The sequence below is a fragment of the Rhodococcus sp. HNM0563 genome, from assembly GCF_012726195.1.
GTDB lineage: Bacteria > Actinomycetota > Actinomycetes > Mycobacteriales > Mycobacteriaceae > Rhodococcus.
Genome location: NZ_JAASAF010000003.1, coordinates 115,344 through 173,014 on the forward strand (window position 1 = coordinate 115,344; position 57,671 = coordinate 173,014).

The following is a 57,671-nucleotide window of genomic DNA, read 5'->3' on the forward strand; positions in this document are numbered from 1 at the left end:
GGCGCCGGTCCCGAGCACGAACAGCGGCGGTGGTTGCGCGACCTGTGGCCTGATCGATACCGGCGCCGTGTCGTCGAGGTAGGCACGCAGTTCGTCGATATCTGCGGCGAAGTCGTCCGGCTCGGCGCGGGTTGTGCGCAAGGCTTCGCGAATGGGCGCGGTGAAGCCGAGGGACCGCCCGACACCCAGGTCGATCCGGCCGGGGTGCAGGGCTTCGAGCATGGCGAATTGTTCCGCGACGACGATCGGCTGATGGTTGGGCAGCATCACACCGGCCGACCCGACCCGGATGTGGCGCGTCCGATCGGCGATGGCCTGGATCAGCAGGGCCGGGGCGCCGGAGGCCACTCCCGGTACCGCATGATGTTCTGCGACCCAGAACCGTCGGTATCCGGCTGCTTCAGCGAGTTCCGCGCGGTGCAGAGTCTGTCGTAGTGCGGACGCGTCGTCCTGCCCCTCCCGTGTGCGGGAGCGGTCCAGCAGCGACAGCGCGACATCCATGTGGAATACCAACACCCCGCTGTGCAGCGATCATCCCGGGCGACCGGCCGGCGGTGGTCAGGGCGCCGGGTCGGCCGGTGGGTCGCAGGGCGGCGGCGGCTCCCGAGTCGGTTCCGGGGCCGGACTCGGGGCGGGATCGGATCCGCGGGCGGGCCACGACGCCGGCTGCGCAGCGCCGCACGGATCACTGCCCGGTGGTGCCGGGGTCCGAGTAGTGCCGGCATCGTCCGGAGTGCCCGCGTTGCGGGGATCGGGGAGCGGTGCGTCCCGATCCCACAGTTTCGGGGTGTCCGTTCCAGGCGCGGAGTCGGTGGTGCCGAGCACCTCGCTTCGTTCCGCGGACCCGCCCGGCCCCTCGGAACCGCCCCGGTCTTCGAACCCGCCCATGGCGAGGGCCAGCCCCCCGCCGAGCAGCGCGACGAGAGCGACGACGACGAACAGGAGGACGAGGTTTCGATGGATCGACGTCGTACCTGCCGCAGCAGGAGCGGGCTGCACTCGACTGCGACGCGCGGCGACAAGAGCGGCCCCCGTCGCGCGGTGCCACTGCACACCGTGCGGAGTCACGAACGGAACACCGAGGATCGTGGAGAGTTCCCGGGCGGGCACCGCGTCGCCGGGGCGCAGGTCGAGGAATACCAGCGCTGTCGGCGAGACACCGGCCCTGACGAGCGCTTCGTCCACGGTGTCGGGCAGGGTGTCGGGTACGCCGGTGGGGTCGTCGCCGCGCACGACCGACGAGAGCACCGTCCGGGATCGGGTGTCGACGATCGACACGGACTCGACACCGCCGGTACGGGTGTGGAGTGCCTGGACAGGCGTGCCGGTGAGTTCGGGTGCGCCCGCCAGATATGCGAAACGTGCCGCGTCGAGTGGAACCACTTCGACGGGTGCCTCGCTCACCGCGCGGACGGCATTCGCGACCGAATCGGTGTCGGCGGCAGCGCCCGGTAACTCGACGAGGCCGATCGTGCCGACGGTCAGCGATGCGTTCTCGGCCCGCTGCGCCATCGAGGTCACGGCCCGCGCAACGGCGTCGGACGCCGATCTTTCCGGTTCGGCTGCCCAGCGCTGCGAATCGAAGGGGCCGAGCTGGGGAACGTCGGCGTCGACAAGAACCGCGGAGACTTCACCGTCATCGACGGCTACGCCGAGCACAGGGCGCATCGTCACCGCCTCTTCGCCAAGATCGACACGGACTGCACGAGCCTAGCCGAACTCGACACTCAGATCCGGTAACACCCGACGGTCAGTCCGACGATCGCTGCCACATAGCTGCCGAAGGTGATGTAGGACCCGTCGGCTGCGAACATCCGCATCGAGAAGCCCGTGTCGGCCGGCAGGACTTGGCGCCCGTGGAAGCCCGCGCGGGCGGCGGTGCGTTCGAACAGGTCCGCGGCGCGCTGCAGATCGGCGACGGGCACAGGCTGCGAGCTCCCCTGAATGGGCAGATGCACCGACATCCCGTATGTGCCGTCGGCGAGGGTGCACCCCGCGTTGGTGCGCGCGTACTTCTCGGAGAATTCGAGGTCGGGGAACTCCTCGGAGAGTGCATCCATGACGTCGCGCTGGACTTGGAGGTAGTACTCGACCGCGGCGCCGCTGTCGTCGGCGACCGGCTCGGGGACAGCGCGGGGGCTCGCTGTCGCGCATCCGGTCGTTGTCAGCAGCACCGCCGCAGCAATGCATACGCGGAGAACAGGAACCTCGCTCATCGGACACCCCGTTCGTCGGCGGTGCCTGCGACGACGACCGCGATGTTGTAGGTACTCATGGAACCGGGCGTCAGATAGGAGCTGTGCCCTACAGAAGCGGTGCGCGGGTCTCCCGAAGGGTCTTCTCCCGCATCGCTGGACAGACGGGTCAAACCCGGGATTCGACTGGGGTCCCCGCCGAAGATTCCGGTATCTGCGATGAGGTCCTCGTCCGCTTCGATCAAGTACATCGACCCTGGGACCATTCCGAGTGTGTCGACGTCGGAGGTACCGAGTCCGGCAGCGCCGACGAAGACCGCTCTGTCGGCCTCCCCGCCGTGCTGCAACGCGAGACTCGTCACGAGTGCCCCGTACGAATGACCGATCGCAGTGACGTTCGGGGGCGAGTCGGGGCGCGATGCGTCGAGCCCGTCGAGGAACGTCGCCAAGCGCGGTGCGGCCAGCGTCGCAGACAGGTCGGAGACAGGACTGCGTTCGGTGAATGCCAGGCCCCAACCGAAATGTGGTGCCTGGTAGTTCATCCAGGTGACCGCTGCGACGGACTCGGATTCTCGGTCGACACGCCCGAGTTCTCGTTGCGCTTCGTCGCGCAGATCGGACACCTGCTGGTCGTAACCGTGGAGGTTTCCTTGCACGGTCGATCCTGCGCCCGGGGTGAAAACTGCGATGTGGTCGGCGGTATCGATGTCGCCGACCGCAACCGCGGCCATCGCCTCGCGACCGGACAGGTCGAGTGCAAGCAACCTGCGATCGTCCAGTGTGAGTGCGCGGTCTATCGCATCGAGTGCGTCGAGTTTGTTCAGGGTCTGTTCGAGCCCCGCATCGGCGTTGGAGAGTAGACCACCGAACAGATTGCCCGCCAGCTCGTCTTGAAGTTTCAGGGCAACGCCTGTCAATCGTTCACGTTCGATTCCGAGCAGGGCACGGTTCGCGAGGTCGCGGACTTCGGCCGGTACTCCGTCGAGACCGCCGATCCGTTCCGGGTATTCGGTGAGCAGCACGGCGCGCTCGGAGGGGGTGAGACCGTTCCACCAGGCGGCGACCTGTTCCGGATCGGTTCCGGGACCGGGCACAGGCCCGATCTCGGGGAATCTTGTCGAGATATCGACGAATTCCGTTGCGGGTGCCGAGTCCTCGTCCGAGAAGACGCGCGAGAGCATCGATGCCGCTTCATCGGCGAGGTCTTCCGCGCGACGAAGCAGGGCATCGAGTTTCGCCCGTAATGCATTGCGGTCTGCGTCGGGTGCAACTCCGGCAGGACCTGACACCTCGGTGAGTGCACCGTCTGTTCCGATGACGAGGCCGCGTTCGTCAGCCCAGGCGTATGCCGCGGCGAGTTCGGCATGCAGAACGCGCAGTTGCGGAACCACCCAGGCTGCGCACGCAATCACTCGGCGGTACGAATCAGCCTGAACGCCAACCGCATCGATGAGCAACTGTGATGAGATCACCGCGGCGTCCGCGGCGTCGCCGGTCCAGGCACCCCCGGACGTGATGGCTCGGCCGATATCACCGGCGATGCGGTCCAGTTCCCCGGCACGCTCGCCGAGGTGGGTTCCGAGACTTTCCAATGCGTCCGGATCCCACCCTGCCAGATCGCGCAGATTCATGTCGTTTCCACCCCCTGCTGCGAAAGCATAGGAGGCACAGACGACTACCGACCCGGGGAGGGGTCCCCGGGTCGGTATCTGTGGATGAATCGGTTGCCTGTGGACAACCTGTCGCTACAGGTCGGCGATGGCCTCCAGCGGCGGCGTCTTCGCGGCTCGGTGCCCAGGCCACAGCGCGGCCATCACCCCGACCACGCCGGAACCGATGAGCATGCCCACGACCTGGCCCCACGGCACCGAGATCCGGTCGAGTCCCTGATCGGCGAGGGTGCTCACGAATGCCCAGCCGAATACCAGACCCAGCACGAGACCGACGACCGCGCCGAATACCGCAATGAGCAACGACTCGATGTAAATGGTGCGTCTGACCTGTGCACGTTGCATCCCGACAGCGCGCAGCATGCCGATCTCGTGTCGCCTCTCGACGACCGACAACGCGAGCGTGTTGACGATGCCGAGGATCGCGATGACGACGGCGAGTGCGAGCAGTCCGTAGAGGATCGCGAGGAGCATGTCGATCTGCTGGGCCTGTTGCCCCTTGAACTGCTCGCGGTCCATCACCTGGACGATGACGAGGTCCTTGGTGGCGTCCTCGAGTCCCGTCCGGATCGACTCCGGATCGGCTCCGGCTGCGGTGTTGACGAGCACGACCTGCGCCGATCGCGACGCCACCGGGGTGAACTGTTCGTACAGCTCCGTCGAGACTATCCACGGACCGATGAGCTGATTGTCCGCATAGATCCCGACGACGCTGGTATCGACCGTCTCGCCGTCCTTGCTCGTGAGCGGCACCGTGGTTCCGAGCTGCCAGCCGTTGTCCGCGGCGGCGCTCTCCGACACGAGCATCTGGTCGCCCGTGACGGCGTCGGTGCCCTCCTTCATCTCCAGTGTGAGGACGTCCTGTATGGACCCACCCGTCACCGCTGCCCCGTACGCCGGTTCATCGTCGATCGTCGCTTGCACGCCGTGCGAGGACACCACTTCCACGACCCCGTCGACACCGCGGGCGGCGTCCTCGGCCGCGATCGGCAGTCCGAACATCGGTGGCCCGGTGAGCACGAACTCGGATTTGACGCCGGTGTCGACGAGCGCGTCAACGCTGGCCTTCGCGGACGAGCCGAACACACCGATGACGGACACGAGCATCAGGCCGAGTGTCAGGGCGAAGGCAGTCGCTGCGGTTCGACGTGGGTTCCGGGTCGCGTTGGTACGGGCCAAGCGCCCGACCGCCCCGAAGGGCCGCGCGAACACCGCACCGAGAACCTTCACGACGGGTCGCGACAAGGCGGGTGCCGCGAACAGTACGGCGAGGATGAGCGCGAACGCACCCAGACCGACAGTTGCGGCGGCGCCGCCTCCGGTGCGTTGCGAGCCGACCGCGACGAGCACGGCACCTGCAACAGCGGCGACCACACCGGCGATCGTGCGGATCTTCAGAGACTCCACGGATGCGGTGGATTCCTCGCGCATCGCAGCAACCGGCGGCACGTGCATGGCACGTCGCGCCGGCGCGTAGGCACTGACGACAGTGACGATGACACCCACGAGCAGCGCGACGATCACGGTGCGCGGCGACAATTGCAGCGGACCGGACGGGAGCCCGAGATCCGCGGCATTGAGCGCTGCGCGGAGTCCGTACGCGAGCGCGACACCGGCCGCGATCCCGATCGCGCTGCCGATGACACCGACGACGAGCGCTTCGAGAGTGACCGACCGCCCGACCTGTTTACGGCTCGCGCCGATGGCACGCAGCAAAGCGAGTTCACGCAGTCGCTGGGCCACGATCATCGAGAACGTGTTGTAGATGATGAACGTGCCGACGAGCAGTGCGATGGCGCCGAACGCGAGCAGGAAGTAGTTGAGGAAGCTCAATGCTTCCGACACCTGATCCTGGGTTTCCTCGGTGACTTCGGCGCCGGTCTGCACCTTCATGTCGGGCAACGCGGCAGCGACCTCGTCACGCAGCGCTTCCGGACTCATCGAACCGTCGCCGACGACGTCGAGGAACTGGACGTGCTTGCCGTCGGTGAACAACTGGCTCGCCTGCTGCTCGGTGAACAGCGCACCGATGTATCCACCTGTGTCGGTGTCGAGGTCGTAGATTCCGCTCACCGTGACGGGAACCATGCCCTGAGACATGGTCAGGACCTTCGTCGCGTCACCGATGGCCAGGTCGCCGCGTTCGGCCGCGCTCGTGTTGAGCGCGATCTGCCCGACTTCGGTGGGCGGGGCGCCTTCGGTGAACTGCAAGGGTTCGCCGACCGTTTCCTCGGGTGGGAACCACGCGGAGCCTTCTGCCGGTGCGCCACCGGTCTGGATCGCGGCGCCGTCGGAGCCGAGCACGATGAGCCCGCCGCTGATCGTCGGCGCCGTGCGTTCGACACCGGCGAGCGCGTCCACCCGGCCGATGTCGTCGACGGGGACGCCACTCGAACCGAACTCTTCGCTGCTGACACGGACGTCGACGCCCTTGGCGACATCACCGAAGATGTCGTCGAATGTGCGCTGGAGGGTGTCGGTGAACACGAACGACCCGGTGATGAAGGCGGTGCCGAGCACCACCGACAGCACCGTCAGGGCAAGTCGCACCTTGTGCGCGGCCAGGTTGCGCAGCGCAACCTTGCGGATGGGATTCCCACTCATGGTCGCCGGCTCCTACTTCGCTGCGCGGGCGGTGGCGGCGGTATCGAACTGCTTCATGCGGTCGAGTACCGATTCTGCGGTCGGGTCGCGCATCTCGTCGACGATGCGGCCGTCGGACAGGAATACGACGCGGTCGGCGTATCCGGCTGCCCGCGGATCGTGCGTGACGATCACGACGGTCTGCTCGAACTCGTCGACCGCGGCACGCAGAATCGACAACACTTCGCCGGACGAGTGCGAGTCGAGGTTGCCGGTGGGCTCGTCGCCGAAGATGATCTCCGGCCTGCCTGCCAGCGCACGCGCACACGCGACACGCTGCTGCTGACCGCCGGACAGTTCGCCGGGCTTGTGGTCGAGACGGTCCCCGAGCCCGAGCCTGCCGACGACGGTGTCGAGCCATTCGCGGTCCACCTTGCGGCCTGCGATGTCGAGCGGCAGCGTGATGTTCTCGAGCGCGGTGAGGGTGGGCACGAGGTTGAACGCCTGGAAGACGAAGCCGATGCGGTCGCGACGCAACTGCGTCATTGCCTTGTCGGAGAGCGTCGTGAGGTCGGTGTCGCCGATGAGCACCGCGCCGGACGTCGCACTGTCGAGTCCGGCGAGACAGTGCATCAAAGTGGATTTGCCGGATCCGGACGGGCCCATGATCGCGGTGAACTCACCGGCAGCGAAATCCTCGGTCACACCGTCGAGGGCGTGAACAGCGGTTTCACCTGTTCCGTAGATCTTCTTCAGGTCCTGGGCTCGGGCAGCGGGGGCCGAATGCGATGGCATGCGCACCATCTTTCCCGCTGATGCGTCGACGCACCATCGGGGACTCCCCTGATTTACGGTCGGCGCCCATCAGGGATGGTCAGCTCCAGCGTGCCTGGCCGCCGTCGAGGGGGACGGTGGCGCCGGTGAGATAGCGGGCGTCGTCGCCGACTATCCATGCGATGGCCCGCCCGATGTCCTCCTCGCAATCGCCGATGCGACGCAACGGGATGCTCTTGACGAACGCAGCGGCTTCCTCGGGGCGATTCTCGGTCCACCACTGCAACCCGGGCGACATGGCGTGCGGCGCGACCGCGTTGACCCGGATGCCGTCGACACCCCACTCGGCGGCGGCGGCCCGCGTCAGGCTGCGCAGTGCTTCCTTGACCGAGGCGTACCCCCCGTAGCCGCTCATGTCCCACCGCACCGCGGCCGACGACACCATGTTGACGATCGAGCCGCCGCCGCGCTGCTTCATGATCGGATACACGGTCTGCATCGCGTGGAGCGACGCGATGGGCCCGGACGCGTAGGCCTTCGTCATCAGTTCGGGTGTTAGGTCGAGGACCGGCCCGAGCGGGTTCAGGCTCGCATTGTTGACGAGGATGTCCACTCCCCCGAGCCGCTCCACGGTCTGCTCCACCGCGGCGGTGATCTGCTCGGTATCGGAGATGTCGCAGGCGATCGGTTCGGCTACACCCCCGAACCCGCGGATCTGCTCGACAGTGTCGACGAGTTTCGATTCCGTACGACCTGTCACCGCGATCGCGGCTCCCTCACGCGCCAGCGCAAACGCGACGCCCTGCCCGACACCTTGACCTGCTCCGGTGATGAACGCGACCTTGCCATCCAATGTGCCCATGCGGCGACCTCCCTGTCTCGGCCCCCGCATGGAAGCAGACCTCACAGCTTGCGGGCGTCCGCCGGTCCTGCTCACCGGAACACCGCACTGGTACGGAACCTTCCTCCCATTGCCCGGCATGCCGTGGGTCGTGAGGCAACGGAAAGCCGGACTACTGGGGGAAGGCTACGCAGTGGCCACACCGGCTAGGCTTCCAGCCGATACCCGGACCGCAGGCACCACAAGCGAGGGCAGCATGAACGAGCACAACCACGGCCAGGACACCACGGCTCCCGAGTCCCTCCCCGCCGAACCACTCCGCATCGACGGCGCGCTGGCGGTCGTAACCGAGGAGTACACGCAGCTCCGCGACCTGGCGATCCGCGCGCTCGCCGAACTGCTCGGCAGCGCACCGGAGACCGACGAAGACGGCGACATCGCGATTCCCGTCCACGGGTTCGGTGTGTACGTGACGGTCGCGGAGGACGGCCCGCAGCTGCACATCTGGTCGTCGCTGCTCGGTGAGCTCGCCGACCGTTCCAAGGCCGCCGATCAGCTGGCCGACCTGTCGAGCGAGTGGGCTCGCCTGCGTTTCACCATCCAGGACGGGCACCTGCTCGTCTCGACGATTCTCGACGCAGATCCTTTCGCGCCGCAGCATCTGATCAATCTGATCGACGAGATCCACGACCTCACACACGAACTCGACGACGACTTCGCAGCGCGATTCGGCGGTGTCCTCGACTGCGATGCCGACGACACCGCGTATGCCGGACCGTGTGGGGGCGGCGGCTGCGGTGAGGGCTGCACGTGCGGTCACGAAGGTGACGCGGGCGATCTGGGCGCCGACATCCCGGTCGGGAAGCCTGAGGCGTAATCACTCGGAGTACCGCCTCGCGGGGCTAATCTGGACGGCATGCGGATAGGCGCTCATGTCCGGCAGGACGACGATCCCATCGGTCAGGGCGAACGGCTCGGCGCGGATCTGGTGCAGATGTTTCTGTCGGACCCGCAGAAATGGCATACGCCGGGTGAGCATCCTCGTACCGAGCAGATACTCGCGTCCGAGATCGACGTCGTGGTGCACTCGCCGTACGTCATCAACGTGGCGAGTCTGAACAACAGGCTTCGTATGCCGTCGCGGAAAGCCGTCGCCGAGCACGCCGATGCCTCAGCGAAGATCGGCGCGTTCGGCCTCGTGGTGCACGGCGGGCACGTCCGCGACGGTGAGAGCGTGGCCTCCGGTGTGCAGAACTGGCGCAAACTGTTCGAGAGGCAGGAAGACAAAGGCGGGTTCGCTGTGCCGATCCTCGTCGAGAACACCGCGGGCGGGGATTTCGCGATGGCCCGCTACATCGACGCGATCGGCCGGCTGTGGGATGCGATCGGCGACTACGACGTCGGGTTCTGCCTCGACACCTGCCACGCGTGGGCGGCAGGTGAGGATCTCGTCGACGCCGTCGAGCGAGTGCGGGCACTGATCGGTCGCATCGATCTCGTGCATCTGAACAACTCTCGCGACGAGTTCGATTCCGCCCGCGACCGCCACGCGAATCTCGCCGACGGCACCATCGACCCGCAGTTGCTCGCCGAGGTCGCGTTGAAGGCGAACGCGCCGGTGATCCTGGAGACCCCCGCTGGCGGACTCGCCGACGACATCGCCTATCTGCGTGAGCAGACGTCCTGAGGGCCCCGTTGCCGGCTCTCAGTGTCCGACCACTGTCACGACCGGGCCGTCACGATCGCGCCGAATCGCCTGCCCACTCGTGAACACCCAGAACCCGTAGCAACGCGAGCGACTCCGCAGCGTGTGTACCGGGTGCAGCCGAATACACGATGACCGATTGATCGACATCCGGGATGTGCAGGGCGTCGCAGTCGAGAACGATCAGGCCCAACGCGGGATGATTCACCGTCTTCGTGTGGTTCCGCCACCCGCCGACGGTGCCCTTGTCCCACAACTCGGCGAAGTGTGCCGACTCGGTTCGTAATTCATGCACGAGCGCGGTCAGGCCTGTGTCGTCAGGGTAGCGGGCAGCCGCAGACCGAAGACTCGCGACCGACTGCTCCGCCGTCGCCTCGAATTCCTCCTCGGTGGCACCGACCGTGCTCATCCGAGGATCCGCTGGATCGGGGAGAAACCGCAGTCGGTTGATGTTGCGACGATGCGATGGCATCGCCGACCAATCGCCCTGCAGCGCAGACGCCATCGCGTTCCACGCGAGGACATCACCCTTCGCGCTCATCACCACGACGGGCAGGTCTGCGAACCTGTCGATCAGGCGCAGCACGCTGGGCCGCACATGCATGTCGATCACGCCCGGGCCGGGAGGCGCAACACCTGCCAGATGGAACAACTGGTTGCGTCCGTCGAGATCGAGTCGTAGCGCCCTGGCCAGTGCTCCGAGGACCTGCGCTGACGGAACCGATCCGCGCCCCTGTTCGAGCCGGACGACGTAGTCGACACTGATCCCCGCGAGCATCGCCACCTCCTCGCGGCGCAACCCGGGCGTGCGACGGTGCACACCTGACGGCAGACCGACCTCGCCCGGCGTGATCAGTTCGCGAGCACGGCGCAGCACGGCCGCCAGCTCGGTGCGGTTGATCGCCATGGAATCCAGCATGACGTCTTGTCGTGGCATATGGGTAGTACGGTCGATCCCACGATCGTCCGGCCCTGGTAGAACGCGAACCAGCGGGCGACCGTGGTCGACATGACCACTCACATTGCATCCACAGTCCTCGTCACCGGCGCCACCGGAGGCCTCGGCGCCGAAACCTGCCGTCGTCTTGCCGCCGCCGGACACCCCGTCTGGATGGGCGTGCGCAATCTCGAAGCCGGACACGATGTTGCGGGGAAGATCAGAGCCGACAACCCCGACTCCGATGTCCGCGTCGTCGAACTCGATGTCACGAGCGACGACTCGGTCGCTGCCGCCTACCGGGCGGTGTCCGAATCCGGAACCGGTCTCGATGTTCTCGTCAACAACGCCGGTATCGCGGGTAGTGTCGCTGCACCCGCCGACACCGTGCCCGCCGATTTCCTTCCGGTGTTCGGTGTGAACCTCCTCGGGCCGGTCCGCGTGACCCATACATTCCTGCCGCTGCTCCGACAGTCCCCGTCGCCACGGTTGGTGATGGTGTCGAGCGGGATGGGGTCGTTCGCCGTGACGAACGATCCCGCACGGATCGAATCGACGTTGCACGGGCTGGTGTATCCGTCGTCGAAGGCGGCCTTGAACATGGTGACGACGATGTATGCCAAGGCGCTCCCCGGTATTCGGGTCGTGGCTGCCGATCCCGGCTACACGGCCACCGCACTCAACGGCTTCTCCGGCACGCAATCGGTCGAGGAAGGCACCGACGCGATCGTCGAGGCGTGTACCGCTGATTCACCGGCGGGGATGTTCATCGACCGTCACGGATGCGTGCCGTGGTGATCCGATCCGGCGCCGCCGGGTAACTCGCCCGTGAGATAGCGTTGAACTGTCGGCGCGATGATCTCGACGAGTTGCTCGGACGGTAGCGACGCCAACGGCTCGAACCCGAGGATGTAGCGCACGAGCATCACGCCCGTCATCTGGGTTGCCACCAACTCGGCGCGCAACCTGCCTGTACCTTCGGGACGGTCGATTCTGTCCAGTAATGGTTCGAGCGCGACCTCGAGCAGGAACGTCCGGATCAACCCACTGTCGCCGCCCGCGATCTGCGCGCGGAACATCGCGACTGCCGCGTCCCGGTGCGGGGACTCCCACACTCCGATGAGTGCGGAGGCGAGTGCACGACCGAGTTCCTCGACTGGCGTCTCGTATACCGGCGCGAGAACATCTCGAGGATCGACGGGCAGCGCGATGGATGCGGTGAACAGCTCCATCTTCGTGCCGAAGTAGTGGTGTACGAGCGCTGGATCCACACTTGCGCGTGCCGCCACTGCTCGCACGGTCGTCTTGTCGAACCCGTTGGAGGCGAACAGCTCCCGCGCCGAGACGAGTATCGACTCGCGGGCACCCGAGTTACCGGGGCGCCGGCCCGGACGGCGGCCGCCAGGCGATTCGGTGGTCACTCCGTCCGCCGACGCAGTGTCGCAGCGCCGAATGCCAGGGCTGCCGCAGCGAAAGCAGCGACAACGATGAGGTCACGCACCATGACGGCGGTCGTTCCCGGGTTCCTGGTGATCTCCTGCAGCGCTTCCACTGCATAGCTGAGCGGGAGCACATTGCTGATCCAGCGCAGCCAGTCCGGAAGCTGATCGCGCGGGACGAGCAGACCGCACAGCAGGAACTGCGGGATCACGAGCACGGGCATGAACTGCACCGCTTGAAATTCGGTGCGCGCGAAGGCGCTACACAGCAATCCCAGCGACACACCGAGTACCGCGACCAGCACTGCCGTCACGAGCACCCATGCCACCGACCCTGCGCTGGTGACGCCGAGCAGCCAGAACGCCACGGCGCATGCAAGCCCGGCCTGGAGTGCCGCTGCGAGGGAGAACGCGCTGCCGTATCCGGCAAGCAGGTCGAGTTTCGTCAACGGTGTGGTGAGAAGCCGCTCGAGTGTGCCCGAGCTTCGCTCTCGTTGCATCGCAATGGACGTGACCAGGAACATCACGACGAACGGGAGGATCCCGAGCATGGTCACGGCGATCTGATCGAACAGCGAGAAGCCGCCCGGCCCGACGGGTGCGTTCTGGTACATGAAGTACAACAGGATCATCAGCAGACTCGGCACGAACACGATCATGGCCACCGTGCGATGGTCGGATCGGAGCTGCCGAAGAATGCGGGTGGTGGTGGCGGCGTAGATGACGGCGCTCATGATCATGCTCCCGACGAGGTTCGGATCAGATGGAGGAAGGCGTTCTCGAGGCCCGACTCCCCCGTCCGATCACGCAATTCTCCAGGGGTGAGCTGCGCGATCAACCGCCCCTCCCGGAGCAGGACGAGTTCGTCGCAGTGGTCGGCTTCGTCCATGACGTGGCTCGAGACAAGGAGCGTGGTGCCACTTGCCGCCAGAGTTCGGAAGTGCTCCCACAGCTCAGCACGCAAGACTGGATCGAGCCCCACGGTGGGCTCGTCGAGTACGAGAAGCTCGGGGGCTCCGACGAGCGAACACGCGAGCGACAGGCGTCCGAGCTGACCGCCCGAGAGAGCGCTCGCAGCATTGCGTGCGTGGTCGGTGAGACCGACTGCGGCGATCGTGTCGGCCACGGCGGAGCCTCTCCGGCCGTAGAGCGCAGCGAAGTAGGAGACATTCTCGGTGACCGACAGATCGAGATACACGCTCGGCGCCTGGGTGACATACCCGACACGGCGGCGTAGGGCCGCGGACCCCGCAGGCCGCCCGAGCACCGTGACACTGCCGGATTCGACGATCTGAGTGCCGACTATCGAACGCATCAGGGTCGTCTTTCCGCAACCGGACGGTCCGAGCAACCCGGTGATCGAGCCGCGCGCGATCTTCACATTCACGTCTTCGAGTGCCCGGTGGGTGCCGCGCCGGACGTGCAGGTCACGGATGTCGATGGCGGGGGAGGGGGAAGTGTCATTCATGGTCCACTCAATTCACCGAGTGTTGAAATCATCGTGTGTCGCAGTGTGCGACTCACATCCGGCCGCGTCAAGGCCTGACCGCGCCTCCCCCGATCCGGCGATGTCACGCCGTATCATGAGTCGCATGCTTCGCACCCGTCACGCCCTCGCCGTCACCGCCGCCGCGTTGGTTCTCGCGGGGTGCACTGCCAACGGAGACCCCGCGCCCGAACCTGCCGTGTCCATCGAGACCGAGGTCGACGCACCGGATGCTCCGTCGACGATCCCCACCGACACGGCAGACAAGATCTCCCCTGCAGGCGACGGCGCGAAACTCACCGTCACCGATATCCGCACCGGCCGGCATGAAGGCTTCGACCGTGTCGTGTACGAAATGGGTGGGCAGGGCACTCCGGGCTGGCGTGTCGGCTACGTCGACCAGGCGGTGCAGGACGGCAGCGGTCACGAGATCCCCCTCGCGGGCAGCGCCGTGATTCAGGTTCTCATCGACGGTTCGGCGTATCCGTTCGACAGCGGTGTCGAACCGTATTCGGGTCCCAATCCGGTGCTCGGACCGTCGGGAGGATCCGTCGTCGAGGTCAACGGATCGGGTGTCTTCGAGGGCGTGACACAGTCGTTCATCGGGGTGGCCGCCGCAGACACCCCGTTCTCGGTCACCGCCCTCACCGAACCCACCCGCCTGGTGATCGACGTAGCGAACTGAGCTTCACGGAGGTCCCCGACGAGGAGCTCGGGTCCATCGCCGCGAAATGGCCTCCGCGGTCGCATTCGGGTCCAGCGGACGACGTTGTTCTGCTTCTCCCGCGATTCTGTGCAGGATCCTCTGTCAGGACGTGCGCATACGCTTGACCTCGAGCGCGCTCGAGGTTCTAACGTCGAGCGCGACCCGAGGAGGATTCACTCATGAGCATGGAAGTCACGGCGTGGAACGCGATGTACAACGCGATGCATGCCGAGAGCGATCGGCGCCCGTTCTCGCGCGCAACGATGCGCAGAATCGGCGCGTTCGCGCGACCACACCGACGCAACATCTCTGCGTACCTGATTCTGAGTGTGCTCATCGCGGCACTGGGTGTCGCGACACCGGTTCTCGCGGGACGCGTGGTCGACGCGATCGTCGACAATGCCGCATTGTCGGTGATCGTATGGCTGGCGATCGTCATCGCGGCGATCGCGCTGGTCGAGGCCGGATTGGGCATCGTGAACCGATGGCTGTCGTCCAGCATCGGTGAAGATCTGATTCTCGACCTGCGCACAACGGTCTTCGATCATGTGCAACGCATGCCTATCGCGTTCTTCACCCGCACTCGCACCGGCGCGCTCGTGTCGCGGCTGAACAACGACGTGATCGGCGCGCAGCGTGCATTCAGCGACACGCTGTCCGGTGTGGCGGGAAACATCGTCACACTGGTGATCACCCTTGTCGTCATGTTCGGCATCTCGTGGCAGATCACCCTGCTCGCACTACTGTTGCTGCCGATCTTCATCATTCCCGCACGCACGATGGGGGCGAGGCTCGCGCAACTGAGCCGCGAAGCGGCCAACCACAACTCGGTGATGAACACACAGATGACCGAGCGGTTCTCGGCGCCGGGCGCCACGCTGGTCAAGCTGTTCGGACGTCCCGCCCACGAATCATCCGAGTTCGCGGTGCGCGCCCGACGGGTACGCAACATCGGGGTTCGCACCGCGATGCTCCAGACCGTGTTCGTGACCGCCCTGACTCTCGTCTCCGCTCTCGCGCTCGCTTTGGTCTACGGGCTCGGCGGTTTCTACGCGCTACGCGGGCAGCTCGATCCGGGTTCGGTCGTGGCAATGGCCATGTTGCTCACTCGCCTGTATGCCCCGCTGACCGCACTGGCGAGCGCGCGAATGGACGTGATGAGTGCACTGGTGAGCTTCGAGCGCGTCTTCGAAATCCTGGACCTGACCCCTCTGATCCGCGAGATCCCCGACGCGAAGCCGGTTCCGGACGGCCCTGTCTCAGTGGAGTTGCGCGACGTCGGGTTCGCCTATCCCTCGGCCGACAAGGTGTCACTCGCGTCGCTCGAAGAGGTCGCGGTGCTCGACTCGCGCGGCGGTGAGACGGTGTTGCACGACGTGTCGTTCCGCGTCGAGCCGGGCGAGATGGTCGCGCTCGTCGGATCCTCCGGGGCGGGGAAATCCACCATCGCACAATTGATTCCGAGGTTGTACGACATCGATTCGGGGGCTGTGCTGCTCAGCGACACAGACGTGCGCACGTTGACGGCGGATTCTCTCCGGGACACGGTCGGCCTCGTCACCCAGGACGGCCACCTGTTCCACGACACGGTACGCGGGAATCTGCTGCTGGCCCGCCCCGAGGCCACAGAAGAGCAGGTGTGGGACGTTCTGCGCCGCGCGCGGCTCGACGAACTGATCCGAAGCCTGCCGAATGGTCTCGACACGGTCGTGGGGGAACGCGGCTACCGCCTCTCCGGTGGTGAACGTCAGCGACTGACCATTGCCCGTCTGCTGCTGGCTAGGCCGCGTGTGGTGATCCTGGACGAGGCGACCGCGCATCTGGATTCGACGTCCGAAGCTGCTGTGCAGGAAGCACTCACCGAGGCACTCGCGGGTCGTACATCGGTCGTGATCGCTCATCGCTTGTCGACGATCCGGGCGGCCGATGAGATTCTCGTGGTCGAGGCGGGCCGCATCGTCGAACGCGGTAGGCACCAGGAGTTGCTCGCCGCCGGGGGACGCTACGCCGAACTGTATCGAACCCAGTTCGCAGATTCCGGACCGAAGGTGTCCGCGAATGCGCCGATACTTCACCCATGACGACACAGACCGAACGAGAAGCCGAACTGCTGCTGACAATCCTCGGAAACCAGTTCGCCGGACTTCGTGGATCGTTGTCCGGGCTGACCGCCGACCAGGCACGCAACATCCCGAGTGCATCGAAGATGAGCCTGGCATCGTTGCTGAATCATCTGATCGACGGACTCGAGGCCACCATCGACCGGATCTCCGGTGAGCAGAACCGCACCACCGATCCGGTCGAAGCGTGGATGGCCGGATGGAAGGTCGACGACGACGAATCCGTCGCCGGCCAGGTGGCCCGCCTCGACGCCACCGCCGACCGTTTCGCCGAAAGGCTGCGCGCGGAGTCCGACCTCGACCGCATCGTCGCGATTCCGGCGGGGGCTGCGGTCTGGCTCGATCAGGGCGTGCCGTTCACCGTGCGATTCCTGGTGCTACATCAGATCGAAGAGTGGGCCAGGCACGCAGGTCATGCCGACATCATTCGGGAATCGATCGACGGCGCCACCGCCGATGTGCTGGCGGAGGCGCCGTGATCGATTCTCTGTGAGCGACTTTCAGTCGCGGAAGCCTCCACGGCCACCGCGATCGCTGCGGTGGGTGAAGTCGCCGCTGCCGTAGTCCTTACGGCCACCGCGGCGATCGCCCCCGCGGTCTCCGCGGTCGCTTCCACGTCGGTCTCCGCCGCGACGATCACCACCGCGATATGCCCCGGGCCGTCCGCCCGGCGCACCGGTGTCGCGCTGAAGCTGGATCAGCACACCGGAGATCCGTGTGGCGCGCAGCGCCTCGAGGGCCTGCTGCGGCAGGTCCTTGGGAAGCTCGACAAGGCTGTGGTCGGCGCGGATGCTGATGTGCCCGAAGTCGCCGCGGCGCAGGCCACCTTCGTTGGCGATCGCACCGACGATCGCGCCCGGCTGCACTCGGTGCCGCTTACCCACTGCGATGCGGTAGGTCGCCATCTCCTGACCGTCGCGACCGACCTTGGGGCCGTCGTCGAAACGACGGGGCGGACGCTCGCGGGGCTCCCGCTCACGACGAGCCGGGGCGATGGGCTCCGGCTGTTCTTCCATGAGGAACGAATCGCCGTCGCGGGACAACACAGCGAGCGCGGCCGCGATGTCGGCCAGCGGAACATCGTGTTCGCGCTCGTAGTCCTCGATGAACGTGCGGAAGAGCTGTAGGTGCTCGGACGTCAACGCCTCGGTGATCGAGTCGTTGAACTTGGCCACACGCTGTGCATTGACGTCATCGACGCTGGGCAGCTGGATCTCGGTGACCGGCTGGCGGGTGGCCCGCTCGATCGACTTGAGCAGGTGCCGCTCACGCGGCGCCACGAACAGCAACGCGTCGCCGCTTCGCCCCGCACGACCGGTGCGTCCGATGCGGTGAACATACGACTCGGTGTCGTGAGGAATGTCGTAGTTGACCACGTGGCTGATGCGTTCGACGTCGAGGCCACGGGCCGCGACGTCGGTTGCCACCAGGATGTCGAGCGCACCGCTCTTGAGCTGACCGATCGTCCGCTCACGCTGCGCCTGCACAATGTCGCCGTTGATGGCCGCGGCGGAGAAGCCCCGGGCGCGGAGTCGCTCGGCGAGGTCTTCGGTGGCCTGCTTCGTCCGGACGAAGATGATCATCGCTTCGAACGACTCGACCTCGAGGATCCGCGTCAACGCATCGAGCTTGCGCTGGTGCGACACGAGCACCCAGCGCTGGGTGGTGTTCGAGGAGGTCGTGGTCTTCGACTTGACCGTGATCTCCTGCGGATCGTTCAGATACTGCTTCGACAGCCGGCGGATCGCGCCGGGCATCGTCGCCGAGAACAACGCGACCTGCTTGGTCTCGGGGGTGTCGGCGAGAATCCGCTCGACGTCCTCCTGGAAGCCCATCGTGAGCATCTCGTCGGCCTCGTCGAGAACGAGGAACTCGAGCTCCGAGATGTCGAGGGTGCCCTTACTGAGATGATCGATCACACGACCGGGGGTGCCGACGATGACCTGCGCACCGCGACGCAGCCCGGAGAGCTGGACACCGTAGGCCTGGCCGCCGTAGATGGGCAGCACGTGCAAGCCCGGGATGTGGGACGAATACTTCCCGAAAGCCTCTGCGACCTGCAGCGCGAGTTCACGGGTCGGCGCGAGCACGAGCGCCTGGGGCCGCTTCTTCGACGTGTCGATCCGGGAGAGGATGGGCACTGCGAACGCGGCGGTCTTACCGGTGCCGGTCTGAGCGAGACCGACGACGTCCCGACCCTCCAGCAGTGGTGGGATGGTTGCCGCCTGAATGGGCGACGGGGACTCATAACCCACGTCCGAAAGGGCCTTCAGCACACGGTCGTCGATGTCGAGATCGGCAAACGTGAGGGATGCGGTCTCCTGGTCGGGGGCGTTTTCGATTTCACTCATTTGACCAGCAGTTTATCGGATGGCGCGCCGTTTCCGTGCCACACCCACGCAAGAGTGTGCCGAAACACGCCCCGAGCAGGCGTGTGTCGGCACTCATGAGGACCCTCGATCCCGGACTCTACCCGCTGGTAGAGCGGCGGAGCATGCTCACCGTTCCCACCGGGAGAGTCGGCACCGGACCGAACGGGAGAGTCGACACCGGGCGGGGTTCATACTGGGGTGGTGCGGCGGTACTCCTCACGCGTGGAAGCAGGCCGGCGGCTCGCCCGCTCGGTCGAGCATCTCCGTGGAGCAGACACCGTCGTTCTCGCGCTCCCCCGCGGCGGTCTGCCCGTGGCCCGTGAAGTCGCCCGCACTCTCGGCGCTCCCCTCGACGTGCTCGTCGTCCGCAAGCTCGGGGTGCCCTGGCAACCCGAACTTGCCATGGGGGCAATCGCCGAGGGTGGCATCCGGGTCCTCAACGATGAGGTTGTTCGGCTCACCCGGATCGGCACCGAGTCCATCGAAGCCGTGCAGGAGCGCGAGCAGATCGAATTGGAACGTCGTGGTGCACTGCTGCGTTCCGGTCGCGAACGTGTCGCGCTGGACGGGCGCACCGCCGTCGTCGTCGACGACGGCATGGCGACCGGAGCAACCGCGGCGGTCGCATGCATGGCCGCACGCGCCGCCGGTGCCGCAGGGGTGGTGCTCGCCGTTCCGATTGCCTCACCGGAAGCCGTGCGCCGGGTAGGCCGGGACGCGGACGAGGTGATCTGTCCATGGATCCCCAAGGACCACGACTCCGTGGGTGCCGCCTACTCCGACTTCCATCAGCTGAGCGACGACGAAGCCGCCGGAGTCCTGCGCGACAACACGTGAACGACGCGAACCTGAAGTCCGCGTCAAGCTACCTGCGGGTAGCTTTCGTGTCACAGATCACGCACAATGAACCCTGGAACTTCTCAAAACCGGCAGCACGGATGGTGCGAAAGCGGACATTTTGTGATGCAATGCACACCGCAAGTTCAAGAAGATGGAGGGGTCACAGATGGGTGAGATTGCCGTTCCGCAGTCGTTCGCGATTCCGGACGACGTGTCGATGGCAGATTCGGTGTTCCGGCACGAGAAGGAGTCACCCGACTTCGTGCCGTTCGAGCGCCTGATCGACGGCAAGTGGGTTCCGGTCACGGCAGTCCAGTTCGCCGCGGAGGTCCGGGCCGTGGCAAAGGGCCTGATGGCGTCCGGAGTCGAATTGGGCGACCGCGTCGCGATCCTCTCGAGCACCCGCTACGAATGGGTTCTGCTGGACTACGCGATCTGGACCGCAGGCGGTGCCACTGTCGCGATCTACGAGACCTCCGCAGCCGACCAGTCGAAGTGGATCCTCGAAGACTCGGGAACATCCCTGCTCGTCGTCGAGAACACCGAGCAGGCCGACGTCGTTCGCGAGGTCGCCGAGGCTGCCCCGACCGTGCGCGAGCTCCTGCAGATCGATCCGGTCTCGGGTTCGAAGGGCGCAATCGAGGAACTCACCGCGCGCGGCGCTGCACTCACCGACGAGCAGGTGGACGAACGTCGCAAGCAGGTGAACGCGGAATCCGCCGCCACCCTCATCTACACCTCGGGCACGACCGGCAAGCCGAAGGGCGTGCAGCTCAAGCATCGTCACTTCTTCGCCGAGTCGACCGCCGCACAACTCGGACTGCCCGATTCGATGGTGGCCGGACAGCGCACGCTGCTGTTCCTGCCCCTCGCCCACGTGTTCGCCAGGTTGATCTCCTTCGCATCGTTCGACCACAAGGTCACGGTGGGTCACACCTCGGATCTGACGACACTGCTCGACCAGTTCGCCGCGTTCAAGCCGAACTTCATCCTCTCCGTTCCGCGCGTGTTCGAGAAGGTCTACAACTCCGCGAAGCAGAAGGCCTACGACGGCGGCAAGGGCAAGATCTTCGACAAGGCTGCCGAGACCGCGATCGAGTACAGCACGGCACTCGAATCGGGTGGCCCCGGCCTCGTGCTCAAGGCCAAGCACGCGGTGTTCGACAAGCTCGTCTACGGGAAGCTGCGCGATGCACTCGGCGGCAACGCGACCCGCGCCGTGTCGGGCGGCGCCGCTCTCGGCGCGCGCCTCGGGCACTTCTTCCGCGGCATCGGCGTCACGGTGTTCGAAGGCTACGGCCTCACCGAGACCACGGGCGGCATCATCATGAACACCCCGGAACATCAGAAGGTCGGCACGGTGGGACGGCCCCTCAATGGGCATTCCGCGAAGATCGCCGAGGACGGCGAACTGCTCCTCAAGGGACCCGTGGTCTTCGACGGCTACTGGCAGAACGACGCGGCCACCGCCGACTCGATCCGTGACGGCTGGTTCCACACCGGCGATATCGGCACGATCGATGCCGAGGGATTCATCTCGATCACCGGACGCAAGAAGGAACTGCTCGTCACAGCAGGCGGCAAGAACGTCGCACCCGCGATCCTCGAGGATTCCCTGCGTGCGCATCCGCTGATCAGCCAGGTTCTCGTCGTCGGTGATTCGAAGCCGTTCATCGGCGCACTCATCACCATCGACTCGGAGACCCTCCCGGGCTGGCTCGAACGCCACAACCTGCCTGCGGGCACCGCGATCGCAGACCTGATCAAGAACCCCGACCTGATCGCCGAGATCGACTCGGCCGTGGCGGCCACGAACGCCAAGGTGTCGAAGGCCGAGGCGATCAAGAAGTACCGCATCCTCGAGACCGACTTCACGATCGAGACCGGCGAGCTGACCCCGACACTCAAGCTCAAGCGCAACATCATCCACGACAAGCACGGTTCGGCAATCGAGGCGATCTACGCCTGATCCGCCGGCCCGACCGGGCACTGCACGAACGAGGGTGCCGTCCACTCGCCTGGCCGAGATGGACGGCACCCTCGTTCGTCCGCAGGAAGCGTTCAGGGCTGCGCGGTGACGTCGAGGACGAACTCTGCGATGTCACGGGTGACGGCACGATGGACCGGTTCGTGAAGCAGATCGTGCCCCGCGTCGGGATACTCGTCGAACTGCAGATTCGGGACCTCCATGGCCCATGCCCGCACCGGTTCTACGGGGGCGAGCCGGTCGTCGAGGCCGTGCACGGCGAGGACGGGCAGACCAGATCGGACGAGTGCCCGAGCGAACTCCGGTCGTGTCGCCGAGCGCGGAGTCCCACACAGGACCGCGGCCCGGAAGCGGACGGCGTCGGTGCGCAGCAACGCGAGCGCAGACGCCGCACCGAGCGAATGTCCCATCAGCACAAGCGGGATCCCGGCGTTCTCCGCGATCACCGTCAATTCGGACAGATCGGCCGCGTGGGACTCGACGGACCCGGGCGCATCGAGTTCGCCCTCGGACAATCCGTGCCCGGCCAGGTCGATGCCCCACAGTGCGATACCGCGGGCACCGAGCCCCGCCGCGAAACGGTGGTAATCGGCGGTGTGCTGCCGGAATCCGTGTGCAAAGACGACGCCCACCGACGCATCGTCGATATTCCAGGTGCGGTAGTGGATGCGGCCTGCGGCCCCGTCGAAGAACGGCATGGGTGCATTATCCGCTCACCACCGCCGATCGTTCACCAGCAGTGTCCCTCGCCCCGGTAGGTGGGAACGGCAGTGCGGGCACCGGCCTCGACGACGTGGATCTGCGCGAATCTCTCGCACAGCTCTCCTGCCTTCGCATGCCTGAACCACACCCGCCCTCCGATCGGGACATCCGCTGCGGAGCGGCCGTGCACCGGGGTCTGCACTTCGCCTGCACCCTCGTTACGTAGAAGCTTCAGGCCTGCGGGCCGGATCGGCCGGGGAACACGGCTTGCGCCCGGTGGTCCCGACGCGATGTACCCGCCGCCGAACAGGGTGGTGATCGACGGTGCGGGCTTGCGGACAGCGGACAATGCGAAGAACAACGAAGGATTCGGTGTGAAGGCGTCGTAGGTGTCGAACAGTGTCGGTACGTACAGGCCGGACCCGGCGGTGACCTCGGTGACCACCGGGTCGGCCGAACTCACCTCGAGCGAGCCGGTGCCGCCGCTGTTGACGATCTCGAGATCCCCGGAGACGGCACGGACCGCCTCGACCACGTCGCCGCGCCGTGTGGCGAGCTCCTTCGCCGACATCTTCTTGACCATCCGGACGGGCAGCGACGAATCGGGCAGTCCTGCGATCTGCGCCTCGTAGAACATGACTCCGACGACGTCGAAATTGCCTGCCACCGCGATCCGCGCGAGTTCCGACGCCTGATCGGGGGTGCGCAACGGTGACCGCCGCACCCCGAGGTGTACCGGGCCGACACGCAGCGATGCATCCACATCGAGACACACTCGAGGTCGGACCGCCCCGGTACCCATGGAATTTCGGATCAGATCCAATTGGGCGGGAGCATCGATCATGAGGACCACGGATCCGAGCGCGACGGGGTTCGCTGCGAGTTCCGCGAGCGCCGCCCGGTCGACGGTCGGATATCCGAGCAGGATGTCGCGGGCACCGCGTTCGACGAGCCACAGCGCTTCGCGCAACGAGTACGCCATGATCCCGCGGAATCCGCCCTGCGCCGTGAGACCGGCGCCGAGCACCTCCTCGAGCACAGCCCGGCAACGCACCGACTTACTCGCGACCCGCACCGGCGTGCCCGACGCGCGACGGACGAGATCGGCTGCGTTGTGCCGCAATGTTGTCAGGTCCAGTGCTGCGAACGGTGGATCCAGATCCGACGTCGCCGCATCGAGACGGTCGAGAACAGCGGTGTTGCCGGGTACAGCGGTACTCAATGGTTGTCCCATCGGTGTGGAGGTGCGGGTCATGACCTGTCGACGGCGCGGGCCGCGATGATCGCCGCCATATCGTCGAGTTCGCTGACGATCGAATCGCTTTCCCGGTCGACGAGCCAGCGCAGCGTGAACCCGTCGATGAGTGCGAGCGCGGTACGCGCCACCGATTCGATCGGCTCCGTCCACATCGTCCCGGTCTGCTCGGCACATGCTGTCAGGAACGCGTGCGCCTGCTCGTCCATGATGCGGTACTGCTGCATGGCGATGTCGCCACCGAGCGCGCCCGCATTGCGGTGACGAAGCGAGTAGGTGGTGATCTCGTAGGTGAGAAGTTGACGGCCCGCGGTCGCCTCGATCGACGGCCACGCAGCACTGAGTCCTTTGAACAGCAGTTCCCGCAGACCACGAACACCCTGCGGCGCCGGTTCGTGGTTGGGGATGTCGAACGCGGTGCGCATGGTGTCGGCAAGTTGCTGAATCAGACTGTCGGCCATCGCGACGACGAGGGCTTCCTTGCTGTCGAAACAGTAGTGCACCACCCCCAGCGACACCCCGGCATTCTCCGCAACCGCCCTGACGGTGACCGCGCCGACGCCACCCCTTTCGGCGAGTTCCAGTGCAGATTCGACGAGTTGGGTTCGACGCTCGTCCGCAGGCAACCGGTTCGACATGTCCCGATGGTAGTTCGAGACACGCGCCGAAGCGGGTTATTGACCTGAACGCGTGTCCAGGTCGATCATGTGGAGATGGCGACCTGGCACAACTGGGCACGGACCGAGCACGCGAGCCCGCAACAATTCGACACACCGGGCAGCACACCCGAACTCGCAGCAGTGATCGTGCGCGCCGCCGAACAGGATCGGCGAGTCAAAGCCGTCGGCGCCGGTCATTCGTTCACCGGTGTCGCGGTCACCGACGGCACTCTGGTCTCACTCGACCGGATGACCGGGATCGAGGCAGTCTCACCCACCGACACCGGCGCGCTCGTGAGCGTACGGGCCGGGACGCGCCTGCACGAGCTGAGTGAAGAACTGTGGTCACTCGGTCTCGCGTTGCCCAATCTCGGCGACATCGACGTCCAATCCGTCGCCGGAGCGATCTCCACCGGAACGCATGGAACGGGCACGAATTTCACCGGCCTCTCCGCGCAGGTTCGGGCGCTGACCACCGTGCTCGCCGATGGATCGATCGTCGAGTGTTCGCCCGAGCACAACCCCGACCTGTTCGAGGTGTCCCGGCTCGGGATCGGGGCCTTCGGCATTCTCTCCAACGTGACATTCGAGTGCGTCTCCGCGTTCCGCCTGCGTGCCCATGAGACGCCCTCCTCGCTGAGTGAGACGCTCGACAGCCTCGACGACCGGCTTCGCGCCGACCATTTCGAGTTCTACTGGTTCCCTCACACCGATGGCGTGCTCACCAAAACCAACACGCGGCTGCCCGGAGCCACGCCCGTCGACCCCGTCGGTCGGATACGAGGATTCGTCGACGACGAGATCCTCTCCAACGGCGTGTTCAACGCCTTCCAGCACCTGGGAACCCGGGCACCCTCGTTGATCCCCCGACTCAATTCCGTGTCGGCGCGCGCGCTGTCGGAGCGCACCTACACCGATCGCAGCCACCGGGTGTTCGCGTCGAATCGGCGTGTGCGGTTCAAGGAGATGGAGTACGCGATACCGGTCGAGGCGCTACCCGCGGTCCTGGAGGACATCGCCACCTGGCTGAGCCGCACCGAGCTGCGGATCGGGTTTCCGATCGAGGTGCGTTTCGCTGCCGCGGACGACGTCTGGTTGTCCACCGCCCATCGGCGCGCCACCGCCTATGTCGCGGTGCACCAGTTCCATCGAGGCGAGCATCGCGAGTACTTCTCGGCAGTCGAGGCCATCGCACGATCCGTCGGCGGACGCCCTCACTGGGGCAAGCTGCACAGCCTCACCGCCGCCGAACTGAGCGAGGCATATCCCCGATTCGACGACGTCCTCGCAGTGCGCGACCGCGTCGATCCGCAGCGCATGTTCGACAACGCCTGTCTACGACGTGTACTCGGTGCGTAGTACCGGATCGGAATCAGAGGAATGCTGCGCGCATCGAGTTGCGCGCCAGGACCGCTCTTTCCTCGTCCGTCAAGCCCAGGTGCTCTCGCAGAGCGGTGAATGCGTCGTCCACATACCCGCCGAAGTAGGCCGGATCGTCGGAGTTCACGCTCACCGACAATCCCGCTTCGAGCATGCGGCGCAGCGGATGATCGGCCAGCGTATCGACCACTCGCAACCGGACGTTCGACAACGGACACACCGTCAACGGGATCTGCTCTTCCACAAGACGTGCGACGAGATCGGGATCCTCGAGTGACCGGATGCCGTGGTCGATGCGCTCGGCGCCGAGGAGATCCAGTGCCTGCCGGACGTACTCCGGCGGTCCCTCCTCGCCGGCATGCGCAGTGATGCGCAGTCCTTCCGCGCGAGCACGGGCGAACACGTCCTCGAACAGTGACGGCGGATACCCGACCTCCGCCGAGTCGAGTCCGAGGGCGATGATCGGGGCCTGCATCTTCATCAGGTCTGTGAAGGTGTCGTTCGCCTCGGCCACCGGGCGATCGCGCACAATCGACGCGATCATCGCCGCGTCGAGCCCGTACTCGCGCTGCGCACCGGCAGCGGCGTCGGCGAGACCGTCGACGACCTCGCGCAACTCCACTCCACGTGCGGTGTGGGCCTGCGGATCGAAGAAGAACTCGACCCGCGTGACACCCGCCCGCGCCGCCCTCGCGAAGTAAGCGCGAGCGAGATCGGCGAAATCCTCTGCGGTGCGCAGGACTTCCATGTTGGCGTAGTAGAGGTCGAGGAACGACACGAGGTCGCCGAACTCGTATCGCCCGCGCAGATCATCGAGGTCCCGGTACGGAAGCTCGATCCGATTGCGTTCCGCGAGAGCGAAGATCAGCTCAGGTTCGAGGGTTCCCTCGATGTGCACGTGCAGTTCCGCCAAGCCGTGCTCGTGCAGGACCGCGCCTTCCTCGACCAATGCCCCATCGCCTTTCCAAGCGGGTGTGTGCCTCTCCGTGAAGGCAATGCACCCTCATACGGCTCCGAGAAATGATACCTGACCTGCGAAAGCGCTCCAGGTCACAAGTACTGCGGCCCAAGGTCGTACGTCACGACACCAGTACCGCGACAGGGTTGACGAAGCCTGCAGCGTCGATGGACACCTGGTCGCCGGTGCGAAACCAGCCGTCGTCGAACATCTCGGCAGTTGCTGCCGGGTTGTTCCAGTAGCCGCGGGCGACGCTCGGTCCGCGGCACAGCAGTTCTCCCCTCCCCTGCTCGGCCTCGGGGCCGAGCAACGCGACCTCGATTCCACCGAAGGGCACACCGACACTGCGCGGATGTCCGCGGCGATGCTCCGATGGAAGCAGCAGACCGATTCCTCCGGTCTCCGCGACACCCCACCCACGAATGCAACGTGAAGCCGGGAACGAGGCGCGAAGGTGTCGCCACGGCACGCGGGTCCCTCGCGCGCCCGCCGCGACGGCGGTCCCACCGAACGCGAGGGTCGGGAGCAACTGCACGCTGCATCCCACCGCGGTGGACAGCGGCGCGGTGATCACGGTGCGTCCGGGCTCGTCCGCCAGGTCCATGGCATGTCCGACGGCCTCGATCGTTGAAAGAACGTTCCTGTTGGTCAGTTCCACGCCGCGCAGGTCACCGCCACAGCCTCGGACGTAGTAGAGCAGTGCGAGCTCGTCGGGCGAGGCACCGCCGTCGAGGAACGGAACTCCCTCGGGAAGGGGACCGTCCAGGATGAGCACCGCTCCGCTGTCGAATGCCATCCAGTCGATCTCGGTGTCGCTGCACGTGGGATCCGGTAGGACCGGCACACCACCGGCGAGTACGACCCCGAGGAATGCGCGGAGCCACTCGAAGCCGTTCGGATGATGCACCAGAACTCGGTCGGCGGGACCGACGCCCTGATCGAGGAGCCCTCCCGCCACCTTCGCCGCTTCGGTCCACAAGTCGCGGTAGGTGATCGTGTGGCCGTCCGCGTCCACCGCAGCGACACGTTGCGAATACCGCAATGCACTGCGATCGAGCATTTCGGCAAGGCACGGTTCGAGATCGTCGTAGTGCAGAATCCCTCCGCAACGGTGCATCGCGCGCTCACTCTGCAGCCAGTCCGCCCGCGTGGATATTCCGACGACTGCCAGCGACATTGCCACCTCCCAACACCGTCCGTGCTTGCACTATATGGCGTGGGTCACATTCTGGCCGGAGAACTGGGTTCCTCGATACCCCGGATCTCGACCCGCGGGGGACGTGCGAAACACGCCGAAGCGAGGAAACCCAGCGTCAATGCCGCCGCGGGAAGCCACATCGAGTGCGCCATCGACACCGCGTACGCCTCACGTATCGAGCCGGGCAGTTCGTCGATGCTGTCCCGCTGCAACAACCCGCTTCCCAGACCGCGCCTGGACAACGACGCAGCCATCACCGCTGCCATCGCCGCGCTGCCGAGGACCGCACCCAACTGCCGGGTGGCGTTGTAGACGCCGGAACCCGCGCCCGCCAGCCGGGGATCGAGGTTGCGGGTGGCTGTGGTCGACAGCGTCGACCAGACGCCCGCCGATGCGAAACCGGTCAGTCCGATCGGCATCAGCAACTGCCACAGGTGCGCGTCCGGAGTCATTGCCAGCGAGAGCCACACGAACGCAACGGCCAGCAGCGCGAAACCGGGGCCCGCGACATACCGCGGGTGTACCCGATCGACGAGGCGTCCGACGAAAGGTGCGAACGCACCGCTCAACACCGCCATCGGAATCATGAGCAGCGCCGACTCGGTGGGATCGAGCCCACGGACATCCTGCGCATAGAACATCAGCGGAAGCATGAAGGCAGTGATCGCGAAGCCGATCGACGCAATCCCGATGTTGGCAAGTGCAAAGTTCCGATCGCGGAACAGCGTCAGCGGCACGAGCGGTTCGTCCCGCCCCAGCGACTGATACCACACGAAGATCACCAGAAATACGACGCCGATGCCGACACTCGTCCACACATTCGACGACCACGGGCTCTCGCCTGCCCCCTGAAGTCCGAACACCAGGAAGAACATCCCGACGCCACTGAGCACCACCCCCGGCACATCGAATCGGTGGGCCTGAGTCGGGAGGGCGGGCACGAATCGGAGAGCCAGCACGAAACCTGCCAGTCCGATCGGAATGTTGACGAAGAAGATCCATTCCCAGCCGAACCCGTCGACGAGCACCCCACCCGCGAGCGGCCCGACGAGCGTTGCGACCCCGCCGATCGCACCCCAGATGCCCATCGCCATGCCTCGCCGGTCCGACGGAAAAACACGGGTGATCACCGCCATGGTCTGCGGAGACATCAGCGCCGCCCCGAACCCCTGCAGCACACGCGCCGCGATGAGCGTCTCGATCGAAGACGACATCCCGCACCACAGCGACGCGAAGGTGAATACCACCAGACCCGACAAATAGATTCGGCGCTGCCCGAACCGATCGCCGAGACGGCCGGTGATCATCAGCGGCACCGCAAACGCGAGCAGATAGGCGCTGGTGACCCACACAACGCTCTCGAGGTCGGCTTCCAAGGCTCGCATGATCGCCGGGTTCGCCACCGACACGATCGTGCTGTCGACCAGAATCATGAAGAATCCCAGGCACAATGCGGTGAGTGCCGCCCAGTGAGCGTCGGGTACGGCGGGCTCGTCCCCTGATCTCACAGCACATCCTCTCCCCGGTCCGGGGATACGGTATCCGTGTGGATCACCATCTCTCGAGCATCGCGGCCCTCGCGTGGTGCCGCGAACTCGGACTCGCCGACGACGCCCTCTCCCCCGGTGTCCTCGTGACGAAAGTGGACGATACGGCCAATACGGTCCGAGTGCTCAGCATCGGCGACACTCTCGCGGTGGTGGGCCCCGAACCCGCCCTGTCCGCCGTCACCACCCTCGCTGCGCCCGCAGACGAGCGCGCCGTGCGCGCTGCAGCCGGAGGTTACGCGGCCCGCACCGAAGTACTCGGTCTGTGTCCGGAGTGGACAGATGCGATTCGCGTCGAGAATCCCTTGATCTCGCACGACCCGGCGGACCTCGCCGAACTGGTTCGACGCTGTCCGCCCGATGACAGCACCGAACTCGGCGCGGATGTACCCGATCGCGCATTCGTCCTGCTCGACGACGACCACCAGCCGCTCGCCGCCGCGAGCTACCGCGAATTTCAGTCGCTCCTTGCTGATGTGCGGGTCCTCACGACACCGGAGCATCGACGTCTCGGGCTCGGCGCCACGGTAGCGACGCTCTGCACGCACGACGCACTCGATGCGGGCCTCATCCCTCTGTGGCGAGCTCGCCGCGACAATTTTTCGGCACGTGGGCTCGCCGCGGTGTCGGGGTACGCCGAATGGGGCACCCTCATCACAGTGCATCTTTCGGCTCGGTAACCGGTTCGGACCCGGCGACCCATTTGATTCCAGGGAGTGTCATGACCAGCAAGCCCACAGACAACACATCCTCGACGCAGGCCGGCTACGTCGAGCCGGGTGCCGAGTTCACCCGCGACACCAACTACATCTCGACACGGATCACCGCCGACGGCCGCGACGGATACCCGGTCGAAGCGGGCCGCTACCGTCTTGTTGCGGCACGTGCCTGTCCGTGGGCCAACCGCACGTTGATCGTGCGACGACTGCTCGGGCTGGAGGACGCGCTGTCGCTGGGGTTGTGCGGCCCGACCCACGACCAGCGCAGCTGGACCTTCGACCTCGATCCCGGCGGTGTCGACCCGGTACTGGGTATCGAACGCCTCCAGGACGCGTATTTCGCGCGGCAGCCCGACTACCCCCGAGGCATCACCGTGCCCGCCATCGTCGACGTACCGACCGGGAAGGTCGTGACGAACGACTACGCGCAGATCACACTGGACTTCTCGACCGAGTGGACCGCGTTCCACCGCGACGGTGCACCGGACCTGTACCCGGAATCGCTGCGGAGCGAGATCGACGAGGTCGCCGAACTTGTGTACCGCGATGTCAACAACGGCGTCTACCGGTGCGGATTCGCCGGTTCACAGGACAAGTACGACGCCGCGTTCGACCGGTTGTTCGCCCGGCTCGATTGGCTGGAGGAGCGGCTCACCGACCAGCGCTACCTGGTGGGCGACACGATCACCGAGGCCGACGTCCGCTTGTTCACAACTCTCGCGCGGTTCGATCCGGTCTATCACGGCCATTTCAAGTGCAACCGGAATCCGCTCACCGCGTTTCCTTCGCTGTGGGGCTACGCGCGCGACCTGTTCCAGACGCCCGGGTTCGGCGACACGACAGATTTCGTGCAGATCAAGCAGCACTATTACATCGTGCACACCGATATCAATCCCACACAGATCGTGCCGAAGGGGCCCGACCTGTCGGGCTGGCTGACGCCGCACGGCCGGGAAGCGCTCGGCGGCCGGCCGTTCGGCGACGGCACACCGCCTCCCCCGCCGCGTGCAGAGGAGACCGTGCCTTCCGATCACACTCCACTGTGATCCGTCAGTCGCCGAATCCGTGCCCTGCGTAGGTACCGATGCTCCAGTTCACACCCTGCGGGTCGCGGCACGAGAAACCGTGTGAACCGTAGTCCTCGTCGCGCAATTCCACGGTGATGGTCGCGGCGGAGGCGCGGACCTTGTCGTAGAGAGCGTCGGCGACGGCGTGGTCGGGCACGACGAGATACACCGATCCCGTGTCGGCGTGTTGGTCGAGGGGGGTGTCGCGGCCGGCGGAGCCGAGCATGACTCCGCCGCCGTAAGGCCACGTCAACTCTGCGTGGTCCACGGTGCTGCCTTCCCCGTAGCAGGCGGATTCGGTGAAACCGAGGATGTCGACGAGGAAGCCGATCGCGGCTCTCGCGTCGGTGTACGCCAGACACGGCCATACGTTCGGGGCGTGGGTTCCGGTATCGGTGCGATATGGGTCTGCTGCTGTATTGGTCATGGGACAGAGTCTTCTCCGGGAGGGACGTCGGAGTCTTGGACGAATGGGAACACCTCGTCCTGCCTCCAGCGCGACGGCGGGACACCCGCGAACTCACGCCATTCGCGGGCGAGGTGGGCCTGGTCGTAGAACCCGCAGCGAACTGCCACATCCGGCAGACGCACTTCGGGCCTGCGCAACATCGCCTTCGATCGGTCGAATCTGGCGATACGCGCGGATTCTTTCGGCGTGACACCCAGTTCCGCTGTGAAGCGCGCAGTGAGATAGCGGCGGCTCCATCCGACTTCGTCGGCCACCTCTCGTACCGCGGCGCCGGGGTGGGTGACGAGCTGGTGCCAGGCGTGCGCCACACGCGCATCCATCTCCGCGGCACCGTCGGCACCGGCCAGTCGTCGGGTGAGGATGCGGTCGAGGATCGCGAAGCGTTCCGGCCACCGGGGTGTCGCGGCGATCCGCTCGTGCAGTTCCCGCGCGTCGGGACCCAGCAGATCCTCGAGGTCGACCACCCACGCACCGAGTGCCGATGTCGGAACCCCGAGCAGGGCGCGGGCTCCTGCGGGCGTCAGCGCGAGCTGGATCCCGTGCTGGTTGCCGTCATGCGCGATCGTCACCGCCGACGTGGCCAGACCGCTCGCCAATGCGGTGAACCGGCCCGGTGACTGGCCGGGCGCGGCTGCCCTGGTGATGTCGACGGGACGGTCGAGGCTGAGGACGACGGTGAGATCCGGCGACGACAAGCCCAGATGATGCGCAGGTGGAAATCCCGCCAGCCGATATCCTTCGTACCAACGCACGTAGGGTTGCAGCAACGGAGCAGGCCGCCGCCGGGCGCCCTCGGAAATGCCGACAACAGTTGACGACCGGGCCACGAACTCCAGGGTAGCCACCGACGGACACACGACAAGGATCAAGATGATTGGAAAGCGCGGCGCCGTCGACAAGAACGGCGATTCCCCGGCGGGGGGCACGATCGAACGTGCGCTCATCACGCTGCTCGACAACGGCAGCCGGTTGCAAGGCCCCGCCGTGGCGAAGTACGTCGATTTGCTGCGTCGCGCGCATCCCGACGAGTCTCCCGCGCAGATCATTGCGCGGCTCGAGAAGCAGTTCCTCAACACCATCACGGGAAGTGGTGCCGCAGCGGGCGCGACCGCCGCCTTCCCCGGTATCGGCACGATCGCGGCCATAGGCGCGATCGGCGCGGAGTCGGTGTTCTTCCTCGAAGCCTCAGCGCTGCTCACCCTCGCTGTCGCGGCGGTGCACGGAATCGAACCCCACGACCACAACCAGCGCCGCGCGCTGGTGCTCGCGGTCGCCCTCGGTGATTCCGGCAAGGAGATCGTCGCTGCGGCCACCGGAACGTCGCTGAAGAACTGGCCGAAGGCGCTGACGGGCCAGGTGGGCGGCAAACAACTCAAGCTGATGAACAACACTCTCGTGAAGAAATTCGTCCGCAAGTACGCGGCCAAGCGGGGAGCGCTTCTCCTCGGCAAACTCGTGCCCGCCGGTATCGGGGCTGCGATCGGTGGTGCAGGCAACCGGACGATCGGCAAGCGCACGATCATCAACGCCCGTGAGGCCTTCGGAGCACCTCCCGCGTCGTGGCCTGCCGAGCAGAGCGCGCTGCCGTCCCACCCGGCACCGCAGTCGGCAACCTGACGTACTCGCGACCACACTCCCTGCACGTATGCTCGCGACGACACAATCGCGAGAGGTAACCGGGGGAACATTTCTGTGACAGCATCGTCGGCGAACACGCCGCACCGGCAGCCTCACTTCACCGCCCAGGCGAGCGGGCCTCCTCCCGGGATCGTGGTGGACGGCCTGACCAAGACCTTCCGCAATGTCACCGCCGTGTCGAACCTGAGTTTCGCTGTTCCCCGGGGGTCCATCACCGGATTTCTCGGCCCGAACGGCTCGGGCAAGACGACGACCCTGAGCATGCTGACGGGGCTGGTGAGGCCCACCGCCGGCGCAGCGTACATCGACGGTGTGCCGTTCGACCGGCTCGAACAGCCCGCTCAGATCGTGGGTGCGGTGCTCGATGCGCGCAGTGCGCATCCGAAGCACACCGCAATGACACATCTGAAGGCGTACTGCGCGGCGATGGGTGTCCCCGACGAACGGGCAGCCCGGATGCTCGACCTCGTCGGGTTGACCTCCGTAGCACGGCAGCGGGTCGGTGAGTTCTCGCTCGGAATGCGCCAGAGGCTCGCATTGGCGACCGCACTCCTCGGCCAGCCGCGCTACCTGGTTCTCGACGAACCTGCCAACGGTCTCGACCCCGAAGGAATGGCGTGGCTTCGCGATTTTCTCGTGACGTTCGCGAGGAAGGGCGGCACCGTCCTGATCTCGAGCCACATTCTGCGGGAGGTCGAGCAGATGGCGGACCACCTCGTGATCATCAGCCGCGGATCGCTCGTGATGCAGAGCAGCATGGCGGATCTTCGCAACGCCTACCGGTCGCGCGTACTCGTCGCGGTCTCCGATCCCGTGACGCTGGCGACGGCACTCGCGGCGGCCGGTTTCACCGATGCGCAGATCCAGCCCGACGGCCGGCTGGCCGTCGTGGGGGTCGAACCCGAACGCATCGCCGCTCTGACGAGTGGGCACGGCGTCACGCTGTTCGGCACGAGCGTCGAGCATGTCGACCTCGAGCAGGTCTTCCTCGCCATGACGTCCGGTCAGTACATGGCCGCGCCTCCCGGCGGCCAGAACTTCCAAGGCGGACCGCCGATACAGCATCCACCGACCGGACCGGGAGGACACTCGTGACCGCATTGTTGACAGCCGAGTTCCGCAAGGCGCTCGGCCTGCGGTATTGGTGGATTCTGGGTATCGCACCGCTGGTGGTGGGAGTGTTCTGCGGTGCACTCACGCTCCCGGTGATGCGTCAGGTCGAGGACATCCTCGGACCCGGGTTCGCCGAGGCCGCCGCAGCCGCGGTGGGGATCTCGTTCGCCCTCGCCCTGGTATTCCTGTTCGCCGCGCTGTTCGGGGTCGTCAACTCCGGTGGTGAATTTCAGCACCGCACCGTGATCACCACCTTCCTCACCACCCGCGGGCGCGACCTGGTGATCGCCTCGAAGTACACGACCGCAGCATTGTTCGGGCTCCTGTACTGCGTGATCGCCGAGGTCGTGTCGGCACTGACAATCCTCATGTTCGGCGGCGGCTTCTCGGACTCCGACCTGGGCAGCATCGCGAGTGTCCTCGGCTCCGGGTTGCTCTGCGCGGTGTTGTGGGCGCTCATCGGTTCAGGTCTGGGATTGCTCACCGGCTCGATGGTGGGCAGTGTCCTCGCGGTCTGTGCGTGGGTCCCGTTCGGTGAGCTGACCGTCTCCCTCGTGCTCCACGGCATGGGTCTGGGCGGCGTCGCGCAGTTCCTTCCGGGTCAGATCACCTGGTACACCCTCTTCGGTGCCGTGGACCTGTCCGGCGAGGCCGAGATGCCGGTGGCCTGGCCGCTGGCTCCGCTCGTCCTGATCTTCTGGACCGCGTTGATCTGCGGGCTCGGCTGGTGGCGCACTCGTAGTCGCGATCTCACCTGAGCGGCGCTGTCGTACGCCGGCGCTAGTGTCGGGAGAAATGCCACACGACACACACGATCAGGGTTGGGTCCGTCGCCTGGGCGCGGAGTGCATGCGTCACCGCCGAACAGCGGTCGGAGCACTCGCGCTCACGGCGATCGCCGCCCTGATCGATATCGCGTTTCCATTGCTCACCAAGCTCGCACTCGACAGTGCCACCGGTGAGGCCACCGAATTCCCGTCGGTCCCGAACCTGATCGGGCTCGCGGCCGCCGCAATCGCGCTGGGTGCAGCAGTCCGATTCGGATGCCAGTACGGACGGCGGATGCTGGCGGGCAGGCTCTCCCTGGACGTCCAACACGACCTGCGGCTACGCCTGCTCGGATCGCTGCAACGCCTCGACGGCCACGGCCAGGACCGAATCCGCACCGGGCAGGTGGTCTCGCGTTCGATCACCGACCTTCAGCTCATCCAGGGTCTGCTCGCCATGGCCCCGATGTCGGCGGGTGCCTTGCTGCAGCTCGCGCTGGCCCTGGTGATCATGACGTCGCTCTCGCCGCTGCTCACGCTGATCGCCGTCGCCACCGTGCCCGTCATCGTGACCATCGTGCGCGTGGTCCGCCCGAAGGTGTTCGCCGCGACGTGGTCGGCGCAGCAGCGTGCCGCCGACCTCGCGCAGCACGTCGAGGAAACCGTCACCGGCGTCCGGGTGGTCAAGGGCTTCGGTCAGGAGGACCGCGCCGTCGACCAGCTCGAAGAACACGGCCGGATCCTGTACTCCGAGCGCATGCGGGCAGCCCGGATCAACGCGCGGTTCGCCGCGCCGATGGGTGCGATCCCGCAACTCGGTCTGGTCGCGACGATCGCGCTCGGCGGCTGGCTCACCTTGAACGGCACGATCACGGTCGGCACCTTCGTCGCGTTCACCGCGTACGTCGCGACGATGAGCGCGACGACCCGCACGCTGGCTCAGGTCGTGATCATGGCGCAGCTGTCACGCGCCGCGGTCGAGCGGGTGTACGAGGTGATCGACACCGAACCCGACGTCGCCGATCCTGCGCGTCCCGTGTCACTGCCCGACGGACCACTCGGGCTCGCGTTCCGCAACGTGACCTTCGGTTTCGGCGAGGGTCGAGATGTGCTGGATGGGATGGACCTCGAGGTGCTGCCCGGCGAGACCATCGCGATCGTGGGGCCCGCCGGGTCCGGCAAGACCGCCCTGTCGCTGCTCGCACCGCGCTTCTACGCGCCGTCGGCGGGCACGGTATGCCTGACGTCCGACGGTAGCGACATCGATGTGGCCGCCCTACGCGCCGACCGGCTACGTGAAGCGGTGAGCCTCGTGTTCGACGAGCCGTTCCTGTTCTCGGACTCCATCGCGACGAATATTGCGCTGGGCAGGCCCGATGCCACCGACGCGGAGATCCGCGCTGCGGCGGTCGCGGCACGCGCCGACGAGTTCATCGACTCCCTGCCGGACGGGTACGACACCGTCGTCGGCGAACGCGGTCTCACACTCTCGGGTGGGCAACGGCAGCGTGTCGCGCTGGCCAGGGCGCTGCTGCTGGCTCCCCGGGTGCTGATCCTCGACGATGCGACATCCGCGGTGGATGCCGAGACCGAGGCCGCGATCTACGCGGCGCTCCGCGAGCAACCCGACCGCACGACCCTGGTGCTCGCGCACCGCCGCTCGACGCTGACGCTCGCCGATCGTGTCGCGGTGCTCGACGGCGGCAGGATCGTCGATATCGGGACCGTCGACGAACTCGATCGGCGCAGTCCGGTGTTCCGCCGCTTGCTGTCGGGTGTGGCACCGGATGTCGACCCCGAGCGAGCGACGTCACCCGAGCGGGCGGTGTCCCCAGGCGTGCACGCACTGTGGCCCGAGACGGAGACCTCGTCCGACGACGAGTCGCCGAGCAGGCAGGCTGCGGCCACCCCCGCGAGCCGCGGCCCCGGTGGTGGACCCGGTGGTGGCCGCGGCGGGGGCGGCCCCATGAGCGGCGCGCTCGGCGCGGTCGCGCCCACCCCCGAACTCCGCGCAGCCGTGGCCGCATTGCCACCGGCCACGGAGCAACCCGGCGCAGATCCCGACCTGCAGTCACGTGCGCTACGCAGACCCGACCCGCAGTTCCGGCTGCTACGTACGCTGCGCCCCGTACGCTGGCTGCTCGCTGCGGTGATCGTGTGCCTTGCCGTGGAGTCCGCGATCAACATCGCGGTTCCGTCGATCGTGCGGTTCGCCGTCGACCGCGGCGTCACGCCGGGCGATCCCGGCATGCTGTGGTTCGCGGCCGCGGTGGGAGTGGCACTCGCACTGCTCGGGTGGGCCACGGTTGCCGTCCTGACAGTGCTCACCGCCCGCGCCGGGGAACGAGTGCTGTTCGGGTTGCGGGTACGCAGCTACGCCCACCTGCAGCGACTGGGCCTCGACTACTACGAGCGCGAACTGTCGGGCCGGATCATGACCCGGATGACGACCGACGTCGACGCGCTGTCGCAGTTCATCCAGACGGGACTGTCGACCGCGGTGGTGAGCGTGCTGACACTCCTGGGCATCTCGGTGGCCTTGCTGGTCACGGACGTCACGCTCGCGCTGGTGGTGCTCGGCGTCATCCCGGTGCTGGTGGCGGCCACGCTCTGGTTCCGGAAGATCTCGGGTGCGGCCTACGCGATATCGCGGGAACGAATATCCCTGGTCAACGCGGATTTCCAGGAGAACATCACGGGTCTGCGTGCAGCGCAGGCGTACCGTCGCGAGGAGACCTCGGCACGCCGGTTCGCGCAGCGCGCCGACGCGTACCGCCGCAGCCGTATGCGTTCGCAGCGGGCGATCTCCCTGTTCTTCCCGTTCATCACGTTTCTGTCGGATCTGGCGTTGGCGGCCGTCGTGTTCGTGGGTGCCCGCGAGGTCTCGTCCGGTGCCACGACCGCGGGGGTCCTGATCGCGTTCGTCCTGTACCTCAACCTGCTGTTCGGGCCCATCCAGCAGTTGTCGCAGGTTTTCGACGGCTACCAGCAGGCACGCGTCGGGTTGCGACGGATCGGCGATCTGCTGGCCACCGAGAGTTCCCTCGAGTCCGGCCCGGCGGGCACCGTCGAGGTATCCGGGCATCTGCGCGGCGACGTTCATCTCGACAGCGTGGGGTTCCGGTACAGCGGTGCCGACACCGACGCGCTTGCCGACGTCGACCTGAGATTCCCTCCGGGATCGACTGTCGCCTTGGTCGGACGCACCGGCGCCGGGAAGTCGACGATCGTCAAACTGCTCGCCCGCTTCTACGACCCCACGTCCGGCTCGGTGCGGGTCGACGGGACGGATCTGCGCGACTACCGGCTACCCGAGTATCGGGGCCGGCTCGGCGTCGTGCCGCAGGAGGCACATCTGTTCACCGGGACGGTGGCGAGCAACATCGCGTACGGCCGACCCGACGCCGACCGCTCCGCCATCGAATCCGCAGCACGCGCGGTAGGCGCCCTCGACATGATCGCCGGACTCGACCGAGGGATGCTGCATCCGGTCGGTGAGCGTGGACAGGGTCTGTCGGCCGGTCAGCGTCAATTGATCGCGTTGGCCCGGGCCGAACTCGTCGACCCCGATCTGCTGTTGCTCGACGAAGCGACCGCCACTTTGGATCCGGCTACCGAGCAGGCCGTGCTCGACGCCGGTGCTTCGCTTGCCCGGTCACGGACGGCGGTGATCGTCGCGCACCGACTGGCGACCGCGGCTCACGCCGATCTGGTGGTGGTGGTCGACGGTGGCGCAGTGGTCGAGAGCGGCCCGCACGAGACGCTGCATCGGGCGGGTGGTCTGTACACCACATTGTGGCGGCTCGCGACAGGAGCGCTCGTCCCCGATGTCCCTGACGCAACAACCGACACGCCCGGGCAGAAGGTCGAACCGGTTGCGAGCCCTCACAGCTCGCATTTGTAACGGGGCCAGTGCTGCGGCGATGCACGTAACAGGGAATAATCGGCGGGCGAGAACCGTCATCGATGGAGACCCCGTCGACTCGAGATTGTGAGGTGGCTCTCGCGCATGAACGATCGGTTCGAATCGTCACATGCCAAGCGCTAGCCTCATAACCACAGGCGCTCCGATCGGGTACCGAAGAAAGAAACGAGGCGAACAACTGCCGTGAGCAGCAGCTCTACATCACAGTTCGGACAGAACCAGTGGTTGGTTGACGAGATGTACCAGCGTTTTCAGGACGATCCGTCGTCCGTGGATGCGAGCTGGCACGAGTTCCTGACCGATTACTCGCCGGAGGCAGCGGTTGCAGGAGGTGTTAACGGCTCCGACGTCACGGCACCCGAGAAGCCCGCTTCGGTGAAGTCCGCACCCGCCACGACTGCTTCGGCCGGCTCCGCTCCCAAGACCGCAGCACCCAAGGCCGCAGCGCCCAAGGCCGCGCCTGCAGCCCCGGCTGCCAAGCCTGCCGCAGCAAAGCCCGCACCCAAGGCTGCTGCCGCACCTTCCGCTGCTCCCGCGACCGAGGAGAAGAAGGTCCTCCGCGGTGCTGCCGGTGCGGTCGCGAAAAACATGAACGCCTCTCTGTCGATCCCCACGGCCACCAGCGTTCGCGCCGTCCCGGCGAAGCTGATGTTCGACAACCGGATCGTCATCAACAACCACCTCGCGCGTACGCGCGGCGGCAAGGTGTCGTTCACCCACTTGCTCGGCTACGCGATCGTCCAGGCGATCCAGGCGTACCCGAACATGAACAACCACTACGCCGAGATCGACGGCAAACCGAACCTCGTCACGCCTGCGCACACCAATCTCGGCCTCGCCATCGATCTGCCCGGCAAGAACGGGCAGCGTTCGCTCGTCGTCGCTGCTATCCGCAACTGCGAGACGATGAACTTCGCGCAGTTCTACTCGGCATACGAGGACATCGTCCGGCGCGCCCGCGACGGCAAGCTCACCGGTGAGGACTTCTCCGGTGTCACGATCTCGCTGACCAACCCGGGCGGCATCGGTACCGTGCACTCGGTTCCGCGCCTGATGAACGGCCAGGGCGCGATCATCGGTGCCGGTGCGATGGAGTACCCCGCCGAGTTCCAGGGCGCGTCCGATGAGCGCATCGCAGAAATGGGCATCGGCAAGCTGCTGACCCTGACCTCGACGTACGACCACCGCGTCATCCAGGGCGCCGAGTCGGGCGAATTCCTCCGCCAGATCCATCAGCTGCTGATCTCCGACGAGTTCTACGACGAGATCTTCCATACGCTGCACATTCCTTACGAGCCGGTTCGCTGGCGCAAGGACGTGCCGGAAGGTCTCGTCGACAAGCACACCCGTGTGCTCGAGCTGATCGCGGCGTACCGCAACCGCGGTCACCTGATGGCCGACACCGATCCGCTGCAGTTCGTCCGCGACAAGTTCCGTTCGCATCCCGACCTCGACGTCACGACTCACGACCTGACCCTGTGGGATCTCGACCGTGAGTTCAACGTCGGCGGTTTCCACGGCCAGCAGCGTATGAAGCTGCGCGATGTGCTGTCGGTGCTGCGCGACGCATACTGCCGCCACATCGGCATCGAGTACACGCACATCCTCGAGCCCGAGCAGCAGCAGTGGCTGCAGGAGCGGGTCGAGGCGCACCACGTCAAGCCGACGGTCGCGCAGCAGAAGTACATTCTGAGCCGCCTCAACGCCGCCGAGGCATTCGAGACGTTCCTTCAGACCAAGTACGTCGGGCAGAAGCGGTTCTCGCTCGAAGGCGCCGAGTCCGTCATTCCGATGATGGACAGCATCATCGATCAGGCCGCGGAGCATCAGCTCGACGAGGTCGCGATCGCCATGCCGCACCGTGGTCGCCTGAACGTGCTCGCCAACATCGTCGGTAAGCCCTACTCGAAGATCTTCACGGAGTTCGAGGGCAACCTGAACCCGTCGGCCGCCCACGGCTCCGGCGACGTGAAGTACCACCTGGGCGCCGAAGGCACCTACATCCAGATGTTCGGCGAGAACGACATCAAGGTCTCGCTCACGGCGAACCCGTCGCACCTCGAGGCGGTCAACCCGGTCCTCGAGGGGCTCGTCCGCGCGAAGCAGGACATCCTCGACAAGGGCGAAGCCGGCTTCACCGTGCTTCCGCTGCTTCTTCACGGTGATGCCGCGTTCGCGGGCCAGGGCGTGGTCGCCGAAACGCTGAACCTCGCGCTGCTGCGTGGGTACCGCACCGGCGGCACCGTGCACATCGTCGTCAACAACCAGGTCGGTTTCACCACCGCGCCGGAGCACTCGCGCTCGTCCGAGTACTGCACCGACGTCGCCAAGATGATCGGCGCACCGATCTTCCACGTGAACGGCGACGATCCCGAGGCCTGTGTGTGGGTTGCGCAGCTCGCCGTGGACTTCCGTCAGAAGTTCCACAAGGACGTCGTGATCGACATGATCTGCTACCGCCGTCGCGGCCACAACGAGGGCGACGACCCGTCGATGACGCAGCCGGCGATGTACGACGTGATCGATACCAAGCGCAGTGTCCGTAAGAGCTACACCGAGGCCCTGATCGGCCGCGGCGACATCTCGCTCAAGGAAGCCGAAGATGCCCTGCGCGACTACCAGGGCCAGTTGGAGCGGGTGTTCAACGAAGTCCGCGAACTCGAGAAGTTCCAGCCGGAACCGTCCGAGTCCGTCGAACTCGATCAGACCCCTGCGCCTCGCCTGAAGACGGCGGTCGATCAGAGCATGCTCGACCTGATCGGCGACGCGTTCGCAAATGTGCCCGAGGGCTTCAACGTGCACCCGCGTGTCAAGCCGGTCATCGAGAAGCGCCGCGAGATGTCCCGCGAGGGTCACATCGACTGGGCATACGCCGAGCTCCTCGCTTTCGGGTCGCTTGCCGAGCAGGGTGCGCTCGTGCGTCTTGCCGGTCAGGACTCGCGTCGCGGTACCTTCACGCAGCGCCATTCGGTTCTCATCGACCGCAAGACCGGCGGCGAGTACAACCCGCTCGCCGAGGTCGCCGCGAATTCCGGTAACGGTGGCCGCTTCATGGTGTACGACTCGGCGCTGACCGAGTTCGCAGGCCTGGGCTTCGAGTACGGCTACTCGGTGGGCAACCCCGAGGCGCTGGTGCTGTGGGAGGCGCAGTTCGGCGACTTCGTCAACGGCGCACAGTCGATCATCGACGAGTTCATCTCGTCGGGTGAAGCCAAGTGGGGGCAGCTCTCCGACGTCGTCATGCTCCTGCCGCACGGCCACGAGGGTCAGGGTCCCGACCACACCTCCGGCCGCATCGAGCGTTGGCTGCAGCTGTGTGCCGAGGGCTCGATGACGGTGGCAGTGCCGTCCACCCCGGCGAGCTACTTCCATTTACTGCGTCGCCATCATCTCGACGGCATCCGCCGTCCGCTGGTGGTCTTCACACCGAAGTCGATGCTGCGTAACAAGGCTGCGGTCAGCAATGTCGAGGACTTCACGCAGGGCAAGTTCCGCTCGATCCTCGAAGAAGTTCCGTTCGAGAACGAGTCGGCGGATCGGTCCAAGGTCACGCGCGTGCTGCTGACCTCGGGCAAGATCTACTGGGAGCTGCTCGCGAAGAAGCAGAAGGAAGGCCGCGACGACATCGCGATCGTCCGAGTCGAGCAGCTCTACCCGGTGCCGCGTCGCCGGCTCGCGGAGACGCTCGACAAGTACCCGAACGCCGCCGAGTTCTTCTGGGTGCAGGAGGAGCCGGCCAACCAGGGTGCATGGCCGTTCCTGGGCCTGGCTCTCCCCGAGCTCCTTCCCGATCACCTCTCCGGCGTGAAGCGGGTGTCGCGTCGCGCGATGTCGGCTCCGTCGTCGGGTTCGAGCAAGGTGCACGCGGTCGAACAGCAGGAGATCCTCGACAAGGCGTTCGAGCGCTGATCACTCGGACGGCAAGCAAGCCCCGTTCGTGCTCGATCAGGGCATGACGGTTCTCATGCGAGCCGGGTCGGTTCGTCCTTCGGGACGAGCGACCCGGCTCGCGCCGTTTCACCGAGCGAGACCGCCGCGTAGGTGACGGCGGGAAGTGCGCCGACCGCCAGTTCGATGAACTGGTCGCGGTCGATGGTCGGCTCGCGGAGCCACGCGATGGTGATGTCTTCGACGAAGGCCACCCAGCCGCGTACGGCGAGGCGGACCGCGGGGCCGGCCTCGATCCCGATGTCCGGTAGGTATCGAAGGGTTCGCTCGACCATGGCGGTGCGGGTCTGCTCGAAGACCTCGCGCATGTCCGGGTCGCCACTCGCGGTTCCGCGCAGCATCGACACGTAGGTGTCGCGGCGCTCGGTCACGTAGTCGGCATAGGAAACGATGGTGCCGCGCAGCATGTCGAAGGGTTCGAGGGTGTCGTCGGGCGCGGTGCATTCGAGCATGTCGCGACTGATGTGACGGACGAGTTCGACGTGGAACTCGTGCTTGGACGAGAAGTAGTGGAAGAGGAGTCCGCGCGACACTCCCGCTTCGTCGGCGATGTCTTCGACGGAGATCTGGTCCAGGGGGCGTTCGGCGAGCATCCGCATTCCGAGGTCGATCAACTGGGCGCGGCGTTCTGCCGGTCCGAGCCTTCTTCGTTTGGTGTCGGTGCCTTTCACGCCTTCCATGCAACCGTCTTACTGAATTAGAGTCAACAAGACTATTGACCCGCGCTCAACAAGTGCCTACGCTGAGTTACATGAGTCTCACGGTTACAGACAATGTCGCGGCCGACACGAGCCCCCGCCGGGTCGACACGCTGATCATCGGCAGCGGATTCGCCGGACTCGGCGCCGCTATCGAACTCACCCGTGCGGGTAAGGACTTCCTCGTACTCGAACGCGGCAACGAGGTGGGCGGCACCTGGCGCGACAACACCTACCCCGGCGCCGCATGCGACGTGCCGTCGAACCTGTACTCGTACTCCTTCGCCCTCAACCCCGGCTGGACCCGCTCGTTCTCCCCCCAGCCCGAGATCCAGGCATACATCGCCTCCGTCGCCGACAAATACGACGTACGCCGCCGCACGGTCTTCGAGTGCGACGTGCAGTCCGCAACGTGGAACACCACGACCTTTCGGTGGGATGTCCAGACCACCAAGGGCGCATTCAGCGCGAAGATCCTCGTTTCTGCGGTCGGCGCGCTGTGCGAGCCGTCGCTGCCCGACATAAAAGGCATCCACAGCTTCGAGGGAGAGATCTTCCACTCGGCGCGCTGGAACCACGACGCCGACCTCGCGGGCAAGCGAGTGGCCGTGATCGGGACCGGAGCATCCGCCATCCAGATCGTTCCCGCTATCGCCGGGAAGGTCTCGCATCTCGATGTCTACCAGCGCACCGCACCGTGGATCCTCCCCCGCGCCGATCGCGAGTACACCACGGCCGAGCGATTCGCGTTCCGCTACGTGCCCGGCTTCCAGCGCCTCTCCCGCGCCGTCCAATACCTGACCCGCGAGACACAGGTCGTCGGCCTCGCCAAGGCGCCGATTTTCATGAAGCCCCTCGAAGTCGCGGCCCGCGCCCAGATCCGTCGGCAGATCTCCGACCCGGTGCTGCGCCGCAAGGTCACCCCGACCTTCAAGATCGGCTGCAAGCGCATGCTCATCTCCAACGCCTACTACCCGGCGCTCGCCCGGCCGAACGTCGACCTGGTCACCGCTGGAATCCGCGAGGTGACCGCAGACGGCATCGTCACCGACGACGGCACCACCCGCAAAGTGGATGCCATCGTCGTCGCGACGGGTTTCCACGTCACCGATTCCCCCACGTTCGCCGGTATCTACGGCAAGGACGGCCGCTCGCTCGCCGAGGTGTTCGACGAGAGCGGCATGCAGGGATACAAGGGCACGGCCGTCGCCGGATTCCCCAATATGTTCTTCCTCGTCGGCCCCAATACCGGACTCGGTCACACTTCGATGGTGTACATGATCGAATCGCAGCTCAACTACCTCGTCGACGCGATCCGCACCCTCGACCAGCACCGTATCGGCACCGTCGAGGTGCGCGAAGACGCGCAGGCCGATTACAACCGCACCCTCCAGCACGCTCTCGCATCGAGCGTGTGGAACACCGGCGGCTGCGCGAGTTGGTATCTCGACAAGCACGGCAACAACACCACGGTATGGCCGGGATTCACCTTCGAATTCCGCAGCATGACGAAGAAATTCGATCTCGAGGCGTACCGTAGCGTCGCCGCCGTCGATCTCCCGGCACCCACCCCCACGCAGACCGCAGAAGCCGACACCACCCGAGAGGTCGCAGCAAAATGAGTGAATTCACCGGCAGGGTCGTCGTCATCACCGGCGCCGGCTCCGGAATCGGACGTGCCCTCGCACTGAATCTCGCGGCGAAGGGCGCCCGGCTGGCCGTGTCCGATGTCGATACCGTCGGGCTCGAGGAAACTGCGCGTCGCGCACGCGATCTCGGGGCCGAGGTCCTTGCGGATCACCTGGATGTCACGCAGCGCGAAAAGGTGATGGACTACGCGGACAAGGTCGTCGAGCGCTTCGGTGTCGTCAATCAGGTCTACAACAACGCCGGTGTCGCATACCATGGCGAGTTCGAGCGGACGGAGTTCAAGGACTTCGAGCGCGTCGTGGACGTCGACTTCTGGGGTGTCGTCAACGGGACCAAGGCATTTCTTCCGCACCTGATCGCATCGGGCGACGGGCACCTGGTCAATGTGTCGTCCTTGTTCGGGCTGCTGTCCATTCCCGGCCAGAGCGCGTACAACGCAGCAAAATTCGCGGTGCGCGGGTTCACCGAGTCGCTGCGGCAGGAGATGCTCGTCGCGAAGCATCCCGTCCAGGTCACGTGCGTGCACCCAGGCGGAATCAAGACGGCGATCGCGCGAAACGCGGCCGTACCCGACGGCGACGATCAGGTGAGTTTCGCTCAGTTCTTCGACAGTAAACTTGCCCGCACCACCCCCGAGGATGCGGCCACCACCATTGTCAACGGCGTCCGAAAGAACAAGGCGCGGATCCTGATCGGTGCCGACGCGAAACTGCTCGACGGATGGGTGCGTCTCGTCGGCCCGACGTACCAGCGTGTCGTCGCGTTCGTGACAGCGCGCGTTCTGCCGAAGGGTTAGCGTTCGCCATGCCTCACCTGCCGCTGCCGCTCGTCCGCGCCGCACTCCGGCCCCTGTACGCGCTCACACTCAACGCGCGTCTCCCCTATCCCGTGCAACGACGCCTGCTCGAGGCCGCCGCACCGATCCAGACACTGCCGTCGGGCACAGTGGTCCGGACGACGACGCTGGCGGGGCGCCCCGCCGAACGGGTCACGGTCGGCGCCACCGAACGATCCACCGCGGTGCTGTACCTCCACGGCGGCGCATACACCTGCGCGTCGCCGGCCACACACCGATCCCTGGTCGCACATCTGGCAGCGGCCAGCGGTGCGGTGGTCTATGCGCTGGACTATCGTCTCGCACCGGAGCATCCGTACCCGGCCGCACTGGACGACGCCGTCCAGGCCTACCTCCAGCTTCTCACCGAGCCGGGGATGACCCCGGAAACCGTGTCCATTGCCGGGGATTCGGCCGGAGGCGGTCTCACCGTCGCCACCACGAACAGGCTCCGCACCGACCACGGCGTCACCCCCGCCGCCATCGGCCTGTTCTCGCCGTGGGTGGATCCGGGGTCTCGCTCGGCACCGTTCGATCGCGACGTCGTCGTCAACACTCGATGGGCGTACTCCTCGGCGGAGGCCTACCTCGGCGACGGCGACCCCACCGACCCGGGCTACGCACCGATGCACGCGGATCCGACGGGCCTGCCGCCGACGCTGATCCAGGTCGGCACCACAGAAGTGCTCTACCCGCAGATCGTCGAGTTCGCCGGCAGACTGCGCTCCGCGGGCGTGGACCTGACGCTGGTCGAGCAGCCCGAACTGTGGCACGTTGCGGGACTGCAGGCCTCGCTCGTCAAGGAGGCCGCGGATGCCGTGGCAGATTTCGGCAAGTTCCTGCGCTCCCACATGAAGCAGGCCGGGTGAACCTGCGACCGGGCGCAGCGATCAGGTGTGCTCCGCCAGCCAGTCGTCGGCCACCGCAGCCGCGTCCTCGCCGGTAGCGACGCGGGTGATCATGTCGGTCAGATCCGAGGTGGTGAGCTCACCTGCGATGACGCGGAGGGCGTCGAGCTGAAGCTCGCCGAAGACCGCCTTTCGGAACACGGGGACCACATTCTGTGCGACGAACACCGGACTCTCCATGTCGGAGGACGCTTCCTCCATCGGCGCGCGGTCCGGGGCGTCGGGCACCGTAACCACACCGCTTCCACTGCTCTCTGCGAGCACGGGCGCAAGGGTGGTCAGTCCCGCGACGGTGTCGACGTCCGACGTCGCGCCGAACGCAGCAGCCGCGGACGCTCGCTCGACAGATCGTGGTTCGCACCCGAGTTCGCTGAGCGCCCCGAGTCCGCCGGCGGCTTCGAACTCCGGGGTGAGAACGAAGTTGAGGTCGGTGCAGTGACCGGCGAGGTCGGAGATCCTCGAGATGTTCCGTGTCGCGATGAGGTCTGCGCCGGCGGCAAGCACCGCACGGTTCTGAGCCGACGCGTAGTCGGCGATCGTCAGCTCATCCGGGAGCGCACGCGCCAGCGCCTCGAACACGTCCTCCGCGTCCGTGGCAGCGACACCGGGGTCGTAGTGCCGGAGTAGCAGCCCCGTGTAGTCGGGGACCACCGTCGCGTCATCGGTGTCGAGTGCGGCGAGCGCTGCGTTCCGGTCGACGAAACCGTCGCGGACCTGCACCTCGATACCGGTCGTGCGCAGCACCCCGGCGTAGAGATGCGCAAGCAATACGGCGTCCGCACCGTCCCGTGCCGCGACCACGACCGGGCCGGACACCTCCGCAGAGTCGAGGACCGGCGATGCGCACCCGGCCGAGAGTGACATCGCCGCCACGACAGCCGCGATCAGTGAGCGGTGCCGCATCCACTTGATCTTCACGGCGGCCATTGTCGCGCATCCCCGGCAGACGCCGAACGCCCCGGTCCGAACCTTGGTGCGGGTTCGAGCCGGGGCGCACGGTGCGATCACGTCAGTCGGCGACACCCTCTGCCCTCGCAGCGGCCGCAACGGCCTCTGCGACGGCGGGCGCGACGCGCGGATCGAGCGGGCTCGGAACGATCTTGTCCACAGCCAATTCATCACCGACGACCGAGAGGATGGCCTCGGCGGCGGCGAGCTTCATGCCCTCGGTGATACGGCGGGCGCCCGCGTCGAGCGCCCCCTTGAACACACCGGGGAAGGCGAGCACGTTGTTGATCTGGTTCGGGAAGTCGCTACGCCCGGTCGCGACGATCGCCACGTGCTTGGAAGCGACGTCGGGGTGGATCTCCGGGTCGGGGTTCGACAGCGCGAAGACGATCGCGTCGTCGGCCATGGTCGCCACGATCTCTTCCGGGACGGTGCCCGCGGAGACGCCGACGAACACATCGGCGCCGTCGAGTGCTTCGACGATTCCGCCGTGCCGGCCTGCCGGGTTGGTGCGTTCGGCCAGATCTGTCTTCACACCCGACAGATCGGTGCGCTCGCTCGAGATGATGCCCTTCGAATCGAGGACCGTGACATCGTCGATTCCTGCGGCGAGCAGGATGTTGGCGCACGCGACACCGGCTGCACCGGCGCCGGAGATGACGACCCTGAGCTTGGTGATGTCGCGGTCCTGCACCTTCACCGCGCCCTTGAGGGCGGCGAGGAGGACGATGGCCGTGCCGTGCTGGTCGTCGTGCATGACCGGGCAGTCGAGTGCCTCGATCAGGCGCTTCTCGATCTCGAAGCAACGCGGGGCCGAGACGTCCTCGAGGTTGACGGCACCGAAGCTCGGGCGCAACCGGACGATGGTTTCGACGATTTCGTCGGAATCCTTGGTATCGAGGACCAGCGGGATCGAATTGAGCCCGGCGAACTTCTTGAACAGCGCAGCCTTGCCCTCCATCACCGGAAGGGAGGCGCGCGGGCCGATGTCGCCGAGTCCGAGAACGGCGGTGCCGTCGGAAACGACAACCACGAGACGGTTGGTCCAGGTGTACCGCTCGGCCAGCGTCGCGTCGGCCGCAATCGCACGGCTGACCTGGGCAACGCCCGGGGTGTACGCAATGGACAGGTCGCGCTGGGTGTCCAGCGGCGAGGTGAGCTCGACAGAGAGCTTGCCGTCGACGTGGCTTCCGAAGATCTCGTCGTCCGTCAACGCGAGCTTCTGAGGGGTTTTTGCGTCGGACACAATTGACACGATGACACTCCTGCATGTTCCGAGACCAGTCGGGTCCCGGTTACTGCGAAGTAACTGCAACAGAACATCATTGGTATGCATCGACCGTGTGTAGTTGCAGCAGCTTCGCCAAGGACGGGTTCGGTGAAGCTTCCGGGCGCGATCACGATTGCCGCTGTACAACGCTGTACGACTTCCGGAGCGTGATGGCGCCTAGGAGGGTGGCCCTGGCGGCGGCCCTGAGTATTCCATCGAGCTCGAACAGGACCTGCCATCTTCTGCCCGAAGCGGGGCGGTAGCACCACCTCGAACCACCCAGAAGTTTGCCACCTTCACAGACCAAACATCAAATCGGTGTTGGTTGCGAAGGTTCTCACCGATTTGCGTGCCCTACCTGTGAGTTTGCAACCCCGGCGGTCGATTTTTCAGTGATTCCTCAGCGGTTCCTGGGGTTACGTCCGAGCTACCGACGAGTAACGCGCAGCTTTTCCGCGTTCAACCCCACCACTGGGTGACCAACAGAATCGATGCAGTGAAAACCACCACAATTGCGGCACACACCGAAATCGGCCCCCGCCGACGATCCGCGACCACCTGCGCCACCACCGCGACGACGGCGGCCACCACGTGCGCCACCACGGATTCGGTCCCCGGTCCGGGGAAATCGCGATCCCCTCCGAGATAATGGGCACCGCACACCACAGCCATGAGGACCAGGACGGCACCCGTCACGATTCCCGAGACGACGCGTGCCGCCCTCACCACGAAACCCGCACGCGCGGGAACGGCTCCGCAATCGGCACGGTCGTCGTAGTACTCACCGGAGTAGTACTCGTCCACGTAATACTCGTCTTCGTAATAGTTGCCGTCACGGTAGATTTCATTCTGATCTGCGTCGTGGCGACGCGGCCCCCGCGACCTCATCCCTCGACCACCTCGACGCCGTGCGCACGATCGAGCATGTCCTCGAACGCGTCGCCATCCGTCGTGAACCGGCCGAGTCCGACCGATTTGTTGTCGCCGTGATAGTCGGACGAACCGGTGACGAACAACCCGAGACTCGAGGCCATGCCCCTCATCAATCGAGCATCGGCGTCGCTGTGGTCAGGATGATCGGCCTCGACCCCACCGAGACCGACCTCGGCGAGCTCCTCGATCTGGTCCAGCGCGAGCAACCGTCCGCGAGATCGAGCCCGGGCATGAGCGACAACCGAGACGCCACCGGCCGCCGCCACCATCTTCACCGCTTCGGCCAGCGGCGTGTCGTTCTTGTCGATGTAGTAGCGACCCCTCGGCGCCAGCAATTCGGTGAATGCGTCTCCGATCGTCGGCACGACCCCCGCTTCGACGAGCGCTCGCGCCAGATGCGGGCGACCGGCCGCCGGTCCGGCCTGTTCCAGGACACGGTCCGCGTCGATGGGCAGTCCGTCTTCCACCATGCGCTCCGCCATCACACGCAACCGTGACACGCGCTCGCCGCGCAATCGTTCGAGTTCGTCGCCGAACACCCGATCAGTGGGATCGAACAGATACGCCAACAGGTGCACCGCGACAGGAAAGCCGTCCTCGCCGCGACCGGTGCACGACATCTCCATGCCGCGGACCAACCGCAGGCCGGAGGGCAGAGCACCGACGGCCTCGTCCCATCCCGCTGTCGTGTCGTGGTCTGTCAGGGCCACCACGTCCAGGCCCGCTGCCGCCGCTTTCCGGACGAGACCGGTAGGAGTGTCCGTACCGTCGGAGGCGGCCGAATGGGAGTGAAGATCGATGCGCACCACATAAGTGTGTCAGGTGCAGCGACTATCATCATCGAGCGACCGGACAGCACCTGGACACGTGCCGAAGGCAGCTCGCCGCGGACGGAAAGGAACCCCTTTGCCGAACCGTTCCTACCAAGTGAGCGGGAACGCTCGCGCGAACTCACGTGTCCAGGACGCCACATGACAAAAGACGTCCCGGCAATCCGCGTCCCCGCCGAACGTGCGGTGGTCGACTGCGCGATCTACATCGACGGCCGGCGCCTCCCCGGCCGGTACACGCACGCCGCAGCCCTCGCGGAAGTCCGCCGACGCGGCGAGGGGTTCGTCTGGCTCGGCCTCCACCATCCGGACGAACATCAGATGACGAGCGTGGCCCGGACGTTCGACCTGCACGAACTGATGGTCGAGGACGCAGTGCACGCACATCAGCGTCCGAAACTCGAGCGCTACGACGATCTGCTGTTCCTGGTGCTCCGCACCGTGACCTACGTCGAGCACGAATCGGTGACCACCACCAACGACATCGTCGAGACCGGTGAGATCATGCTGTTCACCGGTCCCGACTTCATCGTCAGCGTGCGTCATGGCGATCACTCGGAGCTGTCCGCAGTGCGTGCCCGCCTCGAAGCCGACCCAGAGCACCTCGGCCTCGGACCGGCCGTGGTACTGCACGCGATCGCAGATCACGTCGTCGACACCTACCTCGCGGTCACCACCGCGGTGCAACCGGACGTCGACGATCTCGAGGAATTCGTCTTCACCCCCGACACCAGGATCGCGGTCGAGCAGATCTATCTCCTCAAGCGCGAGATCCTTCAATTGCGTCGCGCCGTGGTGCCTCTCGCGGAGCCCTTGCAGCAACTCATCCGCTCACCCGGCAACCCCATCCCCAAGGACATTCGCCGCTACTTCCGCGACGTCGCCGATCATCACACCACGGTGTCCGATCGCATTGCGACTTTCGACGAAACGCTGAGTACCCTCCTCGACGCGGCAATCGCCAAGGTCACGGTCCAGCAGAACACCGATATGCGCCGCATCTCGGCGTGGGTTGCGATCGCTGCGGTACCCACGATGATCGCGGGCATCTACGGCATGAACTTCGATCACATGCCGGAGTTGCACTGGGAGTACTCCTATTACGTGGTAGTCGGTGCCATCGCCCTGATCGTGACGGCGTTGTTCGTCCTGTTCCGCCGCAACAAGTGGCTGTGAGCACCACACTTCTCGAGCGCGAATCCGCTTCGGCCGGTTCGCGCCCCGGCAGGCGTTCGGTCCTGGTCGTCGCGCTCGCGCTCATCGCAATACAGGTCACGATCCGCGGCGTCCTCGCCTTCCGGGGCGAATTCTATTGGGACGACCTGATTCTGATCGGCCGTGCAGGCACCTACCCGCCGCTGTCGACGGAAATGCTGAACTACGACCACGACGGGCACCTGATGCCCGGAGCGTTCGCTGTCGCGTCGCTGATCACCTGGCTCGCTCCCATGCAATGGTGGCCTGCCGCAGTGACTCTCGTCGTGGCCCAGCTGTCGGCATCACTCGCGGTGTTACGTCTGCTGTGGCTGATTCTCGGACCGCGTCGGGTGTTGTGGGGCCCCCTGCTGTTCTATCTGTTCTCGCCGCTGACGCTGCCCGCATTCGCCTGGTGGGCTGCCGGGCTCAACTCGCTCCCCATGCAAGCCGCTCTCGCCTGGGTGGCAGGCGACGCCCTGCAACTCGCGCGGACAGGCAGACGACGTCATGCCGTGTCCGGCGTCGTCGTCACCGTCTGCGCCTTGGTGTTCTTCGAAAAGTCGGTCCTCGTATCCTTCGTCGCGTTCGCGACGGTCGCGCTGCTGTATCGCGTGGACGGTGTTCGGCAGCCAGTCCGTGTCGCGTGGCAGCGAGCACGCCCCCTCTGGCTCGGATCCGGCGCGGTACTGGTGATCTGGGCCGCGTGGTACACCACCGTCGTCGTATCGCGGTTCGGTGTGCCACCCTGGTCGATGGTGGCAGGGCTGACCCACCACGGCCTGTCGTACGGTCTGGCGCCGTCGCTGCTCGGCGGCCCGTGGCAATGGGACCGCTGGAATCCGAGTCCGCCGTGGGCCGACCCACCGCCGGTTCTCGTGGTCGCCGCGTGGCTCGCTGTCGCGGGTGCGCTGGTGTGGAGTCTGCGCTGCCGCACCCGGACCGGTTGGGTGTGGATCGCGGCGACCACATACGTGTGCGCTTCTCTCGTGGCCATGATCAGTACGCGGTTCGGTCCCGAGACGACATACGAGCTGGCGCAGACCCTGCGTTACTTCGCCGATTCGTCCGTGATCGTCGCGGTAGCGGCGGCGCTCATCCTGCGTGCCCCGCAGCGCAGACCGACGGCGGCGTGGTCGCGTGCGGTCGCCCTGGTCTGCGCGGTCGCGTTCGTCGTGAGCTCGATGGCGTCGACCGTGACATTCGCCCGCAGCTGGACCGACAACCCCACCGGCGAATACCTCGCGACCGCGAAGGCTGCACTCACCGAACACCCGCGCGATCCGGTGCTCGACCACCCGGTGTCGGTGTGGGTCCTGCTGCCCGTCACGTACCCGCACAATCTCGTCGGATCGGTGTTCTCGTCGTTACCCGGACGTTCCCCCATCAGCGACCACACCACCTCACTCAGCGTCCTCGACGATCGTGGCGCGCTGGTACCCGCCGAACTCATGCCGCTGCGAGGCGTCCTCCCCGGGAACGTGCCCGAGTGCGGACACCGGGTGGCCGACGACGTCGTGACGACGCTCCGCTTGAACGAGCCGGCCGGCGACTGGGAGTGGACCGTCGAGATCAACTACATGGCCGCCGACGACGGCGCGATCGAACTCGGTTTCCCCGGTCGCCCCCGCGTCACGGTGCCCGTCACCGAAGGGCTGGGCTCGGTGTACGTGCGGCTGTCGGGTGGCGGCGCTGCGCTGCAGGTCGAGTCGGCGACACCGGGACTGAACGTGTGCATCGGCGGCGGATCGATGGGTGTGGTGATCCCGAGCTGACCCATCACATGCGCGCGGCGCCACGTTCGGGGTCACGGATGTCGATGCCTGCCTCCGCCCATGCCTCGCGCAGAGCATCGGCGCCGCGCAGTCGCTTCCACGCAGCTTCGTTCGCAGTGATCGGAACCGCATCGAAGAACCGCACCGGATCGGCAGGCTCGGGCAACTCCAGATCGGGCACGTCGCTCGATTCGAGGAGCACCGCCGTGAACGGCGCACCCTCCCAGAGTGGCTCACCGAGATCGAGGAGCGCGTCGGCGGTGAGTACCACCCCCTCCACGGCTGGAAGCGCCGCCAGCACCGCCAGGCTGCGGTGCACACCGGCCGTGAGCCCGTCCGCCCTACGCAGGCTCAAAACGAGTTCGGCGCGCGGACCGCGGTTCGGATCGGCAATGGTTGCGGTGGGATCGCCCATCGGGTGACGCGAACAACCCAGTGTCGAAAATCGGGTGAGGTCGTCGTGTGCGTGGAACCGCAGAATTTCGATCGGTTCGAGGCCGAGAAACGTCACCGACGCCGATTCGGGCGCCGGCCCGGTCGCGTCGGAGAGGTTCGCGGCGAGGTGGGCACGGACTGCGGTGAGAACGGCTTCGGTCACCTCTGCAATCTAACGCGCCGGTGGCTACGGGTGGTCGATCGTCGACAGCCGCACCCGACCACTATCGAGATCGATCCATCCGTCGTCTCCCACGGCGATGTCGATTCGGCCGTTCCTCTTGCCGACAATTTCTTCAGTGACATGCCGTTTCGCGGGCGAGAAGAGTTCGTCCATCGCCCCCAACATGCCGCTCCCCGCGTCGGCGGTGCGCGGATTGCTCCTGCGCCAGTACACCCATCCCCTTCTCTCCGCCCACAGTGCTGCTTGATCGACTCCGACGAGCACCACGATCGCAATCACACCGATCAGAAGAACTTCCATCGAACATCCCCTTCGAAGTCACGGACGTGCCCAGTTGATTCGCGAACAGTTCCCGCGGTCCCTTCCGACGCACCCCCACCGGGAACACAGAGAACCGTAACCGTCTCGGAACCCGACGGAATCGAGGACACTCGCGTGGGCTGCCAACGGCATCAGAACATGGTCCCCGCGAAGGGGACCACAGGCCACGTGAACAGTGCCTCGGCGACCGGGAGTGCCACAGGGTCGTGCACGGTGATCCGCCCGGCTCCCGCCAGTGCGTGGCAACTCACCCCACCGAGCAACAGCGATCCGAGTTCGGCGATGCCGAGCTCGAGGTGAGCCGGTTCGTTCGCTGTCGACACGCCGTCGGCGGAGATCTCGAAGACCGCGGTGTTCTCCGCGAAGACGGGGTCGGTCACCGCAATCCGGACTGTCCCGACACCCACGAACGATCGGGCTTCGAGTGCCCGCCGCACGTCGAGAATGCGAAGCCAGGTTTCGTCCGACACCGAACGAACCTGTGCCCCGCGATGATCCGTCAGCATCCACGGCAGTGGATCGTCTGCCGGTACCCCGTCGAACACGATCCGGTCGACGAGGTCCAGATTCAGCAGGAAACGGACGAGTCCCGCGTGGGATTCGGCGGTGGGGGCGAAGAAGTCGCTCACGACGATGGTGCGGTCGCGTCCGCCGAACCACGCCCCGGTGTTCTCAGGGCGGTACCGGACGAAACCGTCCTCGGCACCCGGGCTGCCGTGCACCGCGACATAGGCAGGTCCGTTCCCCGACGACGCGCGGAAGCGCTGGGAAGCCCACCAGAACGAGGTGCGTTCGATGCGCCCGGGGCGGTCTGTCGCATGCTCGGAATAGATGCGCTCCAACAGGTCCCATGAATCGGGAAACTCAGCGAACCTGACCGGGCCGCCACCGGGCACGCCCTGGTGCAGCACCGCACGGCGCCTCTCCACCTCGAGGGTCGTCGACATCGACGCGATGCCGTAGCCGAATCTCCCGTAGATCGTGGCCTCGGAGGCTCGCAAGCTCGCAACGACGTCGCCGCGTTCGTGAGCGTCGCGCAGCTGCCTGTGCACCAGGGAGGTGACGACGCCGCGGCGAGTGTGGGTGGGGAGCACCCCGATGTGGGTGACCCCCGCGTGAGACACGCGCTCGCCGCCCGGCAGCACCAGAGACCCGGACGTCGCATCGACGGTACCGACGAGCGCTCCATCGATGAATGCCCCGAACGTGCGGCCCTTCTCGAGGTAATCGCCCATGCGTCCCTCGGGATAGTCCGGCCCGGAAGGAAGCCCGACCATGGCCGTCCGGAACAGTGCCATCGCCTGCCGCAGCTCCTCCTCGGATTCGAGGGCTCGGATCTCGGCGTCACGGTGTTCGCTCATACGCCCGAGACTAGAGAGAGCTTCCACACTTGTCGCTACGCGGACTCTGCAGTGAACCGCACGTCGTAACGGTCTGCGTCCGGGGCAGCGAACTTCGCCAGCTTCATTCCTTCGGTCTCGATTGCCGACCGGTTCGATGCCGTCAGCGAACGCCAGGGCGTCACTTCCACTACCGAGGACCCGCTGCCCGTGGTCAGGCTCGCAATTCCGGCGACCCGGCCGCCGACGAGTACCAGCGGCGCGATCATCCCGTTCTTCGTCATCGTGCGCCTACGATCGTCGTCGGAAATGAACCGCCGGCGATCGGCGTGCGAGAGCAGCGCGTTGTCGAAAGGAGCGAGGATCCGCACCGGCGCGGGAGTCGACGGGGCAGGGCGGGGGGCGTCGGGCAGATCGAACAGTTCTATGCCACGCTCATCGCGGAAGGTCGCGAGTTGTGGGCGCAGCCGCTCGACGATCTCCGACAGCCGGGTCAGGCCACACCATGCCTGCACATCGCGGATGCTTGCGGGACCGAACGCCGCGAGGTAGCGCAGGATGAGCCGATCGGGGCTCGGAAGGTCCGCTTCCGGCGGGCCTGCCCACACGTCGAGGGGTGCGAGTCGAGGCGGGCCCGAGCGCCCCCACACCCCGCGAGGCGTGACCTGCACCAGCGGAAGCAGGCCCCGCACGCCGTGTGCGAGCGCCGCAGGGTCCTGATCGGGGAAATACTCGGCGAGCAGGGGCCGCAGCTCGGCCTGAGTCCGCGGAGTGTCGGACAGGAGTTCTCGGCCGACAGACGCGAGTGCCGTCCGATCCACACCACGCAGGCCTGCGCGATGGAGCGTGTTGGTGTCGAGGTCCTTGTCGAGCAGCGGTTGCACCCAAGCGCGCAGCGCATGGGCGTCGGCCGCAGAGACCGCGAACACCGTTCCTCGCATCAGCACGATCCGCACCACTTTCCGCGACTCGAGGAGAACCGACAGCGATTCGGGGCGGAAACCGCGTAACCGGGTCCACAACGCGTAATAGGGCGGCGTCGGCGCCTGTCCCTGCAAGCCCATCAGGTGCTCGATCATTGCCAGCGGCCCCATGTCGCTGCGGCGCAGCAGATGCTGACGGGCGAGCGTCGCGCGACCGAGCGCGCGATCGGTCAGGATGCCGGTGATCACAGTGCACCTTGACACACCCGACCGACACGAGCCGGTGTGTCGCGGGTGGACAGCATCGACACAGGTAGGTTTCCTTCGTGCAAGCGGAATGGGACATCGAAGCTCCCGGCGTACTGCAGCTACCGTCAGGGAGGCGCGTACGCGGGCGCGCTCTGCGCGGTCCGCTGCCCGACGGCCC

General features: G+C 66.2%; 50 protein-coding genes and 1 pseudogene (2 of these 51 cut by a window edge). 22 read left to right on the forward strand and 29 right to left on the reverse strand.

The features are described 5' to 3' along the window. The 7 genes and pseudogenes from HCA61_RS07470 to HCA61_RS07500 form a co-directional block, all read right to left on the reverse strand. Window positions 1-501 (reverse strand): annotated as a pseudogene (locus HCA61_RS07470) (MsnO8 family LLM class oxidoreductase) (its annotated part extends 456 nt beyond the left edge of the window); the annotation flags it as partial. Window positions 502-558: 57 nt separating this feature from the next. Further along, entirely contained in the window at window positions 559-1,668 is a 1,110-nt protein-coding gene (locus HCA61_RS07475) for a hypothetical protein (protein ID WP_169687550.1), read from the reverse strand. Window positions 1,669-1,727: 59 nt separating this feature from the next. Further along, the gene (locus HCA61_RS07480) at window positions 1,728-2,216 is read right to left on the reverse strand and encodes an LppA family lipoprotein (protein ID WP_169687551.1); all 489 of its coding nucleotides are present in this window, start codon (window positions 2,214-2,216) and stop codon (window positions 1,728-1,730) included. Beyond that, on the reverse strand, window positions 2,213-3,826 hold the full coding sequence (locus tag HCA61_RS07485) for an alpha/beta hydrolase (protein ID WP_169687552.1): 1,614 nt from the start codon (window positions 3,824-3,826) through the stop codon (window positions 2,213-2,215). Before HCA61_RS07485 ends, HCA61_RS07480 begins: the two co-directional genes overlap by 4 nt. A 114-nt stretch (window positions 3,827-3,940) precedes the next feature. Beyond that, window positions 3,941-6,469 carry an FtsX-like permease family protein gene (locus tag HCA61_RS07490; RefSeq protein WP_169687553.1) on the reverse strand — a complete coding sequence of 843 codons (2,529 nt, stop codon included), beginning with the start codon at window positions 6,467-6,469 and terminating at the stop codon, window positions 3,941-3,943. Between the two features lie 12 nt (window positions 6,470-6,481). Beyond that, window positions 6,482-7,243 carry an ABC transporter ATP-binding protein gene (locus HCA61_RS07495; protein ID WP_169687554.1) on the reverse strand — a complete coding sequence of 254 codons (762 nt, stop codon included), beginning with the start codon at window positions 7,241-7,243 and terminating at the stop codon, window positions 6,482-6,484. Window positions 7,244-7,322: 79 nt separating this feature from the next. Then, window positions 7,323-8,084, reverse strand: a complete 762-nt coding sequence (locus HCA61_RS07500) for an SDR family oxidoreductase (protein ID WP_169687555.1) — start codon at window positions 8,082-8,084, stop codon at window positions 7,323-7,325. A gap of 235 nt (window positions 8,085-8,319) precedes the next feature. Between HCA61_RS07500 and HCA61_RS07505 the strand changes: the two genes are divergently transcribed. Next, on the forward strand, window positions 8,320-8,940 hold the full coding sequence (locus HCA61_RS07505) for a hypothetical protein (protein ID WP_169687556.1): 621 nt from the start codon (window positions 8,320-8,322) through the stop codon (window positions 8,938-8,940). Between the two features lie 39 nt (window positions 8,941-8,979). Continuing rightward, window positions 8,980-9,750 (forward strand): deoxyribonuclease IV, encoded by a 771-nt coding sequence (locus tag HCA61_RS07510; protein WP_169687557.1) that lies wholly within the window; start codon window positions 8,980-8,982, stop codon window positions 9,748-9,750. A gap of 49 nt (window positions 9,751-9,799) precedes the next feature. Here HCA61_RS07510 and HCA61_RS07515 read toward each other — a convergent pair whose 3' ends face one another. Continuing rightward, window positions 9,800-10,675 (reverse strand): helix-turn-helix transcriptional regulator, encoded by an 876-nt coding sequence (locus HCA61_RS07515; protein ID WP_240959036.1) that lies wholly within the window; start codon window positions 10,673-10,675, stop codon window positions 9,800-9,802. A gap of 102 nt (window positions 10,676-10,777) precedes the next feature. On the opposite strand from HCA61_RS07515, the gene HCA61_RS07520 reads away from it, so the two are divergent. Next, window positions 10,778-11,503: an SDR family NAD(P)-dependent oxidoreductase gene (locus tag HCA61_RS07520; protein ID WP_169687558.1), complete on the forward strand. Its 726-nt coding sequence runs from the start codon at window positions 10,778-10,780 to the stop codon at window positions 11,501-11,503. Here the strand turns inward: HCA61_RS07520 and HCA61_RS07525 are convergent. From HCA61_RS07525 to HCA61_RS07535, 3 genes are read right to left on the reverse strand one after another with little or no spacing between them, the layout of a single operon-like run. Beyond that, a complete protein-coding gene (locus HCA61_RS07525; RefSeq protein ID WP_169687559.1) occupies window positions 11,482-12,126 on the reverse strand; it encodes a TetR family transcriptional regulator in 645 nt (214 codons plus the stop codon). The two genes, HCA61_RS07520 and HCA61_RS07525, sit on opposite strands and share 22 nt — an antisense overlap. After that, window positions 12,123-12,878, reverse strand: coding sequence for an ABC transporter permease (locus tag HCA61_RS07530; protein WP_169687560.1), 756 nt, complete (start codon window positions 12,876-12,878; stop codon window positions 12,123-12,125). Before HCA61_RS07530 ends, HCA61_RS07525 begins: the two co-directional genes overlap by 4 nt. Before the next feature lie 2 nt (window positions 12,879-12,880). Continuing rightward, window positions 12,881-13,612, reverse strand: a complete 732-nt coding sequence (locus tag HCA61_RS07535; RefSeq protein WP_169687561.1) for an ABC transporter ATP-binding protein — start codon at window positions 13,610-13,612, stop codon at window positions 12,881-12,883. Window positions 13,613-13,736: 124 nt separating this feature from the next. Here HCA61_RS07535 and HCA61_RS07540 point away from each other — a divergent pair, with 124 nt between their 5' ends. The 3 genes from HCA61_RS07540 to HCA61_RS07550 all read left to right on the forward strand — a co-directional run bounded on the left by HCA61_RS07540 (window position 13,737) and on the right by HCA61_RS07550 (window position 16,935). Next, a complete protein-coding gene (locus HCA61_RS07540; protein WP_169687562.1) occupies window positions 13,737-14,315 on the forward strand; it encodes a hypothetical protein in 579 nt (192 codons plus the stop codon). Between the two features lie 200 nt (window positions 14,316-14,515). Beyond that, window positions 14,516-16,417, forward strand: a complete 1,902-nt coding sequence (locus HCA61_RS07545; protein WP_169687563.1) for an ABC transporter ATP-binding protein — start codon at window positions 14,516-14,518, stop codon at window positions 16,415-16,417. Further along, window positions 16,414-16,935 carry a DUF664 domain-containing protein gene (locus HCA61_RS07550; protein ID WP_169687564.1) on the forward strand — a complete coding sequence of 174 codons (522 nt, stop codon included), beginning with the start codon at window positions 16,414-16,416 and terminating at the stop codon, window positions 16,933-16,935. The genes HCA61_RS07545 and HCA61_RS07550 overlap by 4 nt, the downstream gene beginning before the upstream one ends. Window positions 16,936-16,956: 21 nt before the next feature. Here HCA61_RS07550 and HCA61_RS07555 read toward each other — a convergent pair whose 3' ends face one another. Continuing rightward, window positions 16,957-18,807: a DEAD/DEAH box helicase gene (locus HCA61_RS07555; RefSeq protein ID WP_169687565.1), complete on the reverse strand. Its 1,851-nt coding sequence runs from the start codon at window positions 18,805-18,807 to the stop codon at window positions 16,957-16,959. 243 nt (window positions 18,808-19,050) lie between these two features. On the opposite strand from HCA61_RS07555, the gene HCA61_RS07560 reads away from it, so the two are divergent. Together HCA61_RS07560 and HCA61_RS07565 are read left to right on the forward strand one after the other, a co-directional pair. Continuing rightward, complete coding sequence (locus tag HCA61_RS07560) at window positions 19,051-19,665, forward strand: phosphoribosyltransferase family protein (protein WP_346777510.1); 615 nt, start codon at window positions 19,051-19,053, stop codon at window positions 19,663-19,665. A gap of 169 nt (window positions 19,666-19,834) precedes the next feature. Then, on the forward strand, window positions 19,835-21,637 hold the full coding sequence (locus HCA61_RS07565; RefSeq protein WP_169687567.1) for a long-chain fatty acid--CoA ligase: 1,803 nt from the start codon (window positions 19,835-19,837) through the stop codon (window positions 21,635-21,637). A 92-nt stretch (window positions 21,638-21,729) separates the two neighbouring features. Here the strand turns inward: HCA61_RS07565 and HCA61_RS07570 are convergent, their stop codons facing one another. The 3 genes from HCA61_RS07570 to HCA61_RS07580 are packed head-to-tail and all read right to left on the reverse strand — an operon-like array spanning window position 21,730 to window position 24,250. After that, window positions 21,730-22,353 (reverse strand): alpha/beta fold hydrolase, encoded by a 624-nt coding sequence (locus tag HCA61_RS07570; protein WP_169687568.1) that lies wholly within the window; start codon window positions 22,351-22,353, stop codon window positions 21,730-21,732. 32 nt (window positions 22,354-22,385) lie between these two features. Then, window positions 22,386-23,591: an amino acid deaminase/aldolase gene (locus tag HCA61_RS07575; protein WP_206039825.1), complete on the reverse strand. Its 1,206-nt coding sequence runs from the start codon at window positions 23,589-23,591 to the stop codon at window positions 22,386-22,388. A gap of 17 nt (window positions 23,592-23,608) precedes the next feature. Next, window positions 23,609-24,250, reverse strand: coding sequence for a TetR/AcrR family transcriptional regulator (locus HCA61_RS07580; protein WP_169687570.1), 642 nt, complete (start codon window positions 24,248-24,250; stop codon window positions 23,609-23,611). 69 nt (window positions 24,251-24,319) lie between these two features. On the opposite strand from HCA61_RS07580, the gene HCA61_RS07585 reads away from it, so the two are divergent. After that, window positions 24,320-25,630 carry a D-arabinono-1,4-lactone oxidase gene (locus HCA61_RS07585; protein WP_346777511.1) on the forward strand — a complete coding sequence of 437 codons (1,311 nt, stop codon included), beginning with the start codon at window positions 24,320-24,322 and terminating at the stop codon, window positions 25,628-25,630. A gap of 13 nt (window positions 25,631-25,643) precedes the next feature. On the opposite strand, the gene HCA61_RS07590 is transcribed toward HCA61_RS07585, so the two are convergent. From HCA61_RS07590 to HCA61_RS07600, 3 genes are all read right to left on the reverse strand, one after another. Next, window positions 25,644-26,600, reverse strand: coding sequence for an adenosine deaminase (locus HCA61_RS07590; protein ID WP_240959037.1), 957 nt, complete (start codon window positions 26,598-26,600; stop codon window positions 25,644-25,646). A gap of 130 nt (window positions 26,601-26,730) precedes the next feature. Next, window positions 26,731-27,786, reverse strand: coding sequence for an AMP-binding protein (locus HCA61_RS07595; protein WP_169687572.1), 1,056 nt, complete (start codon window positions 27,784-27,786; stop codon window positions 26,731-26,733). Window positions 27,787-27,830: 44 nt separating this feature from the next. Then, a complete protein-coding gene (locus HCA61_RS07600) occupies window positions 27,831-29,315 on the reverse strand; it encodes an MFS transporter (RefSeq protein WP_308198754.1) in 1,485 nt (494 codons plus the stop codon). Between the two features lie 38 nt (window positions 29,316-29,353). Between HCA61_RS07600 and HCA61_RS07605 the strand changes: the two genes are divergently transcribed. Both HCA61_RS07605 and HCA61_RS07610 read left to right on the forward strand, forming a co-directional pair. Then, window positions 29,354-30,034 carry a GNAT family N-acetyltransferase gene (locus tag HCA61_RS07605; protein WP_169687573.1) on the forward strand — a complete coding sequence of 227 codons (681 nt, stop codon included), beginning with the start codon at window positions 29,354-29,356 and terminating at the stop codon, window positions 30,032-30,034. Window positions 30,035-30,075: 41 nt separating this feature from the next. Further along, complete coding sequence (locus tag HCA61_RS07610) at window positions 30,076-31,119, forward strand: glutathione S-transferase C-terminal domain-containing protein (RefSeq protein WP_169687574.1); 1,044 nt, start codon at window positions 30,076-30,078, stop codon at window positions 31,117-31,119. A 4-nt stretch (window positions 31,120-31,123) separates the two neighbouring features. Here the strand turns inward: HCA61_RS07610 and HCA61_RS07615 are convergent, their stop codons facing one another. Together HCA61_RS07615 and HCA61_RS07620 are read right to left on the reverse strand one after the other, a co-directional pair. Next, window positions 31,124-31,567, reverse strand: coding sequence for a VOC family protein (locus HCA61_RS07615; protein WP_169687575.1), 444 nt, complete (start codon window positions 31,565-31,567; stop codon window positions 31,124-31,126). Then, window positions 31,564-32,436, reverse strand: coding sequence for an AraC family transcriptional regulator (locus HCA61_RS07620; protein WP_346777512.1), 873 nt, complete (start codon window positions 32,434-32,436; stop codon window positions 31,564-31,566). The genes HCA61_RS07615 and HCA61_RS07620 overlap by 4 nt, the downstream gene beginning before the upstream one ends. A gap of 100 nt (window positions 32,437-32,536) precedes the next feature. Between HCA61_RS07620 and HCA61_RS07625 the strand changes: the two genes are divergently transcribed. The 5 genes from HCA61_RS07625 (at window position 32,537) to HCA61_RS07645 (ending at window position 42,961) form a co-directional block, all read left to right on the forward strand. Further along, complete coding sequence (locus HCA61_RS07625) at window positions 32,537-33,226, forward strand: hypothetical protein (RefSeq protein WP_169687953.1); 690 nt, start codon at window positions 32,537-32,539, stop codon at window positions 33,224-33,226. Between the two features lie 156 nt (window positions 33,227-33,382). After that, entirely contained in the window at window positions 33,383-34,342 is a 960-nt protein-coding gene (locus HCA61_RS07630; RefSeq protein WP_346777531.1) for an ATP-binding cassette domain-containing protein, read from the forward strand. Next, entirely contained in the window at window positions 34,339-35,118 is a 780-nt protein-coding gene (locus tag HCA61_RS07635) for an ABC transporter permease (RefSeq protein WP_169687577.1), read from the forward strand. The genes HCA61_RS07630 and HCA61_RS07635 overlap by 4 nt, the downstream gene beginning before the upstream one ends. Before the next feature lie 37 nt (window positions 35,119-35,155). Next, on the forward strand, window positions 35,156-39,031 hold the full coding sequence (locus HCA61_RS07640; protein ID WP_169687578.1) for an ABC transporter ATP-binding protein: 3,876 nt from the start codon (window positions 35,156-35,158) through the stop codon (window positions 39,029-39,031). A gap of 204 nt (window positions 39,032-39,235) precedes the next feature. Further along, on the forward strand, window positions 39,236-42,961 hold the full coding sequence (locus HCA61_RS07645) for a multifunctional oxoglutarate decarboxylase/oxoglutarate dehydrogenase thiamine pyrophosphate-binding subunit/dihydrolipoyllysine-residue succinyltransferase subunit (protein ID WP_169687579.1): 3,726 nt from the start codon (window positions 39,236-39,238) through the stop codon (window positions 42,959-42,961). Between the two features lie 53 nt (window positions 42,962-43,014). Here HCA61_RS07645 and HCA61_RS07650 read toward each other — a convergent pair whose 3' ends face one another. Further along, the gene (locus HCA61_RS07650; protein WP_247272967.1) at window positions 43,015-43,671 is read right to left on the reverse strand and encodes a TetR/AcrR family transcriptional regulator; all 657 of its coding nucleotides are present in this window, start codon (window positions 43,669-43,671) and stop codon (window positions 43,015-43,017) included. A gap of 80 nt (window positions 43,672-43,751) precedes the next feature. Between HCA61_RS07650 and HCA61_RS07655 the strand changes: the two genes are divergently transcribed. From HCA61_RS07655 to HCA61_RS07665, 3 genes are read left to right on the forward strand one after another with little or no spacing between them, the layout of a single operon-like run. Then, window positions 43,752-45,320 carry an NAD(P)/FAD-dependent oxidoreductase gene (locus HCA61_RS07655; protein ID WP_169687581.1) on the forward strand — a complete coding sequence of 523 codons (1,569 nt, stop codon included), beginning with the start codon at window positions 43,752-43,754 and terminating at the stop codon, window positions 45,318-45,320. After that, window positions 45,317-46,144: an SDR family NAD(P)-dependent oxidoreductase gene (locus HCA61_RS07660; RefSeq protein ID WP_169687582.1), complete on the forward strand. Its 828-nt coding sequence runs from the start codon at window positions 45,317-45,319 to the stop codon at window positions 46,142-46,144. Before HCA61_RS07655 ends, HCA61_RS07660 begins: the two co-directional genes overlap by 4 nt. Before the next feature lie 8 nt (window positions 46,145-46,152). After that, window positions 46,153-47,052, forward strand: a complete 900-nt coding sequence (locus tag HCA61_RS07665; RefSeq protein WP_169687583.1) for an alpha/beta hydrolase — start codon at window positions 46,153-46,155, stop codon at window positions 47,050-47,052. A gap of 21 nt (window positions 47,053-47,073) precedes the next feature. Here HCA61_RS07665 and HCA61_RS07670 read toward each other — a convergent pair whose 3' ends face one another. The 4 genes from HCA61_RS07670 to HCA61_RS07685 form a co-directional block, all read right to left on the reverse strand. After that, entirely contained in the window at window positions 47,074-48,009 is a 936-nt protein-coding gene (locus HCA61_RS07670) for a glycine betaine ABC transporter substrate-binding protein (protein WP_346777513.1), read from the reverse strand. A 91-nt stretch (window positions 48,010-48,100) separates the two neighbouring features. Further along, the gene (locus tag HCA61_RS07675; RefSeq protein WP_169687584.1) at window positions 48,101-49,294 is read right to left on the reverse strand and encodes an NADP-dependent malic enzyme; all 1,194 of its coding nucleotides are present in this window, start codon (window positions 49,292-49,294) and stop codon (window positions 48,101-48,103) included. A 474-nt stretch (window positions 49,295-49,768) separates the two neighbouring features. Then, window positions 49,769-50,197, reverse strand: a complete 429-nt coding sequence (locus tag HCA61_RS25980; RefSeq protein WP_206039784.1) for a hypothetical protein — start codon at window positions 50,195-50,197, stop codon at window positions 49,769-49,771. After that, complete coding sequence (locus HCA61_RS07685; protein ID WP_169687585.1) at window positions 50,194-51,048, reverse strand: PHP domain-containing protein; 855 nt, start codon at window positions 51,046-51,048, stop codon at window positions 50,194-50,196. Before HCA61_RS07685 ends, HCA61_RS25980 begins: the two co-directional genes overlap by 4 nt. A gap of 165 nt (window positions 51,049-51,213) precedes the next feature. On the opposite strand from HCA61_RS07685, the gene HCA61_RS07690 reads away from it, so the two are divergent. After that, a complete protein-coding gene (locus HCA61_RS07690) occupies window positions 51,214-52,248 on the forward strand; it encodes a magnesium and cobalt transport protein CorA (protein ID WP_169687586.1) in 1,035 nt (344 codons plus the stop codon). Then, on the forward strand, window positions 52,239-54,041 hold the full coding sequence (locus HCA61_RS07695) for a hypothetical protein (RefSeq protein ID WP_169687587.1): 1,803 nt from the start codon (window positions 52,239-52,241) through the stop codon (window positions 54,039-54,041). Before HCA61_RS07690 ends, HCA61_RS07695 begins: the two co-directional genes overlap by 10 nt. Before the next feature lie 4 nt (window positions 54,042-54,045). On the opposite strand, the gene HCA61_RS07700 is transcribed toward HCA61_RS07695, so the two are convergent. The 4 genes from HCA61_RS07700 to HCA61_RS07715 all read right to left on the reverse strand — a co-directional run bounded on the left by HCA61_RS07700 (window position 54,046) and on the right by HCA61_RS07715 (window position 57,493). Further along, entirely contained in the window at window positions 54,046-54,639 is a 594-nt protein-coding gene (locus tag HCA61_RS07700; RefSeq protein ID WP_169687588.1) for a suppressor of fused domain protein, read from the reverse strand. Window positions 54,640-54,663: 24 nt separating this feature from the next. Next, window positions 54,664-54,960, reverse strand: coding sequence for a hypothetical protein (locus HCA61_RS07705; protein ID WP_169687589.1), 297 nt, complete (start codon window positions 54,958-54,960; stop codon window positions 54,664-54,666). A gap of 152 nt (window positions 54,961-55,112) precedes the next feature. Continuing rightward, on the reverse strand, window positions 55,113-56,342 hold the full coding sequence (locus HCA61_RS07710; RefSeq protein ID WP_169687590.1) for a GNAT family N-acetyltransferase: 1,230 nt from the start codon (window positions 56,340-56,342) through the stop codon (window positions 55,113-55,115). 35 nt (window positions 56,343-56,377) lie between these two features. Further along, window positions 56,378-57,493 (reverse strand): winged helix DNA-binding domain-containing protein, encoded by a 1,116-nt coding sequence (locus HCA61_RS07715; RefSeq protein WP_346777514.1) that lies wholly within the window; start codon window positions 57,491-57,493, stop codon window positions 56,378-56,380. A 77-nt stretch (window positions 57,494-57,570) separates the two neighbouring features. Between HCA61_RS07715 and HCA61_RS07720 the strand changes: the two genes are divergently transcribed. Next, a protein-coding gene (locus HCA61_RS07720) for a protein-tyrosine phosphatase family protein (protein WP_169687591.1) crosses the window boundary here: on the forward strand, window positions 57,571-57,671 show its 5' portion. 337 nt of this gene lie beyond the right edge of the window; the window shows 101 of its 438 coding nt (coding positions 1-101); the start codon lies at window positions 57,571-57,573; its stop codon lies beyond the right edge, outside the window.

What these genes read in the sequence shown, in the direction of transcription:
- HCA61_RS07475 (WP_169687550.1), bottom strand. Translation starts at nt 1,668, where the DNA reads ATGCGCCCTGTGCTCGGCGTAGCCGTCGATGACGGTGAAGTCTCCGCG.
- HCA61_RS07480 (WP_169687551.1), bottom strand. Translation starts at nt 2,216, where the DNA reads ATGAGCGAGGTTCCTGTTCTCCGCGTATGCATTGCTGCGGCGGTGCTG.
- HCA61_RS07485 (WP_169687552.1), bottom strand. Translation starts at nt 3,826, where the DNA reads ATGAATCTGCGCGATCTGGCAGGGTGGGATCCGGACGCATTGGAAAGT.
- HCA61_RS07490 (WP_169687553.1), bottom strand. Translation starts at nt 6,469, where the DNA reads ATGAGTGGGAATCCCATCCGCAAGGTTGCGCTGCGCAACCTGGCCGCG.
- HCA61_RS07495 (WP_169687554.1), bottom strand. Translation starts at nt 7,243, where the DNA reads ATGCCATCGCATTCGGCCCCCGCTGCCCGAGCCCAGGACCTGAAGAAG.
- HCA61_RS07500 (WP_169687555.1), bottom strand. Translation starts at nt 8,084, where the DNA reads ATGGGCACATTGGATGGCAAGGTCGCGTTCATCACCGGAGCAGGTCAA.
- HCA61_RS07505 (WP_169687556.1), top strand. Translation starts at nt 8,320, where the DNA reads ATGAACGAGCACAACCACGGCCAGGACACCACGGCTCCCGAGTCCCTC.
- HCA61_RS07510 (WP_169687557.1), top strand. Translation starts at nt 8,980, where the DNA reads ATGCGGATAGGCGCTCATGTCCGGCAGGACGACGATCCCATCGGTCAG.
- HCA61_RS07515 (WP_240959036.1), bottom strand. Translation starts at nt 10,675, where the DNA reads ATGGCGATCAACCGCACCGAGCTGGCGGCCGTGCTGCGCCGTGCTCGC.
- HCA61_RS07520 (WP_169687558.1), top strand. Translation starts at nt 10,778, where the DNA reads ATGACCACTCACATTGCATCCACAGTCCTCGTCACCGGCGCCACCGGA.
- HCA61_RS07530 (WP_169687560.1), bottom strand. Translation starts at nt 12,878, where the DNA reads ATGAGCGCCGTCATCTACGCCGCCACCACCACCCGCATTCTTCGGCAG.
- HCA61_RS07535 (WP_169687561.1), bottom strand. Translation starts at nt 13,612, where the DNA reads ATGAATGACACTTCCCCCTCCCCCGCCATCGACATCCGTGACCTGCAC.
- HCA61_RS07540 (WP_169687562.1), top strand. Translation starts at nt 13,737, where the DNA reads ATGCTTCGCACCCGTCACGCCCTCGCCGTCACCGCCGCCGCGTTGGTT.
- HCA61_RS07545 (WP_169687563.1), top strand. Translation starts at nt 14,516, where the DNA reads ATGAGCATGGAAGTCACGGCGTGGAACGCGATGTACAACGCGATGCAT.
- HCA61_RS07550 (WP_169687564.1), top strand. Translation starts at nt 16,414, where the DNA reads ATGACGACACAGACCGAACGAGAAGCCGAACTGCTGCTGACAATCCTC.
- HCA61_RS07555 (WP_169687565.1), bottom strand. Translation starts at nt 18,807, where the DNA reads ATGAGTGAAATCGAAAACGCCCCCGACCAGGAGACCGCATCCCTCACG.
- HCA61_RS07565 (WP_169687567.1), top strand. Translation starts at nt 19,835, where the DNA reads ATGGGTGAGATTGCCGTTCCGCAGTCGTTCGCGATTCCGGACGACGTG.
- HCA61_RS07570 (WP_169687568.1), bottom strand. Translation starts at nt 22,353, where the DNA reads ATGCCGTTCTTCGACGGGGCCGCAGGCCGCATCCACTACCGCACCTGG.
- HCA61_RS07575 (WP_206039825.1), bottom strand. Translation starts at nt 23,591, where the DNA reads ATGGGACAACCATTGAGTACCGCTGTACCCGGCAACACCGCTGTTCTC.
- HCA61_RS07580 (WP_169687570.1), bottom strand. Translation starts at nt 24,250, where the DNA reads ATGTCGAACCGGTTGCCTGCGGACGAGCGTCGAACCCAACTCGTCGAA.
- HCA61_RS07595 (WP_169687572.1), bottom strand. Translation starts at nt 27,786, where the DNA reads ATGTCGCTGGCAGTCGTCGGAATATCCACGCGGGCGGACTGGCTGCAG.
- HCA61_RS07610 (WP_169687574.1), top strand. Translation starts at nt 30,076, where the DNA reads ATGACCAGCAAGCCCACAGACAACACATCCTCGACGCAGGCCGGCTAC.
- HCA61_RS07615 (WP_169687575.1), bottom strand. Translation starts at nt 31,567, where the DNA reads ATGACCAATACAGCAGCAGACCCATATCGCACCGATACCGGAACCCAC.
- HCA61_RS07640 (WP_169687578.1), top strand. Translation starts at nt 35,156, where the DNA reads ATGCCACACGACACACACGATCAGGGTTGGGTCCGTCGCCTGGGCGCG.
- HCA61_RS07655 (WP_169687581.1), top strand. Translation starts at nt 43,752, where the DNA reads ATGAGTCTCACGGTTACAGACAATGTCGCGGCCGACACGAGCCCCCGC.
- HCA61_RS07660 (WP_169687582.1), top strand. Translation starts at nt 45,317, where the DNA reads ATGAGTGAATTCACCGGCAGGGTCGTCGTCATCACCGGCGCCGGCTCC.
- HCA61_RS07665 (WP_169687583.1), top strand. Translation starts at nt 46,153, where the DNA reads ATGCCTCACCTGCCGCTGCCGCTCGTCCGCGCCGCACTCCGGCCCCTG.
- HCA61_RS25980 (WP_206039784.1), bottom strand. Translation starts at nt 50,197, where the DNA reads ATGAGGTCGCGGGGGCCGCGTCGCCACGACGCAGATCAGAATGAAATC.
- HCA61_RS07690 (WP_169687586.1), top strand. Translation starts at nt 51,214, where the DNA reads ATGACAAAAGACGTCCCGGCAATCCGCGTCCCCGCCGAACGTGCGGTG.
- HCA61_RS07705 (WP_169687589.1), bottom strand. Translation starts at nt 54,960, where the DNA reads ATGGAAGTTCTTCTGATCGGTGTGATTGCGATCGTGGTGCTCGTCGGA.
- HCA61_RS07710 (WP_169687590.1), bottom strand. Translation starts at nt 56,342, where the DNA reads ATGAGCGAACACCGTGACGCCGAGATCCGAGCCCTCGAATCCGAGGAG.